Source organism: Streptomyces sp. GbtcB6 (assembly GCF_019091475.1).
GTDB classification, from domain to species: Bacteria; Actinomycetota; Actinomycetes; order Streptomycetales; family Streptomycetaceae; genus Streptomyces; species Streptomyces hyaluromycini.
This window is the reverse complement of record NZ_JAGXJL010000010.1, coordinates 224,888-280,946: the sequence shown is the minus strand read 5'-3', so window position 1 is coordinate 280,946 and position 56,059 is coordinate 224,888. Positions and strand designations below refer to the sequence as shown.

Genomic DNA, 56,059 nt, shown 5'->3' with positions numbered 1-56,059 from the left:
CGTCGGCCTTCGCGAAGTGACCCTTGAGGGGCTTGTTCACCTTGCGCGGGTCGATCTCGCCGAAGGCGATCTGGACCGACTCGTAGCCGTCGACGTCATTGGTACGGACCTGGGTGACGACGTTGGGGCCGGCCTTGACGACGGTGACCGGAACAACACGGTTGTTCTCGTCCCACACCTGCGTCATGCCGAGCTTCTCGCCCAGGATGCCCTTGATCTGCTTAGCCATTCTCAGCTCACCGACCCTCAGAGCTTGATCTCGATGTCGACACCGGCCGGGAGGTCGAGTCGCATCAGAGAGTCAACGGTCTTGGGGGTGGGGTCGAGAATGTCGATCAGGCGCTTGTGCGTGCGCATCTCGAAGTGCTCGCGCGAGTCCTTGTACTTGTGCGGCGACTTGATGACGCAGTACACGTTCTTCTCAGTGGGCAGCGGCACCGGGCCCGCGACCGACGCACCAGTGCGGGTCACCGTCTCGACGATCTTCTTCGCCGAGGAGTCGATGACCTCGTGGTCGTAGGCCTTGAGCCGGATGCGGATCTTCTGTCCCGCCATGGCTACTCAGTAGTCCTGTCTTTGCACGCTCTGGAACCCGGTGACTTCTTCTCTTCTCCGACCCACGCGGTCGGGTGTGTCGCGCTCTCGCCGACACAGATGCCCCTTGTTCGAACATCCCTGCAGGGAAAGCACGGCCCTTCCGGAACCGCAAGCCGAGGGCGGAAGGCCCACCGGGTGCCTGGCCGGTGCCGCACCGCACTTCCCGAAAGATTCCCGTACGTCCGCCCCAGTGCTGCCCGCAGGCAGTTAGGGCGACGAGTACTGTGGGACTCGCTTCCGGTCCTCCCGGCGGGAGGCGCGCAGCATCAACACTCGACCGAGCAACTCCGACAGTCTGCCATACGGGCCGGGGGGCTGGCCAATCGGGGGCCGGAGAGGATACCCCCAGGGTGACGTGAGTCAAACACAGGCTCGGTCGCCGACGCCTCGGCTCCCCTGCCGGTAGGGGGTCAGAACCCCCACGGATCCGGGTGAAGCTTGGCCCCAGGCTCCTCCGACCAGGTCAGACGGGCCTCGATCTGGTCTCCCGTGAGATCGAGCAGCCGATCGACGGCCCAGCTGTTCCACTGGACGGCGCGAGGAAACTGCGGCAGGCGGAAGGCGGCCGGCCGGGACGGCAGCGCTTCGGGACGGTAGACGGGCTTCTTGACCTCACCGTTCCGCTTCGGCTTGGACGACCTGCGCAGATCCAGGCAGTCGACCACCTGATCGACGAGGTACAGGACGTAGTCGTCGCCCTTGCCGTTGCGGATCTCGACAGGTACCAGGCTCCCGGCCGACAGCAGCTCGTCTCCGAACCCCTCGGCCAGACGGCGGCTGAGCACGGGCGCTCCGGGACTGCCGCTGGGAAACTCGCTCCTGGGCGCGGAGTCGTCCATCCATTCGGCACGCAGCCCGGTCGGCCGGTCCGCTTCGTCCCCGCTCCGCTGCCACCGCATGAGCCGGGGATTGCCGGACATCGGGTCACCATCCATACGGGCCGCGCAGGCTCTCCTCCACCAGGGCCAGAAGCTCGCCCAGCCCCAGCCCATGCCTCCCGGACGCGTCTGAGAGCACCCACGTGCCGTTCTGCTCCCATTCCACACGCCGTACGTCACCGGCGTGGTTCTCGTACTCCACGAACCCGCCGGGAGCGTCCCTCAGCTCCGGGATCTCGGCTTGCAGGACCTCGGGCCGGGCCAGGGCACGCCCCGGGTTGTTGCTGCCTCCGCCGGTACGGGGGTTGTCGAAGCGCATCTTCAGAAACGGCACGGGCCCGCGGCCGATGTCCGCGGTGGGCAGCATCTTGTGATACCTGGCCTTCGCCTCTTCCCGTGTCTCCCGCCCGGAGAACTCGCACCGGTACGCGGGAAAGACGATGGTGGTCAGAGGCGTGAGGTCGGGGTTCCGGACCCGGTGGTGGCCGTGCACCCCGGGAACGGTGGCCGCCAGGGCGTCGAAGCCGTACCCAGGCGCCTCGAAGCCGCCGACGCAGGTCAGGAAGCGCCCCTCGGCGATCAGCTCCGACTCGTGCGCGCGGGCGAAGGCCAGGACCGCACGCGCCAGCGCCTCGTCGTGCCGGCGCACCTGGTTCGTCTGGAGAAGCCGGGTGCCGTCGGCAGTCAGCGCGCCCGCGAAGTTCAGCACCGGGTTCAGCCGCCACGTCCAGGCGCGGTCCAGGCCGTCGATCGGCGTGACCTGCGGGAACGCGGCGACGGTGGACTGCAGATCCATGGTTCCTTGTGGGGTTGAACCGCTCGGCTGGACGGCGGATGCCAGATCCCGCTGCGGCACATCGTTCGCCGCGATCTCTGCGAGACTCGTTCCCGGCAAGGCAGCCGCCCCCCATGGAGACCGACGGATGGACGCAGCGCACGACAACAGGTGGTCGGTGCTGGGCAGGGAAATCCTGCGCGGTGAGGTCGAGGTGACGGTGGCTCACTGCCCCAACTGCGATGCCCAGTCCTTGACCTGCAAGGAAGTGGGGCGCCGCACGGATAGGACAGGGTACGCGGAGGTCCGTTGCGGAGACTGCGGACATGGCATCTTCGTGGTGCGTGCCTTCGGGCAGGACGGCTATCCCGCCCCGCCCTTCATCGGCGGCGAAGGGCGCTCGGGTCCGGGTCCGGAGTGAAGGCCGGATGCGGGTGCGGGAAGTCACTGGGAAACACATCCAACCGGGTCACCCTCGACAGGATTGCCACAAGGAATTCCACGATTCCGCCATCGAAGTGCGGCCACTTCGTGTTGCGCGCCCCGTTCGCCGTCACAGTCCAGGCATTCGGGTCTTCTTCGGGATTGGTAATCCAGTAGATCGTGTCACCATTGTCGGTCTTCCCGACCGCCAATAGTTCGTCGATCTCGTACGGGACCTTCCTTTTCAGGCTATCGGGCATTTGCTCCAAGATTTCGGCCGAACGTTCAGCGGCATCAACGAGGCGTGTGGGATAAAATCTTGAACTCGGGTGCAGAATGGTCATGAACTGATCGAAGGATCCCGACCCATATCGCTCTGCCAGCCATTTGTAGTCGTCGGGCAGAGAGATCCCGAGCTCATCCTCGACTGACTCCCAGTCGATTTCTGCGGCAGCTTCCTCCGGAGGCGGCACCAGTCGCAGCAGCTCTTCTCGTGCGGTCACAGCATCTCCGTTTCACCGAATCCGAACATTCCGGCAGGGTTCTCCAGTTCTTCGTCGAGGGTGAACCCCTTGTCCCCGCGGGCATGGAAGGTCAATTTATGAGGGGCCACGTCGCCCGGCTCAGGATAGTGGGCCCGAACCTCGTATCTGACGGTCTCGCCGGCGTCCACCGCGTCATAGATCTTTTGCTCGATCTGGTCCCGCATGATCGGAGTGTTGGTGGGGTCCTGAGTGAGAGTCACCAGGTTCTCCTCAAGATCCCCCCGCCCTCCCAGGCGATCCGCCAGCAGATGCCCGCGCCCCTCATTGAATTTCGTACCGTGCCCGCTCCATCCGGATGGATGGATGTCCTGAGCTGCAGAGCTTCCGGTGTCGAGCATGTCCTTCGAGATGATCGCATTGACGCCGGTCGCCCGCCCATCGGCGTCCAATGGCAGGTAGTGGACGTTCCCGTTGTGCTCGATGACACCGTTGCACGGTCCCAGACCGAGGGGGTCCACCCATCGCCACGGGTTATGGACGTAGGTGACCGGATTGAAGGCGAACTCAAGGCCCACCGGGTCCTGGGATGCGTATCGGCCGGTCTCGGGGTCGTAGTAGCGGTGATAGTTGTAGTGGAAGCCCGTCTCCGGGTCGTGGTACTGCCCGGGGAAGCGCAACGGTGTGTGGGCCGTTCCACTTGGTGCCTGGGCCGTGACGCCCCAGGTCGTCCTCCTCGATCGCCAGGAGACCGTGCCGGTTTCGTCGACGAGTTCGGTGGGAGCACCCACGAGATCGGTGACGATGGCGAAGAACCGGGAGTCGATGTCCTGCCGAGTCGCCGCATCGGTGATGCGTTCCGTCTGTGTGAGCGGGTTCAGGCCGTCGTGGTCCCAGGTGAGGGTGACGGGATACCGCCGACCGTCGGCAACCGTGGTCTGTTCGGCCAGGGTCACGCCGTCCCAGACGAATCGAGTGACCTCGACCGGCGTCACGCCGTCGGCCGCGCACTGCGTCTTCGATATTCGGCGTCCCATGGGGTCGTAGGCGTAACGCCAGACCGTCCCGTCCGGTGTGGTGACGGACGTCAGCCGGTCTTCGGCATCCCACGTGTACGTCCAGGCGTCCGCCTTGCGGGACAGACGGCGCTTACGCCTGGCGGTCACCCGGCCCGCCCCGTCGAACTCGTACCGCACCGAGCCCGCGCCACGCTGCGGCCATGTCGCTTCGACCTGGTTGCCGGCCTGGTCGTAGGCGTAGGACTCGACCCAGTCCTGTGCGCGCACGCCGGTGACGCGCCCGGCGGTGTCGAGGTCGATCGAGGTCGGCCCGGTCAGCATGTCCTCCATGCCCACGAGGTAGCCGTCCGGACGGTACGAGTAGGCGCGCTGCTCCACGGTCTCGCCCGCTGCCGACAGCCTCTGGCCGACGAGGCGGCCTGCCGGATCCCAGTCGTGTTCCAGCAGCAACGAGTCGCCGATGGCGCGCGATGTCTCACGTCCTGCCGCGCTGTGGGCGAAATCGAGACGGTGACCCGAGGTGGTCAGTGACGTGGTCCGGCCCGCCGCGTCGAGCGTGTACTCGGCCACCGCGCCGGCGGGTGTGGTGCGTGACCTGCGCCGTCCTCGGCCGTCGTAACGGAAGGAGAGCGTACGGCCGTTGATCGTCTCGGCTACGACCCGTCCCGCACCGTCCCTGCGCCGGACCAGGTCACAGCCCGGACCCAGGGCCCGGCACAGCAGACCGTTGACGTCGTATTCGTACGAGGTGACCGTGCCGGCTGCGTCCTTCGCGACGGTCCGGCCGAGCGCGTCCAGGCTGTAGCGGACGGTCTGCCCAAGAGGGTTGGTGCGGGAGACGAGCCGGCCCGCCACATCTCGGCCGTAGTCGACCCGACGGTCGTCGAAGTCCTTCTCGCTGATCAGTCGGCCTGCCGCGTCATAGGTGTAATCCCAGGTCAGCCCTCTTGGGTCAGTGACCCTGGTCAGATTCAGGGACGGCGCATAGGAGAACTCGTAACGAACTCCGTTCGCGTCGGTACGCGCGCTCAGCAGGTCGAAGTGCGTGTACTCGTACGTCGTGACGCCGCCGCCCGCGTCCATGTGACGGGTGCAGTTGCCCTCGCCGTCGTACTCCCACGTCTCGGTCGCTCCGTCCGGGCCGACTGTCCGCGCGAGCTTTCCCTCAGTGGTCCACTGGTAGCGGGTCATCCTCCCTTCCGGGTCCGTGACGGTGCGAATCCGGCCGAAGGCGTCGTACTCCCTCGTCACCCGGTGTCCCAAGGGGTCCACTATGCCGACGCACAATCCGCTTCTGTTGTTCGTCAGCAGTGTCCTGGCGCCCAGCGCGTCGACGACACCGGCCAGGGCGCCCGTCTCGTCGTATTCGTAGTGCGTCGTGGCACCGAGGGGGTCGGTGATCGCGACGCAGTTGCCCCTGCTGTCGTACTCCCTCGCAAGTGATGCTCCGCCTGGCAGGGCTACGGTCGCGAGTTGCCCCCTTTCCGTGTAGGAGTAGTGCGTCGTCGCTCCGTCCGGACGAGTGACGGCGGTGAGCCGCGCGCCAGGACTGTGGGAGAAGCGCGTCGAGTGCCCCAGGGCATCCGTCCACGCCACCAACTGCTGTTCGCTGCCGTACTCGTTGACCGTCACACCACCGCATGCGTCGATCTCTGCCTCGATCAGGAACCGCTCGTCGACGACGAAACGGCTGACCGCGCCCTCGGCACTCGTGTGAGTCGTGATGCGCTTTCCGGGCCAGGCCTCGTCGATGCCGTCGTAGTCGAGGACAGCAGCCAAGTGTCCGGCTTCACCGCCTTGCGCGATGCACCGGTCCTGTCCGTCGTATGCGTAGGTGTATGTGCTTGCGTTGGTGTCCGTCCACGATGTGACGCGCAGCCTGTCGTCATAGACGTACCGCAACGGAAGGCCGGACGAGTTGATGACCTCGGTGAGATTGCCGTCCGTATAGCCGAACCGCATGACCTCGGCGTCCGTACCGTCCTCGGCGGCGCCCGCCAGGTGGAGTGCCGTCACGCGCAGGCCGTCGGTCGTGATCCTCACGTGGTAGCCACCCGAGTGCCGGACGGCGACCGGTGCCCCGTCGGGAGCGTAGTCGAACTGGACCGCGTTGCCGTGGCGGTCCGATATCCGCAGCAGAGGGCAGAGCCCACCCGTGGGCCTGTCGAAGTGACGCGTCAGGCCGGATGCGGGATCCTGCACCCGGTAGCCACCGCCGTCGAGACGACGGAGGGGCCAGCGAGGCCCGGTCTCCGGCAACGTCGGTGTGTCCGGGTCGGCTGGATGCGCGTACGAAAGTAGTCGGCCGTCCTCGGTGACGAAGACGACGCCCTGCTCGTCGATCTCCAGTCGCTGATCGAGGGTGGAGGCCCAAGAGGGCCCGAACCACCAGCCCGTGCGATACCCGGATGCCACCTGCCGGGAAAGGCCAAGCGGCAGGGTGCCGGGGAGATTCAGATCGGACTGCGCAAGAAACATCCATCCGGTCGCCATGTCGATCGGGTCGCCGCAGCCCCGGATGCGCGACTTGAGGCGACCGAGCGCGTCCTTCCCCCCGGTGAGGACATCGTCAAGCATCCGGCGCCCGCTCTTGCCCAGCCCGCGGACGGCGAGGCTCATGGCCTTCATGCCGCCGCGGAGGTTCTTCATCTCCTTCAGGCCCTTGGCGAGTTTGCCGAGGCTGGTGATGCCCTTGCCGCCGGGTATGCAGTCCAGCGCCGCGAACGCCACATCCCACAGCGACGCTTGGCCTTGGGAGTATTTGTAGAGCGTGTCCGCGAGCACGACGAGCGCGGCCACGAGCACGATCGCGCCGAGGATCGGCCCGCCGATGATCATCGCGATGATCCCGACGACCGCGACGACGACCTTGCAGACGGTGACGATGGTGTCCCAGTTGTCCTCGAACCAGTGACCGACGTCCTGCCACCAGTGCCGGTTCGGAATCCCGGCATCGGAGGCCTCGTCGATCTTCCGCTTCGCCTCGCCCGCCGCGTCGTCCCGCATCTTGCGGGCGTCCTCGGCCATCTTCTTCGCGGCGTCGAGGGCGTTCTGCGCGGTGGTGACGTCCGACTGCGCCTGGGTGTGGGCCGACTTGGCGCTCTGCACGTCCCGGGTGGCGGCCCGGACCTTGCCCTCGTCCGGCTTGTCACCGTCCGATTTGCTGCCGGTGGGGTCGTCCTTGTACTTGTCGGCTTCCTTCGTCGCCCGCGTGACCCACGAATCGGCCGAGGAGAGCCGGGACTTGGCGGAGGAGAGATCGGACTGGGCTTCCTTCGCCTTGGCGAGGGCCTTGTCGGCCAGGGCCTGGGCCCGCTCCAGCTTCGGCCAGTAGTCCGCGAGGGCGTCGCCGCACATCTCGTAGGACTTCTTCAGCTTCTTCAGGTTCTTCGGGACGTCCTTGAACTGCTCCTTGAACACCTCCGCCGACTTGCCCGCCCACTGCAGAAGGGTGTCCTCGCCCGCCATGCCCTTGACCAGGCGCAGGGCGTCGGAGACGTCGTCGGCGAAGTCGTGCAGCTGCGTGGCGAGGGTGCGGACGCGCTGCGGGTCACCCGGGGTCGGGTCCCTGTCCAGGTCGAGTGGATGCCAGTCCGCCGGTCGGTAGCCCGCCATGTCCCCGCAACCCCCGTCGCGTACGCCCCGTCAAGAACCCTGTGCACAAGTGAACTTACAAGGAACGGTCGTTCGAGGTGAAGCCGACGGTCAGACTCATGAGAGACGCGGCCGGCAGGTGCGCCCGCTGTCAGGTCACGAGCATCCAGTAGCGGGAACCCTCCGCAGGCGCGGGGCGGACCCGCAGGACGGACAGGTCGAGACCCTCGTCGTCGGCGTCGTCGCCGGTGGGCAGACGTCCGGACACGTTCGGGTAGTAGTACAGGCCGTACGACCAGTACTCCGGGAGCTCGTGGCACATGAGATCGGGGTACGCCGAGATCTCCGCGTTGTGATAGCGCTCGTTGATTCTGGCCACGGCCTCCGCGCGGGAGATACCGAACCTGGAGATCATCTCGTTCGCGATGTCCCGGAAATACTCGACCATGCCCTGATCGAGATCCATCAGGAATTCCGCTGTCATGGCGTCGGAGGTCCTACTCGTCGGAAACCGGAACGGGTGACCTGCCGGCTCGGCGGCTTCGTCGTCCGTGACGCCGGGCAGGACGCAGCAGCCCTTCTCGTGCGGTCACTGCGTCTCCTTCGGTTCAGCGCTGGCGGCCACGCAGCGCCCGCCAGCCTTCTTCGAGTGCGTCCCCGGCGCTCACCCACCAGTACTCCAGCCTGCCGCGCACCGTCATGTACACCCACCGGCGCTTGAACCACGGCGGCAGGTCCCGGAACGGCACGAAGGTCAGCGTGTCGTTGATCGCGTCCTCGGCCAGGCCGCCCGGGCCCTCGGCGCGCAGCGCCGCGAACAGCTCCGGGGTCAGTCGGCCGTTGAGGCGGGCCGCGGTGCCCGCCGCGGTGAAGGCATACCCCCGCTCACCCTGGTCCGGGAGGTTCAGCGCCCTCGCGATCCGCGGGGACACCTCCTCCAGTGGACAGTTGAGGGCCAGGCCGATCACCGCCGTACCGAGGCGGGACTCGCCGCGTTCCAGAGCGGCGTCCCACTCCGCGGGGTCGTCAAGGCTCAGCAGCCCCTCGCCGCTCTCCCAGTCCAAAAGGCCGGTCCGCTCAGTCCGCGAAGCGGAACGTCGAGGTGACCGCGTCGAAGATGTCGAAGAAGGAGTCGGCGAGGTCGAGGACCTGGCTGCTGCCGGCGACCAGGGCGACCTTGCCCTCCTGGCCGGGGACCGGGATGAACGTCTGCATCAGGACCGCGCGGATCGTGCGGTTGAGGCTGTCCTCGGGGATCGGGACGTCCTCGATGCCGTACGTGCGGGCGGCGGGGCCGACGCCGGGGATGTCGACGGTCGTCACCTTGCGCCAGGAGTCGCCCTCCCGGTGCGCCTCCTTCGGCGCGAGCTGAGCGGCGATGGCTGCCGGGTCGTTGGAGAGCGGCGCGCCCTCGCGGGTACGGCCGCCGACCAGCGACACCGTGACCGAGCCCGTGATCGGGGTGTCGCCGCCGAAGCTCTCCGCCATGCAGCCGCAGTACATCGCGCCCGACTTCCACGCGTCGGCCGCGGACTTGCGCAGGAAGCCGACGTACGTGTCCCGGTACTGCGCCAGCTCCGGGTACTGGGCGATGCGCTCGTTCACCATCCGCCGGATCGAGTCGTCCCGCGACTCCGGGCGCACGTCGAACTCCCACCACGACTCCGGCACCTTGATCCGGAATCCGCCGCGCTCGATGGTGAGCGTTTCTATGTAGCGGGCCATGGTGTACGTCGTCCCCCGTCTGATGGTGTGATGTACGGTGCGGCCCAGACTACGAGACGCGCGAACGGGGGACGGTCACGTGGGCAACGGCAAGAGCGATCTCGCGATACCGCTGAGCGAGCTGGAGGACTACGGCCGTCAGCTGCGCTCCATCAAGGAGCGTCTGAACCACACCAAGAAGATGTTCGAGTCCTACAAGGACGACGTCGGCAGCGGCACGGTCTACGACGCCCTCGACGACTTCGAGTCCAACTGGCATGACGGCCGCGAGGACATCACCAAGCAGATCGATTCGCTCGCCGACATGTCCGACACCGTGGTCCGCGAGTTCAAGAAGCTGGACGACGACCTCGCGAAGAAGGCGAAGGACGCGGTGCGGCCGGAGGGCCAGCCGCAGCAGCAGGGTGGTGGCGGGAACAAGGCGGAGTAGTCCGCGTCCTCCGGGGACAGACTCACGGCATGCCGGACACCGCACTGCTCATCATCGACATGCAGCGCGCCATGCTGAAGGACGCCCACGACGGCGAGGCCTGCCTGGGCCGGGTCGCCGACCTGGCGGACCGGGCCCGCGCGGCCGGCGTGCCGGTCGTCTACCTGCGGCAGCAGTTCGCCCAGGTGCCCGCCGAGTGGCTGGAGGTCCATCCGACGCTGACGCCTCAGCCGGCGGACGTGGTCCTCGACAAGGAGAGCGCGGACTCCTTCCTCGACACGACGCTCGGCAAGGTCCTGGAGGAGCGCGCGGTACGCCGGCTCGTCGTCACCGGCTTCGCCTCCGACTACTGCGTCGACTCCACCAGCCGCAGCGCCCTCTCCCACGGCTACGACCTCGTCCTCGTCGCCGACGGCCACACCACGATGGAACGCCCGGACGGCGCCCAGCCCACGGCCGCGCAGATCGTCTCCCACCACAACGGGATCTTCTCGGTCATCCAGTACGCGGGCCGGTCGGTCGTGGTGGCTCCGGCGGCGGAGGTCCGTTTCGACGCCTCAGTGGCGAACTGAACGGGCGGCGTCGTCCACGTTCCATGCCGCGGGCAGTTCGCCGCCGCAGAAGACGCAGACGAAATCGGCCTCTCGGACGATGTTGTGTTCCGAGCAGGCCGGGCAACGGCGGAACACGACCTCGTGGGTGAAGGCGGCGGGGCGGCGGAGCGGGATGCCGTCGAGTGCGCGGGCCACCGCAGGCCAGGACGTGACGTCGGGGCAGTAGCCGGTCGACTGGTTGCTGACCTCGCCCACCGCCCACCGACCCGACTCGTGTACGAAGGTGATCTCTCCGGCGCCGAGTACGGCCGCTCCGCCCGCACAGGCCACGTGCTCGCTGCGGCGAGGAGCCAGCAGTAGCCGCCCGTCGAGGCCGACGACGTACGTGAACGGCTCGGCCAGCTCCGCCGGTGACTGCAGTGCGGCCCACGACTCGAAGTCGGCCACGGATGCGATCCGGGTTCCGGGGCCCGTGGACTGCCGTGCCGTGACGGCGAGTTCGGCGGGGCCGACGTAGCGGTAGCCGCGCTCCGGCGGGCCGCCGCCGAGCAGTTCCTCCAGCGTCCCGTCATACGACCGGAGCCCCGCCTTGATGTGGTCCGGAGTGGGTGAGTCCGGGCGGAGCGTCGACGACAGGCGGGCGACTCGCCACATGCGGTGGACGAGGTGCGGGGTGATGTTCCCGGTCGGATCCGCCAGCGCGCAGGCGTTGGTGAGGATCTCGACGACCTGGGGTGCGCCCTTGGCCGCGCCCGTACCGGCGTCGAGGGCCACCGCGACCAGCATGTCCAGGAACTCGGTCAGTCGGAGGTCCGCCGCCATGCGGCACATGCGGCGTACGACCGACGGCGACGGGTCGTGGAGGCTCTCGGTCCCCGTCACTCCGGCGGACCAGAGGACGAGGATCGGCGCGGACAGGTCGTACTCCCGGAAGTAGCCCATCTCGTCGGCGGTCGCCCTGGCCTCGTCGCCGTCGAAGGCGCAGAGCGAGCAGACGGCGGCGAAGAGGCTGTCCCACTGCCGCCGTCTGCCCTCCAGGAACGCCCCGACCGAGACGTCGGCGAACGACCAGGTGCCGGTGGCGTTCAGCGCGCCCACGGCCACGACCGCCCCGAGCGGTGCGAACAACTCGCGGGCGTATCTCACTCGCCGGCGGCCGGGTAGGAGAGGAAGGCCGTCCAGGTGGCGGGCGGGAAGGTGCGGTGGGGGCCGCGGGAGGGGGTTGCGGTTTTCTTGGAGTCGCGGATGTAGCTGCTCTTGAACCACGTCAGACCGGAGGCGTCCTCGGCCGTGGTCTTGCGGATCATGTCTCCCCCAGCAGTTGTTCGATGGAGGCCGTCGCCCCCCAACCAGCACATTTCCTAAGGCCAGAAGTCCAGATCGCTCATTGTCAGGCATCCCGGAGAGCGATGCCATAGTCGAGCTGACCCCGCAAGGGCGATATCGTGGCACTCCGCGCCGCGCCCACAAGGAAATGGCCCCTCCCGCCCGCCGCGGTGAGGTTCGCCGCAAGGACCCACTGAAGGCACTGGCAGTCGCCCTGAAGGGCCTGCAGGCCGACGACGAAGGCACCGCGAGCATCTACATCGAGCTCACCGAACAAGGCCTGGGCAGGACGCCGGCCGCGGATCTCTGGAGGCACCTCATAGCCGTCGACCTCTCCGTCTTCCAGTCCCAGACGGCCCAGGCCCTGCGCGCCGAAGGCCTCTCCGAGGGCCTCTCGGAAGCCCTCCTCGTCGTTCTGAGCGGCCGTGGCGTCGACATCAGTGAGCAGTCCGAGTAAACGGACAGGTTAATTCCTGGTTATTCGCAATGGAAATCCCCGGAAATGCCACTCGCAAAAACCCGCGAGCTGACCTTTCTGATCATTTTCAAACCCTGTGAATTCCATAGGCTTGGCTTTACCATCGCCCAATGCGTATTTCCGAGGTCGAAGCAGCCAACGCCCGCATGCTGGCCCACGCGCCATCGGTCCGGCCCGTTGCGACCGGGGACATCATCCGGGTGCACCGCAAGAAGTTTCCCTACCGGGGCTTCGTCGAGATCGACTCTCCGTACTGTCCGCCGTTCGTGATGTTCTGCATGAACGACGACGCGGTGGCCATGGACACGCTGTGGAACGGGACGTTCGGCTACGAGCCCGGCACGCTCGCCACCTGGTCCCGGCTGGCCGCGCGGAGCACGACGATCGCCGATGTCGGCGCGCACGTCGGCTACTTCTCGATGATCGCCGCGCACGCCAACCCGAAGGCGAAGGTGCACTCCTTCGAGCCGGTCGACCAGATCCACGCCCGGCTGTCGGTGAACGTCCGCTCCAACGGCGTCCAGAACGTCAAGCTGCACCAGGCGGGCGTGTCCAGCGAGCCCGGCTGGGCCGACATCAGTGTCCGGTTCTCCGGGAACCTGCTCTCGACCGGCTCCACCCTGGAGGCCGCCGCCCCCGACGCCCAGCTCAAGCGCATCCAGTTGCTCACGCTCGACGAGGTGTTCGCCGAGACCAGGCTGGACCTCGTCAAGATCGACGTGGAGGGGCACGAGATGTCGGTGCTGCGCGGGGCCCGGCAGGTGCTGCGGCGCGACCGGCCGACCCTGGTGATGGAGGCCCTGGTCGACGCCTCCCTCGACGACCTCATCGCCGAGTTCGAACCCCTCGGCTACGACGTCCACTGGATCGCCGAGCACGACGGTTCGCTGGTGCACTGGAAGGAACCCCGGCCGCCGCACACCCGGAACCTGCTCTTCGCGCCGCAGGTCTGAGCGGCGCACGCCTGGGGCTGTCCCCACCCCCGGCCCACCCGTCTGCCGGATGGCCGCAGCTCCTCGGCGTCCGGCACCGTGAAGGACGGAAGCGTCAGTCGCGTGTGGGGGGGAAGGACGCCGTCGTGCGCATCGTCGTCGGGACCGCAGCATCTCTCCTCGCCCTAGCCCTCACCGTGCCGGCCGCGGGGGCGGCACCGGGCACCGGCACCACTGCCACCGCCACCCCCACCGCCACAGGCCTGTGGCGCATGGACGGGTACGGCACCGTCCTCGCCATCGACGGGCGAGGGATGCAGGAGTACCAGACCACCGCCGTCAGCTGCCTGAAGGGGTACTTCGCGGAGGCGGCCCCGAAACCGGGGACGTACGGTGTCGAGGGTGTCGTACTCACCGTGCGTCCCGCCCCCGACGGGGAACACGCCCGGTTCGGCGCCGACGTCGCGGTGGGGCACCGTCAGCTGCACCGGATCGGCGCCCTGCCCGCCGCCTGCACCCGCCCGCCCGCGGCCGACCCGCGCACCGCCTTCGACGTCTTCTGGCAGTCGTTCGAGGAGAACTACCCCTTCTTCGCCGCCAAGGGCATCGACTGGCACGCCGTACGCGACCACTACCGGCCGCTGGTCCGCAAGGACACCACCCGGGACCAGCTCTTCGACATCTTCAGCCGCATGATCACCCCGCTGCACGACGCGCACGTCCTCGTCCTGGACGGCGACCGCCACTACGGCGTGGGACGTCCCGGCACCGTCGTCCCCACCGAGGAACTCAACGACATGGTCGAGAAGTTCGTCGTCGAACGCGACCTCGCACAGGCCACCGACCGGCAGGACTTCGCGGGCGGCCTCATCACGTACGCCGACCTGAAGGAGCAGGGCCTGGGCTACCTCCGGATCGCGAGCTTCGACGGATACGACCGGGGCGACCCGTCGTACACCGCCCAACTGGCCGAGCTCGACCGGGCGTTGAACACCATCCTCACCCCCGCCCGCACCCGCTCCCTCCGCGGCCTGGTCATCGACCTCCGCATCAACGGCGGCGGCTCCGACGCCCTCGGCATCCGCATCGCCGAACGCCTCACGGACACGCCGTACGTCGCCTACTCCAAGCGCGCCCGCAACTACCCGGCCGACCCGACCAAGCACACCCGCCCCGAGCCGATCCCCGTGACCCCCTCGCCCAAGCCCCGCTACACCGGCCCGGTCGCCCTCCTCACCGGCGGCTCCACCGTCAGCGCCGGCGAGACCTTCACCCAGGCCCTGATCGACCGCCCGGGTCACACGGTCCGCATCGGGCAGGCCACCCAGGGCGTCTTCTCGGACGTCATGACCCGCGACCTCCCCGACGGCATGGCGGTCTGGCTCCCGAACGAGGAGTACCTGACATGGGACGACCACACCTTCGACGGGACCGGGATCCCGCCACAGATCACCGAACCGGTCTTCACGGACGAGGAGTTCACAAAGAACCGCGACTCGGCGTTCGACCGGGCGGTGACTCTGCTGCGGTCCGCCCGGTGAGCCTCTCCTAGAGCCGCCGGCTCTCCGGCGGGCCCAGATACGTCGGTGTCAGTCCGCCCGTGTCGAGCACCAGCCGCTGCACCACCACCGTGGGGTCCACCGACCAGAACTTCAGGCGGTGGACCCCGGATGCCAGCGTGTGGCGGGTCGCCGTCCGGTTCACGTTGTCGGAGGTGTTGCGCGCCCAGACCGCGTTGAGCAGGCCGTCGTCGGCGCCCGCGGTGATGTCGACCCGCTGGGGCTCCTCGTCGTCGAAGGACAGCGCGTAGCGCAGACCGGCGCCCGTCCCCAGCGTCGGATTCCGCGGTGACAGGTACGCCCACACCGTCACCTCCCCCGCCGACAGCAGGCTCACCTCGTACTCCAGCCGGGGCCAGGAGTCCGGGGAGTCGCCCCAGCCTCCCGTCACCGGCCACGCCGTCATCCCCGCCCCGGTGCGGCCGATCCCCGCCAGCCGGCGCCACTCCCCGACCGTGCGGTCGTAGTGCTCCGCGTCGATGGCCACATAGCCGCCCGCCTCGACGAATCCCCTCAGCCCCCGCGCCGACGGTTTCTCCGCGACGCACGCCACCGTCACCGGCTCCCCCGCCCCGCTCACCGTCAGCGTCCCCTCCGCGCGGCCGTCCGGCGCCCGGGACCAGTCCACCCGCACCTCCACCCTGACCTGCTGCGCCACCCGGCCACGGGGACGGTCCACCGTCAGCCAGGGTGCCGATGTCTCCACCCGGTAGTCGAAGGGCGTACGGCCCCGGTTGAACACCTCGACATACTGCTGCGACCGGGTCTGGTACGGGCTGAACGGCGGCAGGGTCAGGGCTCCCTCCTCGTCGGCGTCCACCGACACCCCCAGCCCCGCCGGCCCCGGCACCTCGATCCGCCGTACCGCCGGGAAGAGCACGTCCGGAAGCGCCGCGTTGTCCTTCTCCGGCTGCTGCCAGGGGGCGTTGGGGCCGTAGCGGTCCACGTCCCCGTAGTCGATGTGCGGCTGGGTCTGGAAGCCCTGCCACTTGCCGTCCGCCACCTGGGAGTCGAAGCGGTCGGCCAGGGCGAAGTCCCGAAGCAGGCCCTGCTCCGCCTCCGCCGCGCGGTCGTTCGTCGCCGCCCTGCCCTGGCGGGCGTAGAGCAGGTTCGTGAACTCGGCCTCCCGCAGCGCGTACAGGTTCGCGGTCGCCGTCACCTCGTACCCGACCAGTTCGAACCACGCGTCCTGTGCGGCCGCCGGCAGCCGGCGGGCGATCCGCGCCGCCCGTCTTCCCAGCTCCCGCCACTCCTCCGTGACCCGCTCCAGCTCACGGTGGCCGAAGGAGAAGGGCGTCTGCCGGTCGTCGTAGACCACCTCGCCGGTGTCGGAGAGGGTGATGCGGCGGTTGAGCAGCTCCGGCTTGCGGCGCGCCTGCAACTGGCCGTAGCGGGCGAGCAGTTCGGCGGCCTCCCCGGCCACCTCCGCGCCGAAGTTCTGGCGGGCGTACCGCCGTTCCCACTCCCCCAACCGGTCGAAGCTCCAACGCTCGGGACTCCAGGCGTAGTTCAGGAAGAACTCGGTCGGCAGTTCGTTCCCCTTCAGGTCGCCCACGTTGGCCACCCACAGGCCGTGGTTGCCGTAGGCGTGCGCCTGGTGGAGCTGGTCCCAGACGTTGCGGAGGTTCGCGGTGTCGACCCACTTGTAGTTGCGGCCGGCTCCCACGTAGTCGAAGTGGTAGTAGAGGCCGTATCCGCCGGCGCGTGGTTCATGGGGGGAGGGGTGCTTGCGGATGTTGCCCCAGTTGTCGTCGGTCAGGACCACGGTCACGTCGTCCGGAGCCCTCAACCCCCGGTCCCAGTAGCGCTGGACCTCCTTGTACAGGGTCCAGACCTGGGGGGTCTCGGCGGCCGGTCTCCCCGTCACCTCCTCGATGATCTGCCGTTGCGCCGCGATGATCTCCCGCATCAGCTCGATGCCGTCTCCGTCGGGGAGGCCGGTGTCGCCGTTGCCGCGCATGCCGAGGGTGACCACGCCCTCGAAGCCCTCGTCGGCCATGCGCTGGATGCCGGCCCGCCAATAGGCGCGGATCGCCTCGGCGTTGCGGAGGTAGGACCATTCGCCGGTGCCCCCGTAGGGGTCGGTGCCGCCCGCCGCGTGGCGGTTCCACTCCTCGATGCCCCGCATCATGGGCGCCTCGTGAGACGTGCCCATGACAACGCCGTACTGGGCAGCCCGCCTGTGGTTCTCCGGGTCGTCCTCCGCGAACGCCCGTCCCCAGACGGCGGGCCAGAGGTAGTTGCCCTTCAGCCGCAGCAGGACCTCGAACACCTTCGCGTAGAAGTCCGCGTTGAAGCCGCCCGGATAGCCCGGCGCCTTCCCCGGGCCGAAGTGCGCCGGGGCCCAGGTGCCGAGCGCCGGGTTCTCGTCGTTGATGAAGAAGCCGCGGTACTTCACCGCCGGGGTGCCCTGCGTGTGGCGGCCCGGCAGCACCCAGACCTCGTCGCGGTGGACCGGCGGCACGTCGTCCCACCAGTACCAGGGCGAGACGCCGATGCCGTACGAGACGTCGTACGCCCCGAAGATCGTGCCGCGCGGGTCGCTGCCCGCGATGACGAAGGCCTGGTCGACACCCGGCAGGGGATGGTCGAGCACCGTCTGGAGCGAGGTCTCCCAGCGGCCCCGGATCCCCGTCACGTCCAGCTTGCCGGACGCCACCAGGCCGTCGATCAGCGGGCTGCGGCCGATCGTGCCGACCAGCACCGCACGGCGGGCGATCGTCGCGGCCGGCCGCACCCCCGTCACCCGCTCGATGTCGTCACGGAGGTCGCCCGCCACCCGTACGACTCCGGGATGGTCGTCGGCGCTCACCACGACCGGGGCGCCGACCAGGGAGAACGCCCCCGAGGTGAAGGAGATGCAGGCGCCGGGGTCCGTCGTCCGGAGCCCGGAATCCGGGGCACCCCACGCGACCCCCGACGACAGCACCGGCACCGCGGCGGCACCTGCGCCCAGCACAGCCCTCCGGCTGACAGACATGGCTCACCCCTCCACCCGACTCCACCCGAATTTGGTCAGCGGCATGACAAATGGTGGGTGAGCGGCCCCCGGGGAACCAGGGGTCGTACGCGCCGAATAGTTTCGAGGCCCCGAGACGCCCGCACAGCATCCCGGGGATGCCGAAGGGGCCCGTACGACCGAAGTCGTACGAGCCCCTTCAGATACCCACCGGGTCAGCCCTTACGGGCCAAGATCACTTCGTGATCTTGATGACCTGGCCGGCGCCGACCGTGCGGCCACCCTCGCGGATGGCGAACTTCAGGCCCTCTTCCATGGCGATGGGCTGGATGAGCTGCACCGACATCTCGGTGTTGTCACCCGGCATGACCATCTCGGTGCCCTCGGGGAGGGTCACGACGCCGGTCACGTCCGTCGTACGGAAGTAGAACTGCGGACGGTAGTTGTTGAAGAACGGCGTGTGGCGGCCACCCTCGTCCTTGGAGAGGATGTAGGCCTGCGCCTCGAACTCGGTGTGCGGGGTGACCGAGCCCGGCTTGATGATGACCTGGCCGCGCTCGACGTCCTCGCGCTTGATGCCGCGGAGCAGCAGACCGACGTTCTCACCGGCCTGGCCCTCGTCGAGCAGCTTGCGGAACATCTCGATGCCGGTGACCGTGGTGGTGGTCTTCTCGGTCTTGATGCCGATGATGTCGACGGTCTCGTTGACCTTGAGGACACCACGCTCGATACGACCGGTGACGACGGTGCCACGACCGGTGATCGTGAAGACGTCCTCGATCGGCATCAGGAACGGCTTGTCGACGTCACGCTCGGGCTGCGGGATGGCCTCGTCGACGGCGGACATCAGGTCCAGGACGGACTGGGTCCACTCGGGGTCGCCCTCGAGCGCCTTCAGCGCGGAGACCTTGACGACCGGCAGGTCGTCGCCCGGGAACTCGTACTCGGAGAGCAGCTCACGGACCTCGAGCTCGACGAGCTCCATGATCTCCTCGTCGTCCACCATGTCGGCCTTGTTCAGGGCGACAACGATGTACGGAACGCCGACCTGGCGGGCCAGGAGCACGTGCTCCTTGGTCTGCGGCATCGGGCCGTCGGTGGCGGCGACGACGAGGATCGCACCGTCCATCTGCGCGGCACCGGTGATCATGTTCTTGATGTAGTCCGCGTGACCAGGGCAGTCGACGTGGGCGTAGTGACGGGTCTCCGTCTGGTACTCGACGTGCGCGATGGAGATGGTGATACCGCGCTGACGCTCCTCGGGCGCCTTGTCGATGTTGTCGAACGCGGTCGCCTCGTTCAGGTCCGGGTACGCGTCGTGCAGCACCTTGGTAATGGCGGCCGTGAGGGTCGTCTTACCGTGGTCGATGTGACCGATGGTGCCGATGTTGACGTGCGGCTTAGTCCGCTCGAACTTCGCCTTCGCCACTGGGGTCCTCCTGGAAGTGGTTCTGTACGCCTTGACTCGATCGGCGCCAGGTGATCTTTGCTGTTGGGTCCCGGGCCCCGGGCCGTTCCGCCACGAATGCGGAGGAACGACCCGTGAGGCTCCGGGGTCAAGCCTAAAGCGTGTGCACGCGGTGCGCGGAACGCGGTGCGCTACTCGCCCTTGGCCTTCGCGATGATCTCCTCGGCGACGTTCCGGGGAACCTCGGCGTAGGAGTCGAACTGCATGGAGTAGCTGGCCCGGCCGGACGTCTTGCTGCGCAGGTCGCCGACGTAACCGAACATCTCCGAGAGGGGCACGAGGCCCTTCACGACGCGGGCACCGGCCCGCTCCTCCATGGCCTGGATCTGGCCACGGCGGGAGTTGATGTCGCCGATGACCTCACCCATGTAGTCCTCGGGCGTGGTGACCTCGACGGCCATCATCGGCTCAAGGAGCACGGGGGACGCCTTGCGCGCGGCCTCCTTGAAGGCCTGCGAACCGGCGATCTTGAAGGCGAGCTCGGAGGAGTCGACCTCGTGGTAGGCACCGTCGAGCAGGATCACGCGGACACCGGTCATCTCGTAACCGGCGAGGATGCCGAACTGCATGGCCTCCTGCGCACCGGCGTCCACCGAAGGGATGTACTCCTTCGGGATACGGCCACCGGTCACCTTGTTCACGAACTCGTACGAGGTGTCGCCGCCCTCGAGCGGCTCGATCGCGATCTGCACCTTGGCGAACTGACCGGTACCACCGGTCTGCTTCTTGTGGGTGTAGTCGACGCGCTCGACGGCCTTGCGGATCGTCTCGCGGTACGCGACCTGCGGCTTGCCGACGTTGGCCTCGACCTTGAACTCACGGCGCATACGGTCGACCAGCACCTCGAGGTGCAGCTCGCCCATACCACCGATGATGGTCTGGCCGGTCTCCTCGTCCGAGTGGACCTGGAAGGACGGGTCCTCCTCGGCCAGGCGCTGGATCGCGATGCCCAGCTTCTCCTGGTCGCCCTTCGACTTGGGCTCGATGGCGACCTGGATGACCGGCGCCGGGAAGTCCATGGACTCCAGGATCACCGGGGCCTTGTCGTCGCACAGCGTCTCACCGGTCGTGGTCTGCTTCAGACCCATGACAGCGATGATGTCGCCGGCGCCCACCGACTCGATCTCCTCACGCTTGTTCGCGTGCATGCGGTAGATCTTGCCGATGCGCTCCTTGCGGCCCTTGACGGAGTTCAGCACGGCCGTGCCGGACTCCAGGCGGCCCGAGTACACCCGGACGAAGGTGAGCTTGCCCAGGTGCGGGTCGCTCATGATCTTGAACGCGAGGGCGGACAGCGGCTCGTCGTCGGACGGCCTGCGCTTGACCACGACCTCCGGGTCCTTCACGTCGTGGCCCTCGATGGCCTCGACGTCCAGGGGGGAGGGCAGGTAGCGCACGACCGCGTCGAGCAGGGGCTGAACGCCCTTGTTCTTGAACGCGGTGCCACAGAACACCGGGGTGACCGTGACGTCCTTGGACTTGCCGGACGCGATGGTGATACGACGGATCGCGGCGTACAGCTGCTCCACGGAAGGCTCCTGGCCCTCCAGGTACAGCTCCATGATCTCGTCGTCGTTCTCGGCGACGGTCTCGACGAGCTTGCCGCGGTACTCCTCGGCGGCCTCGGTGTGGGTGGCCGGGATGTCGACGACGTCGTACATCTCGCCCTTCTCCGCCTCGGCGGACCACACCAACGCCTTCATCGTGACCAGGTCGACGACACCCTTGAAGTCGGCCTCGGCACCGATCGGGAGCTGCATGACGATCGGCGTCGCGCCCAGGCGGTCGCTGATCATGTCGACACAGCGGTGGAACTCGGCGCCGGTCCGGTCGAGCTTGTTGACGAAGCAGATACGCGGCACGCCGTAGCGGTCCGCCTGACGCCAAACCGTCTCGGACTGGGGCTCCACGCCGGCAACGCCGTCGAACACCGTCACGGCGCCGTCGAGGACGCGGAGCGAACGCTCCACCTCGACGGTGAAGTCGACGTGACCCGGGGTGTCGATGATGTTGATGGTGTGGTCGACGTCTTCGAGCGGCCAGTGACAGGTGGTGGCAGCAGAGGTGATCGTGATGCCACGCTCCTGCTCCTGCTCCATCCAGTCCATGGTGGCAGCACCGTCGTGGACCTCACCGATCTTGTACGACACACCGGTGTAGAACAGGATGCGCTCGGTGGTGGTCGTCTTGCCCGCGTCGATGTGGGCCATGATCCCGATGTTGCGGACCTTGGCCAGGTCAAGCGAAGTGGTAGCCATAAGGCTTCAGTCTTCTCTCGGTCTCGATGTGGACTGCGACTACCAGCGGTAGTGCGCGAAGGCCTTGTTGGACTCGGCCATCTTGTGCGTGTCCTCGCGCTTCTTGACGGCCGCACCGAGGCCGTTCGAAGCGTCGAGAAGCTCGTTGAGCAGACGCTCGGTCATGGTCTTCTCGCGACGGGCGCGGGAGTAACCGACCAGCCAGCGCAGCGCGAGCGTGTTGGCACGACCGGGCTTGACCTCGATCGGAACCTGGTACGTCGCACCACCGACACGGCGGGACTTGACCTCGAGGGTCGGCTTGATGTTCTCCAGCGCGCGCTTCAGCGTGATGACCGGGTCGTTGCTGGTCTTCTCGCGCAGGCCCTCCATGGCGCCGTACACGATGCGCTCGGCGGTGGAGCGCTTGCCGTTCAGCAGCACCTTGTTGATGAGCGAGGTGACAAGAGGAGAACCGTAGACCGGGTCGATGATGACCGGGCGCTTCGGGGCAGGGCCCTTACGAGGCATTCTTACTTCTCCTTCTTGGCGCCGTAGCGGCTGCGGGCCTGCTTGCGGTTCTTGACACCCTGGGTGTCGAGCGAGCCGCGGATGATCTTGTAGCGAACACCGGGCAGGTCCTTCACACGGCCGCCGCGCACGAGCACGATGGAGTGCTCCTGCAGGTTGTGTCCCTCACCCGGGATGTAAGCAGTGACCTCGATACCGCTGGTCAGACGCACACGCGCGACCTTACGCAGGGCCGAGTTCGGCTTCTTCGGGGTGGTCGTGAACACACGCGTGCAGACGCCACGACGCTGAGGGGAACCCTCAAGTGCGGGCGTCTTGTTCTTCTCGACCTTGTCCTGCCGGCCCTTGCGGACCAGCTGCTGGATCGTAGGCACTACTTCTCCGGTTTCTGTGTGCCGAATGGTGAAGCTAACCTGGAACATCACCGACCCACGCGGTCGGGTGTGTCGGATTCCGTGGACTCCTGCCGCAAGGCAGAAGGGGGCGCGGATCGCGGTGGCCGCTCGTCACTCCGGTGCGGTTTGAAGGCACGCACGAGGGTCAGGGCACACCCCAGGCACAAGGTCTGAGCGTACCTAGCGCAATCACTCCGGTCAAAACAAAGGGACGGGGACCGGTTGCGGGGGGCATGAGCTGCGATTTTGAGGCACCTCCCGATATACCACGGAGACGAACGACACGCGAACGGAGAGCGGCGCGAGCTGACGCCGATCGGATTCACAGCTGTGCGACGCTGATCGGATCTTCTGATCGCCGGCCCCCTTCAGCGCCCTGTAAGGGGCGCGGGGCTGTATAAATTTGCGGCTCCGCCGCGTGGGCGCGACCAGCCACGACGGACAGGCGGCCGCCCGACGACCACGCGCGGCACTTCCATCGGCGTTCTTCAGGGGGATCACGCATGAGCACAGCTCAGAGCAACACCGCGACGACCACCGAGCCGGCCCCGCGCCCTCGCCCCCTCCGCCTCCCCCCGGCCGCCCGCCCCTACCTCCCGCCCCTCGCCCTCTACGGCGCCGCCAAGCTCACCGGCCTCCTGGTCTTCGCCTGGCTCCTCACCTACGCCGGCGACTACCGCCACAAGGACCCCCGCTTCGGCGGCGGCACCCACTGGTGGGACGTCCTGTCCACCTGGGACGGCTGGTGGTACCTCCAGGTGGCGCAGAAGGGCTACCACCCCGAGCCGCTCAAGCCGCTCGCACCGGGCGGCCAGTTCACGGCGGAACAGAACTCGGTCGCCTTCTTCCCCCTCTACCCCGGCCTGATCCGAGCCGTCTCGGAAGTCACCGGCCTCGGCCTGTACGGCGCGGCGATCCTCGTCTCGGTGGTGTGCTCGTTCGTGGCGGCGGCCGGCATCTACGCGGTGATCGCGATGCTCGCGGGCACCCGGGCCGGCACCATCGCGGCCGGGCTGTGGGCCGTGGCCCCCGCCGCCGGCGTCGAGTGGGCGGTCTACACGGAGTCCCTGTTCGTGGCGATCGCCGCCTGGACCTGCCACGCCGTGCTGAGGCGCCGCTGGGTGACGGCGGGCCTGCTCGCCTTCCTGTCCGGCCTGAGCCGCCCGACGGCGGCCGTACTGATCGGAGCGGTCGGCCTGGCGGCCCTGGTGACGCTGGTACGCCGGGACAGCCGGCGCGAGCAGGGCGTCGCGGCCCCGCTCTACGCGGCGGTCGCGGCACCCCTCGGCCTCCTCACCTACATCGCCTGGGTGGGCTGGTCGATGGGGGACCTCGGCGCGTACTTCTCTCTCCAGCACAAGGCCTGGGCCCACTACTTCGACTTCGGCGCCTACACCCTGGACGTGCTGCGGAACGTGGCGGTGGGGCACGGCGACTATCTCTTCGCCTACTCCGTCCCGGACCTGATCGCCGTCCAGATGGTGGTGGCGCTGCCGTTCCTGGTCGCGCTCATGCTGCGGAAGCGGCCGCCGCTGGTGCTGACGGCATACGCCCTCGCCTCGATCGTGACGATCCTCGGCACCCAGCAGATGTTCGGGAACACCCCGCGCTATCTGCTCCCCGTCTTCCCGCTGCTCCTGGCCCCGGCGGCGGCGATGGCGCGGCTGAAGCGGCCGAGCCTGGTGGTCTTCTTCTCGACGGCCGCGGTGGCGTCGGGGTGGTACGCGCACTACGTGATCTTCGAGTTGGGGATTCCGTAGGGGCGGGGGCCGGGGCGGCCCCCGCCCCTGGTCCGCTACGGGCGGCGGGCGGCCGCGCGTTCCGCCGCGAACACGTCCTCCAGGCGGAAGAGCGCGGCCCGGCCCGCCTTGCCGACGGCCTTGAGGTGGCCGAGCTGGACCCACTTGCGGATGGTCGCCGGGGCGACGCCGGCCTCCTGGGCGGCGAGGGGACCGGGGATGAGGGCGGGCGAGCCCTGTGCCTGCACCGTCTTCATCGGTGGGTCCACTCCCCCTCGTCCCAGGTGTGCCGGTAGGCCGGGTCGTCGTGGCAGCCGCAGTCCGGGTCGGCGCACCGGCAGGCCGGGTTGACGCAGAGGACGGCCGCGCGGTCCGGGAAGGCGCGCAGGGAGACGGAGTCGCACCAGGGGCAGCGCCCGGAGACGCGGACGACGGTCTCGGTGTCACCCAGGGCGCGGGCGCAGCGCCGGGCCATCCGGCGGGTCTCGTCCCGGACGTGGGCGGCGAGGACGGGGTCGGCGGCGATGCCGTCGAGGAGCCCGCCGATCCGGCGCAGCCGCTCGGGCACGGAGGCACGGCGGACGCGGGGCAGCCCGAGCCGGTCGCGGACGGCTTCTTCCAGCTCGACGACCCCGTCGGTGATGTCACGGATGGTGTCGGAGATGTGCAGCCGAAGGGGTGCGGCGCTGTGGCCGGGGGCGACGAGTCCCTGGGCCTGCTGGAGGAGCAGGGCCTCGGCGCGCTCCGCGCGGAGCCGGTCGGCGAGGTCCGCGGCGGGCGGGGCCGGCGTCGGACGGCGGGCCGGGGAGGTACTGCGGCCGGGGGCGAGCTCGACGGCCAGCTCGGGGAACTGCTGGAGGAGCAGGCCGATCCAGAGGGCGGCGTGGTCGGCGGGGCGGTCTTCGGAAGGCGGGCGTGCCGGGGTCGTACGGCGGTCAGGCAACGGAGCCTCCGCGGCGCAGGGCGCCCTGTACGACCGGGCTCTGCATGGCCGGGAGGAGACGGGCGGGGATCTCGACCGGGCGGCCCCGGCGCCAGAGCCGGCCCCCGCAGACGCCGTCGAACCAGTTGTCGGCGGGGGCGACGGCCTCCTCGCAGTCACGCCGGACCGGGCAGCGGGTGCAGGCCCGCAGGGCGGGGGCGGCCTCCTTGACCTTCTTCGAGAAGACGACACGGGGCGGGAGCCCGGTGCAGGCGGCCGCGGCCTGCCAGGCGGGCGGTGGGCATGGGTTTCCGGTGACGGACATGGGGCCTCCCAAGGTGACTCCGGTGGGGCTGGTGTGAGACGAGCGCCGTCCAGACTTACAGATTGCGCGCGCGCTCGCAACAAATATGCCAGTGACCCTTTCGGTGGATCATGGAAAGATCGGGATCACTCGGACACCCATCGCCACCCGATCTCCCCGTATCGCACGAACTTCCCTCGGTGCTTGCACGAGAGCACGTAATTCCGTGCGCGCAAGCAAGCTAAACTTGCTGCCCTCCCCCAAAGGAAGCGAGCCCTCAGATGACCAGCCAGGATCTGGACGCGTTCGCCGCGTGGGTCGAAGACCTGATGCGCGACCGCGGCTACGACATCGACAGTCCACGCGGCGGCGGCAAGTCGCGGATAGCGGACGAGGCGGGGGTCCACCGGGCCGCCGTCACCCGCCTGCTGCAGCGCCAGAGCATGCCGGACCTGGAGACCACACGCAGGCTCGCCCGCGTACTGGGCGTCCCGGTCCGCGAGATGCTCATCCGCTCCGGCCGCCTCACGGCGGAGGAACTCGCCGACCCGCACGACTACTTGGCCGCGTCGGCACCGAGCGCGGAGTTCGCCCGCCGGCCCACGCTGGAGGAGGTGGCCGATCTGCTGGGGGTGCCGGCGGACCGACGGGAGATGTTCGTCCGCGTCGTCGAGCAGTTCCTGCCGAACGACGCGCTGGACCAGGAGGACCCCCGCCCCCTGGCGGACGCGGCAACGACGACCACGGACTGAGCTCCACCCCTCCATCGCCGGACGCGCCATCGAGGACACCCGTGGGCCGACGGGTGCTTCTTCACGGGGGTGGCGCAGAGCACCTCGAAGCAGAGCGCCCCGAAGGGTCGCGGGAAACTGCGCGACCAGCCACACACCACCCGCAGCGAGCGCCCCAGCCCAGCCCCCCTCTTTCGATCACCTCAGAGATTTAGTTGCGTGCGCGCACGCTCTCTGTCACAGTTGGTGCAGCGGCGGAGCTGTGCCCGTAGGCCGGCCGCCCTCATCCCACCCGCTGCCCCGAGGTGATCCGGCATGACCACACCCACCCCGCCCGCGTCGTTCCCCGACGTGGAGGCCATGATCGTCGACGTCCTGAAGGACGACTCCCGTCTCTCCGGCGCCACCGTCGCCGTACAGGCGCAGACCGGCTTCGACGGCACGACAGCCGCCGTCTTCGTGAACCGCCGCGGCGGCGCCTGGGTCGGCGAACGCCACGTCGACCAGCCGCTGATCGAGCTGGAGGTGTACGGCCCGACGAAGCAGGCCGCGCACGTCCTGGCCAACGACGCCCGCCAGATCCTGCTGTCGATGGCCGACCACCGCTACGGCACGAACCTCGTCACGGAGGTCGAGGAGCAGGACGGCCCGCGCTGGCTGCCCGACTACCTCTACTCGGCCGCCAACCGCTACGTCACCGTGATGAAGGTGTACGTGGACGTCTACTGACCGACCAGCCGGACGCTCCACCCCACAGACCGAAGGCCCCGCCACCCCGGCGGGGCCTTCGTCGTACCCGGACACCACCGGATACGGCACCAACCCCCGATGACAAGGAGAAACCACCATGGCAGGAACCAACTCCTCCGAGATCCGCATCGCCGGCGTAGGCCGCCTCTACGTCGCCACCGCCGACACCAAGGTGCCGACGACCTTCTCCACCGACACCTCCACCGACTGGGCGAGCTGGAAGAACCTCGGCTTCACCTCCGGTGACGGCGTCACCTTCTCCAAGAAGGACAAGCTGGAGCCGGTCGACGTGTGGCAGGCCGTCAGCCCGGTGCACTTCGTGTACTCGGACCGCGACCTGACCCTGAAGTTCTCGCTGATGCAGTTCAACGAGGACACGCTGCCGTTCTTCATGGGCGGCGGCACGGTGGACGCGGTGACGGGTTCGACCGGCGTCTACAAGTACGACATCGCCGACCGCCCGTTCGCCGACGTGCGCGCCCTCGGCCTGGAGTTCACGGACGTCAAGGCGAGCGACGGCACCACCGTCACCTACCGCTTCGGCATCCCGCGCGGCCAGGTCACCGCGGCCGACGACATCAAGCTGGCCCGCAAGTCCGCGGCCCAGCTCGGCATCACCTACACGGCGATGGCCGCCGCCGACGGCTCGGCGCTGGCCAGCTTCGTGATGAAGGACTCGGCGTACGCCGCGTCCTGACCCGCCGGGGCGGGGCGGACGCACCCGTCCGCCCCGCCCCGGGCCCACACCCCTTCCCTGTTTCTCTGCTCAAGGAGTCACCATGGCCCGTTTCGACGTCAACGCCGCGCGCGCCCAGCGCCTCGAAGCCCTCGGCCGTACCTGGTCGTTCGAACTCGACGGCGAGAGCTACACCCTGCCCACCGAGCTGACCCGCGCGACGGCGAAGGCCCTGCGCAAGCTCGACGACAACGACGTGGACGGGCTGCTGCGCCTGCTGCTCGGCGAGAAGCAGTTCGGCCGGTTCGAAAAGCACGAGGTCACCATGCAGGACATCGCCGCGATCCTGGAGGCCTACGGCAAGGAGACCGGGCTCGGCCTGGGGGAAGGCTGAGCCTCGTCGGGTTCGTGGACGAACACGCCGAGGCCCTCGAAGCGGACCTGCTCCGCTACTACGGCATCGACCTGCTCGACTGGCACCGCGAGACGCTGTCCGCCCGGCGTCTCGCGGCGCTCGTCAAGCACCTGCCGCATGACAGCGCGCTGAACAGGGAGCTGCACGGCGAGGCCGCCGAGTGGTCGGTGTCCGACCATCTCCTCGCCGCCGCGGTGGACCATCTGGCCGCCGCGAACTGGATGTTCGCCAGCGTCAACTCGGAGGAGGGCGACCAGCCGGAACCCCCGGCGCCGGTGCCTAGGCCGTCGTACGACGACGGGGAACCGCCGGTGGCCGAACCGGCCCCGGAGCCGGCCCCCTCCGATGCGACACCGTCGGCCGTACAGCTGGCCCGCTTCTTCGGCTGACCACGCTGTACGGCGGCCCGGACGCGCTACTCGTCCCGGCGCCGGCCCGGGGCCCGGCCCTCCAGTTCGTCCGCGAGGGCCCGGGCCTTGTCGGAGAGCCGGGGGCCGGGCGCGTCGGCGGACTCCTGCTGCTCCCGGTCCTCTGCCCGACGCCCCTTGTCCCGGCCGCCACCCGGACCGTCGCGCTTCAGCGGAGGCACACTGGGCCGCCCGTTGCGCCGTACCACCGAACGCCGTTCGGCGGCGGCCGGCACCACCCGCTTCTCCCGCACCTCGCGGGCGGACAGGAGGGTGTCGGCCCCGGGCCCGGCGTCCGTACCGCCATCGATGTCATCCATGTCTTCGGCGTCCTCGACGTCCTCGACCTCGTCGACGATGCCGTCCCACGGCGTCCCGTCCGCGATCGACCGCTCCCGTTCCCCGCGCTGCTCTACCCGCGTCAATTCAGCCGGAGGACGCAGAAGTTGGACGTAGGGCAGCGCAATGACCTCACCGCCCTGCTCCCGCTCCCCCTCCGTCCGGCGGGCGCGCCGCGGCCGCCGCCCGCTCCGGGCGTCCTCCTGCCCCTGGAGATAGGCAGCCGTGATCCGCTGCTCGTACGCCCGCCGCACGGCGGGAAGCTGCTCGTCGACCACATCGGCCCAGCCCGCGCTGTAGGCGGCCGTCTCCCGCCGGTCGAGCTCACCGCGCGGCAGGATCACCAGGTCCTGGGGCTCGTAACCGAGACTCAGGACCAGCTCGGAGAGACGGGCGATGAGATGTGGCAGGTCATCGGCCTGTTCCAGCCAGTCGATCACGTGTCGTTGCCGCGCGCTGCTCGCGTCCCCGTCCACCCCGTAGGCCTTGCTCTCGTCCCTGCCCCCATCGCGCCCCCCGCGCGAGGACGGCCGCCCGGTGGCCGTCCACCGTCGTATGACAGGCCTTCAGGTCCGTTGTCAGGCCGCACCGTTCACTTTCGATTCACCGACGGGAGAACGGCCGGATCCTACTCCACGTATCTGACACAACATCCACTGCACCCTCGCAACGCCGCAGGTCCGGACCGGACGGCAACGGAGAGTGAAACAAATCGGCTTCGCCAAACACGGAGCGACACCAACGGATTACTCGTACACTAGTTCGAACGGACGCTTCGAGCGCGTCAGGAGCGCACACCTGTACCACCAGCCCAACGGACAGACCGGAAAGCAGGCCGACAGACATGGCGACTGGCACGAGCAACTTCCCGCAGCAGCCGATCGACACCTACTCCCGTCTCGCCCACCTCCTGCACTCCCCCGCGCCCGACCGCGAGGCACTGCTCGACCGGCTGTACGAGGAACTGCTCACCCGCGAGTCCCGCGCCTACGCGGCCGGCTGGACGGACGCCCTGACGGAAGCCCGCCGAAGCCGCCCTTAGCTCACCCGGCGAACATGCGCCACGGTCTTCTCGCCGCACCCCGCCCACACCGGCACCGACTCCCACCCGGTCGCGGAATGTGCAGGCCATCTTCCCGGCGACGCCCTGGCACCTGAGGTTGCGCACAGGACACACCGCAGGCCCTGCCTGACGTTGAACCCCGGCCTCGGGCAGGGGAATCAATGCTGGACCACCGCCGGCCGTGGTGTACGTCCGACAGTCATCCGGTTCAGGGCTTGAACGTGTAGAAGACCACCATGAGCCCCTCCGCGGCGACACCTGCACAGAGCCACAGCAGGAATTTCTTGAAGGGTACCTCCTTCTCATCCTTTCGCCACATCAGGAACGTCAGGAAAGCGACGAAAAGAAGGAACAATCCACCGACAAGGAAACAGGTACCGATAACCCAGAACAGGAAATCTGTCATTTCTTCCCCCCTTAATCCCGCACGGATCTTCGAGGCTACCGGGGATCCATGACGCGAGCAAGGCCCAGAACGGGACAAAACCCCAGGCGAGCGACATCAGCGAGGAGCAGACGCATGGGAAAGCACACCACGGACGAGGTCTATGACCGGCTGGCCGAAGTTAAGCAGCAACTCGAGAACAATTCCAGGTCCGAGGTCACGACCGGCCACTTCGACTCGAAGATCGCCGACCTGAAGGCGGCGATCGAGAAGGGCGGGAAAACCGCCGAGGAGAAGAATCCGAGCGGCTTGGACCTCATCAAGGAAATGCCGCTCGTCAAGGAGGCACTGGCCCTCTTCAAGCAAGTCATGGATGTTTTTCATGGTAAAGACCTCGTGGCGCAGATCGTCCTGGGAGCCGGTGTTGTCACCGGGGCCGTCGCTCTCCTCGGCAAGGTCCGCACGTTGATCACCGGCCTCTTCGACAAGGTCAAAGGTGTCTTGGCGGCGATCAAGAACCTGACACTGGACATCACGGGCCGCTTCCCGAACGGCCGCCGGTACATCGGACGCGACGACGACGGACGGCTGGGGCTCCGGCCGGAACGCACCTCCGGGGAGATGCGGCAGGCGCAGCGCGAGGGCAGCCGACAGTTCCGTCAGCGGAGACGGCAGCCCGGCGGCGGTGCCTCGGGGCTGCCCCCGGCCGGCGACGCGCACGCACTCGCACAGGCGATGAGCAGGGTCAACAGCGGAATCGAGGCCTTCGACAGGCTCAAGGCGAAACTCCCCTCCGCGGCCAGGATGAAGCGGACGGCCGGCGCGACGAACCGATTGAGCGACGCTCTGGAGAAGGTAACCGAGCGACTGCACCCTGCGGATCTCGACGGTCTGACCGAAGCAACGGACAGGCTCAACCAGAAAATGTCCGCCTTCAATCACGAAAATCTCCCGAAGCCCACAGTGCTGCGGGATATCTCCAAGGCCGCCAAGGAGCTTCATGACAACGCCGACAACGTCAAGGTGATGTTCCAGAACCTCGCCACCGCGTCCACCCGCGCCGCCGACTCCATCGGCGCCTGACCTCGCACTCCTCGAAGGAGGTGTCCCATGAGTCTCGTCAGTTCCCTGAAAAAGGCGTCCGGTTCCCTGGAGGAATTCAAGTCCAAGGCTTCCGGTGCCGGTGCCGCGACCAAGGGGATCGGCAGTGACAGCCAGAAGAGTGCCGGTCAGCTGAAGGCGCTGAAGACGGCCGCCGACGGGTCCGGGAAGGAGTTGAAGGATCTCAAGACCGCTTCGGACCAGGCCGAGAAGTCACTCGGCAAGGCCGGCAAGACCGGTACCAGTGCCGGGAAGAACCTCGGGAAGTACGAGTCCGGGGCGAGCAAGGCGGCCAAGGGCCAGGACAAGATGAACAAGTCGATGAAGGGAAACTTCTTCGGCCTGCTCATGCAGTTGCTCCAGCCGCTCATCGACAAGGTCATCGACATGGTGACCAACTCGAAGACCATGCAGAAGGTCCTCAAACAGGCCTTCGAGGTCATCAAGACCGTGATCAGCAACGTCATGAAGGCCATCGAGCCGATCATGAAGAACGCCGGCAAACTGATCAAGTCGGTCTGGAGCGGCATCAAGACGGCGATCACCAACGTCGTGAAGGCCGTCGCCACCGTCATCCGCACCTACGTCACCATGTGGAAGACGATCATCAGCGGCGCCCTCAGCGCGATCCGCTCGGTCGTCTCCGGGGCGTGGAAGGGCATCAAGAACGTCATCTCTCCTGTCGTCAGCTGGATCAGGTCCGCGATCCCCAGCGCCTTCCAGGCCGTCAAGGACCGGCTGTCCAGCGTCTGGGGCGGTCTCAAGGGCATCGCGAGCCGCGCCTTCGACGGCATCAAGGGCGCGGTCCGCGGCCCGATCAACGCGGTCATCGGGATCATCAACTCCGCGATCGGCGCCCTCAACGGCATCCACGTCTCCATCCCGGGCTGGGTCCCGATGGTCGGCGGCAAGACCTTCGGCGTCAGCCTGCCGAGGATCCCGGCGCTGGCGACCGGCGGTGTCGTCATGCCCCGCTCCGGCGGTGTCCCGGCGCTCCTCGCGGAGGCGGGTGAGGCGGAGGCCGTCCTGCCGCTCAGCAAGCTCGACCGGCTGCTGAAGCGGGCGGCCGCACGGGGCACCGTGAACGGCACCGCCGCCACTGGCGGTGCGCTGCACATCGAGCACTACTACGCGGCCGAGACCAGCAGCCCGCAGCGCACCGCCGACGCGCTGATGTTCCTGGCGAAGGCACGCGGATGAGCAGCGCGGTCGTACGCAACCCGTTCAAGGGGGCCGTACCCGTCCTGCGTTCGTTCCGGACCAAGGTGGAGCAGACCCAGCAGGGCCTGCGGTCCTTTTCCGACCGCGTCAGCGGCACCTCCGACGGCCTCGACCGCGTCCAGACCCCCGCAGGCCAGGGCGCCACCGCGGTCCAGAAGATCAAGACGAACGCCGACACCGCCGCCCGTTCCGTCGCCAGCGCCGGGCAGACCGCCACCGGCTCCGCCCCGGGCATCGAGTCCGCCGGCAGCAGGGTCAAGAGCGCCGGCAAGTCCCTCGGCAAGCTCAAGGCCGGGCTCGGCGGTGTCTTCGCCCTCGTCGGCGCGCTCATCTCCGCCTCCGGTGTCCTCGGCGGTCTCCTCGGCACCTTCGGCACCGCCATGACCATCGGCTCCGGCGTGATGATCGTCGTCAACGCCCTGACCCGCGCCAACCCGATCGGCTTCGTCACCGGTCTGCTCCTCCCGGTGGCCGGCTGGCTGCTGGACATCGCGCTCAACTCCGAGACCGGGCAACGGCTGACGGACCAGCTCGCCAAGCTGATCCTCCAGTACGTCCAGGGCTACCTGACCATCCTCACCCCGATCATCAAGGTCATCGCGAGCGCGGTGAACACGTACGTCACCGGCTACCTCACCCTCATCACCGGCGTCCTCACCGCCCTCGGCACCCTCATCGGCACCGGCTTCGCCGTCCTCAAGGCGCTCACCACCGGCGACACCCGGGCGCTCAGCGGCAAGGTGTCGGCGGTCTGGAACGGGTTCAAGGGTGCCGTGAAGCCCGTGCTGGACTGGATCACGAGGGACATCCCCCGCGGCTTCACCCGGATCAAGGACGCCACCTCCCGCACCCTCACCGCGATGGGGCAGTTCGTCACCACCGGTGCGCAGACCGTCGCCGGGGTGATCAAGGGCCCGATCCAGGGGCTCATCGCCTTCGCCAACTGGGTGATCGACGGGCTGAACAAGCTCAGCTTCAGCTTCTTCGGCAAGAAGTTCGGCGTGCATCTCGGCAAGATCCCGATGCTGGCGGAGGGCGGGATCGCCGTCCCCGGCGCGGCCCGGACGGGCAGGGTGCTCCCCCTCACCGCCCTCGCCCGCAGACGGCGCGGCACAGCGGCCCGCAACCCGCACCGCATCGAGGAGTTCCACGAGAGCCACGGCGCCGGCGCCCACGCCACCGCGACCGACCTGCTCTTCCTGGCCTCCGCACACGCCTGCGCATGACAGCACCGACGACAGTGAGGTGAAGGCCGATGGCCGACCTGACCACAACCGCATACACCGACGACGTTCCCCCCGGCTCACTCATCACCCGCGACGGGCAGATGCAGTGGGCCGGACTGCTGCTGGGCCCCGGTACGCCGTACGAGATCGGCAGTGACGGGCTCACCGGCTGGGAGGACCTCCCGGACTACGACACCACCGACGCCGACCACCCCACCGCGCACGGCGCCTGGCCGGGCGCGCGGTACGCCAAGCCCCGCAGGGTCGGCGGCACGGTGTGGACCGTACCGCCGTCCGACGACACCGCCTCCTACCTCTCCGCGACGCGCGCCCTGCGCCAGGCCCTGCTCCTCGGTGACCAGGAGCGCTGGCTCGCGGTGCGGCTGCACGGCGAGACCCTGGCCGTCCGGGCCCGGGTCAGCCAGCGGGTGCTCGCCACCGACCGGACGTACACCACCCAGGGCGTCGCCAGGGCGTCCGTGCAGTGGTACGCCACCGACCCGCGCCGCTACGCCGTCGACGAGCAGGCGGCCGTGACCGGCGCACCGCAGCCGGAGAGCGGACTGACGTGGCCGCTGACCTGGCCGTTGTACTGGGGGCAGGCGGACTCGACCGGTGACGTCAACGCCGACAACACCGGCTCGGCCCCCACCCATCCGGTCCTCACCTTCACCGGGCCCTGCGCCAACCCGACCGTCACCGACCGGACTTCGGGGCGCAGGCTGCGCTACGAGATCGAACTCGCGGCCGGTGACGAGCTGGTCGTCGACACCGCGGAGGGCACCGTCACCCTCAACGCCACCGCCTCGCGCCGCCACACCGCCGCCGCAGACAGCAGCCCCGAGGAACTGTTCGCCTTCGAACCGGGCCAGGCCCAGCTGGCGTTCCGCCCCGACACCTACGACACCGGCGCCCAACTCGCCGTCCGCTGGCGCTCGGCGGAGTGGTGACCGACCCCCGCGCCCGAGCCACGAGATCACAGGAGACCCGCATATGAACCTGCGCAGCTCATGGGTGGCCGAGACCGGCCAGACTCGCGAGGACACCCGGCTGACCCAGCTGGGCGCGACCACCCCGGTCAACCCGCTCCAAGTCCGCTCCGGCATCCTGCCGGGGTCCTACGACGGCCTCTACCGGATGTCCGGCTTCTGGATGGAGGGCACCTCGGGGGCCATGAAGGCCACCGTCCACGAGGGCCGGGCGGTCATCGCGGCCGGCGCCACCCAGGGCGCCTACCCGGTCACCCTGCCGGAGCCCGCGAGCCTCACCTTCGCCGACGGCGACGCCGCCAACCCGCGCATCGACCTCGTCGTGGTGCGGATCTACGACTCGCTGTACGACAACTCCGGGCAGACCAAGCCAGCCCTGGAGATCGTCCAGGGCACCCCGGCCGCCACCCCGGTCGCGCCCGCCACCCCGGCCATCGCGCTGCCGATCTACCAGGTCAGGGTCCCCGCCGGGGCCAGCGCCGGCAAGGGCGGCCTCGACTGGGCCGGCGTCCTCACCGACCTGCGCACCCCCACCGTGGCGGTCGGCGGCATCCTGCCGGTGTACGGGGAGACCGGCAACGGCGCCTACCCGGGCCAGTACCGCGACTCCGGCGGCGCGCTGCAGCGCTGGGACGGCTCGGCGTGGGTGTCGTACCCGAGCGCGCTGGGCGGCATCGCCCCGGCCGGCACGGTCACCACCGCCAGCTACACAGGCCAGTACCGGGACTCGTCCGGCGGGCTGCTGCAGCGCTGGAACGGCTCGGCGTGGGTGTCGTACCAGCCGGTGCCGAGCTGGACCGACTACACGCCGGTCTGGGCCGCCGAGTCCGGTACCGCGCCGACGATCGGCAACGGCACGCTCGCCGGGTCGTACGTGAAGACCGGCACGGTCGTGCACGTCCGGATCTATCTGAAGATCGGGTCGACGACCAACCTCTCCGCCCAGGCCACCGACGGCAACTGGACGTTCTCGCTGCCGGCCGCGCCGGTCTCCACCGCGTGGAAGCTGGACGGGCGGGTGCTGAGCGCGGAGGCGTTCGACTCCTCAGCCATGCTGTTCTACCAGGGCACCGGCCTGCTCGCGACGACGAGCGGCGGCATCGTCCGCTCCCTGCGCGACACCCTCGGGTTCAGCACCGGTCTCTGGGACAAGTCCCTGCCCTTCGTCTGGGCCTCCGGTGACGTGCTGTCCATCCACGGCACCTACGAATCCGCTTCCTGACCACGGGGGTCGCCTTCATGACCGTACGCACCGCATGGCTGTCCCCCGACGGCCAGAGCCGGGAGGACACCCGGACCAACCAGATCGGCGCGCTCACCCCGGTCACCGACAGCAAGGGCCGCTCCGGAGTCCTGCCGGGCTCCGAGGGCGGCCTGTACCGGGTGACCGGGCTGTGGCTGGCCGGCACCGACGGCACGCTGAACGCCCATGTCACGCCGGGGCGGGCCGTCATCCAGTCCACCGTCGACCGGGGCGCCTACCCGGTCGCCGTCACCGAACAGGTCGACCTCGTCTTCGCCGCGGGCGACGCCCAGTACGGGCGGATCGACCTGGTCGTGCTGCGCGTGTACGACGACACGTACGACGGCTCCGGCCGCACCGAGGCCGCCGTCGAGATCGTCCGGGGCACCCCGGCCACCAGCCCGGTCGCGCCCACCGCGCCGGACGTCTGCCTGGTGCTGTTCAGCGTGGCCGTCCCGGCGAACGCGGGCGGCCTGACCTGGTCCGGCGCCAGCACCGATCTGCGGCCGACCACCGTCGCCCTCGGCGGCATCCTGCCGACCCGCTCCGACGACACGGCGGCGGGCGGTTACCCCGGTCACTACCGGGACATCAACAGCACCCTGCAACGCTGGGACGGCTCGGCCTGGGTGCCGTACCCGAAGGGCCTCGGCGGCATCGCCCCGGCCGGCACGGTCACCACCGCGAGCTACACCGGGCAGTACCGGGAGTCGTCGGACGGCGTGCTCCAGCGCTGGGACGGCTCGGCCTGGGTGCCGTATGCCAAGGCGACCGGCGGGATCGCCCCGGCCGGCGCGGTCACGACGGGGAGCTACACGGGGCAGTACCGGGACAACTCGGGCGGCGTGCTCCAGCGCTGGAACGGCAGCGCCTGGCTGCCCGCCGTCGCGCCGCCTGCCTTCGTCTCGTCCCTGGACGCGGGCACCACCGCGTCGACGACGTACACGGCGGCGCTCACGGGCTCCGCGGTGACCGCGCTCGCCGTGACCTTCACCGTCCCGTCCACCGGCGCGGTGCTGGTCTCCGTCGGCGCGCGGCTGCGCACCGCGAGCTCCACGACCACCACCGCGTTCGTCGCCCCGCAGATCGCCCAGGGCAGCACGGTCGTCCTCGCCGGCAACGACGAGTACGCCGCCTGCTACGGCGGGACGATCGCCGGTTCCGTCTCCACCGTGTTCCGCTACCTGCTGACCCCCGGCACGGCCTACACGGTGACCGCCCTCTACCGCTCCAGCGACTCGGCCGTCACCTGCACCTTCGACAACATCTTCGTGCGCGTCGACCCGGCCGGCTGACCTTTCCTCCCCCGCACAGGAGTTCACCATGCCCGTACGCTCCGGCTGGCTGTCCCCGGACAGCCAGACCCGTGAGGACACCCGGCTCGTCTCATTCGGCGCCCTCACCCCGACCTCCACCGTGGCCACCCGCTCCGGCATCCTGCCGGGCTCGCCCGACGGCCAGTGGCGGATCTCCGGATTCACCCTCACCGGTGCCGCCGGCACCATGACCGCCACCGTCAGCCCCGGCCGGGCCGTCGTCCAGGGCACCGACGCCCAGGGCGCCTACCCGGTCGCACTGACCGAGTACCTGCCCCTCACCTTCGCCGCCGGCGACGCCCAGTACGGCAGGGTCGACCTGGTCGTGCTGCGCGTCTACGACGACACCTACGACGGCTCCGGCCGCGCCGAGGCCGCCGTCGAGATCGTCCAGGGCACCCCCGCCGCCACGGCGGTCGTCCCCGCGGCACCGGCCCTGGCGATCCCGCTGTACCAGGTCACCGTGCCCAAGGGCGCGAGCGCCGGCCCCACCGCCATCGACTGGAGCGCCGGGATCACCGGCGTGCGGACCGCCACCGTCGGCCTCGGCGGCATCCTCCCGGTCACCAGCGACACCAGCAACGGCGCCTACCCGGGCCAGTACCGGGACGCCGGCGGAGTGCTCCAGCGCTGGTCCGGCACCGCCTGGGCCGACTACCAGCCACCCCTCGTGGTGGAGACCACCACGACCGGCGCCACCGCAACCGGCAGCTGGACCCTGGCGTCCTTCGCCGCCCGGCGCACGCGTGGGGTCTGCTCGTTCACCCTCTCCTTCAGCCGCACGACGAGCAGCCTCACCGCGACCGCGGCCGGCACCACCAACCCGGGCAACGTCGCCGACGAACTGATGGGCACGCTGCCCTCCGGCTGGCGGCCGGCGGTCGACAGCTACGCCGTCGTCACCGACGGATACGCGAGCGGTGCGGCCCGGATCGCCACCGACGGCTCCGTCTACCTCATCGCCTGGGCGACCAGCGGCGTGATCCAGGTCGGCAACAACGTGCGCGTCTCCACGTGCTTCGTGCTCTGACCACCGCCCGGCCAAGGAGCTGACAGCCCATGACCACGGACACGCCCTACCGGGCGATCTTCTGCGACCTGCGCACCGACCACACCATCGACATCCTGCCGCTGCGCGACGTCACCGTCGACGACTACATCGGCAAGGCCGGCTCGCTCTCCGGCACCGTCCCCGTCCCGAACGCGGAGATGGCCGCCCGCGTCCGCCGTATCGAGGAGGGCCGCACCTCGGTCTACCTCCAGCGCGGCACCGACCTGTGGTGGGGCGGGATCATCTGGACCAGCACCCTGCAGAGCGACGAGCAGGGCATCCTCACGCTCGGCATCCAGGCGGCGACCTTCGACTCGTACGCGGGGCGGCGGATGATCCGGCCCACGTACAAGGCCAACGGCATCCTCCCCTTCCCCGACATGGACCAGCTGGCCATCGCCCAGGGCCTGTGGACCGACATGCAGACCGCGCTGGACGGCGGGAACATCCTCGTCGACGTCGGCACCGAGATCTCCGGCGTTCGCCGCACGGTCAGCTACCAGGACGGCGACGAGACCTCCTACCAGGACGCCCTCGACTCGCTGGCCGCCCTGGAGGACGGCTTCGAGTACCACATCACCGTCTACACCGACCCGGTCTCGGGGCGCCGGCTGCGCCGCCTGGTACTGGGCCACCCGAGGATCGAGACCGGCTCCACCCCCCTGGTCCTGGACCGGCCCGGCACGATCCTGTCGTACTCCTTCCCGCGCGACGCCACCCGCGGCGGCACCACCGCCCGGGCCCGGGGCGCCTCCATCAACACCGACCAGTCCGTCGAGTCCCGGCCGCTGGCCTCCGATGTCGCGGTCGCCCAGCAACTGATCAACGGAGCGGGCTACCCGCGCATCGACCTGACCTCCGACCACAACGACATCACCGACCGGAACACCCTGAACGCCCTCGCCCGCACCGAACTGGCCGCGGCCACCGGCGCGGTGGTGATCCCCGAGATCAGCATCCGGCTCGACGACCTGGTGCCGACCGCGCTGCTCGGCCGTACCGCGCGCATCCGGATCACCGACGAGTGGTTCACCGAGGGCCTCGACGCCCGCTACCGGATCATCGGCGTCAAGGTCAGCCCGGCCCAGCGCGGCCGCCCCGACACCGCCGAGCTCTACCTGGAGGAGGCCGCCTGATGCCCCAGCTCCCCGAAGACATCATCGACCGGCTGACCCAGATGGAACGCCGCATCCAGCAGCTGTCCACGGCCGTCAACAGCCGGCCCGCGCTCAACACGGTCTCCGGCGGCGCCCTTTCGGTCGGGCCGGCCGACGGGTCGGCCATCTTCCGGGTCGGCAGGTGGAACGGCAGCGAGTACCAGATGGAACTCCGGCGCCAGACCGGCCACCGGGCCATCAGCATGTACAACGGCGACGGCACCGCCACCTCGGAACAGCCGCTGCGCATCTACGACTCCGCCGAACGCGAGATCTTCTCGGACGACATCGGTGCCGGCGGGATCGCCCGGCCCTGGCTGAACATGCTGCCGCCGCAGGACACGGCCGTGGCCCGCTGGCCGCAGACCACCGCGACCGGCAACTTCACGACGATCGCCATGTCGTACAACGTCGTCTGGCAGCCGAACATGCGGCTGCTGATCAACACCCGGGCCAGCTCCGGCGCCACCGGTCAGGTCAGGGTGCTGGTCAACAGCGCCCTGTGGGGCGGAGTCGCCGACACTCCCGCGGACTTCGACTACTCGGGCCCGATCAGCTCCGACTTCGCGTCCGCCTACAACACGCTGCTCAAGGTCGAGATCCAGGCCGTGGTCACCGGCACCACCGCCGGCACCGTCTACGCCAACCCCGTGCTCATGTACGGCCGCCAGACCTGAGCCTCCCCGGAAGAAAGGACGCTCTCCATGGACATCGACACCACCCAGCCCTGGGGCCTCGCCATCGACTTCGCCGGCCGGGCCACCATCACCGACTCCGGCCACACCGTCTACATCAAGGTCTCCGACACCAGCCTGAGCGACATCATCGGCCCGGACTCGATCACCGGCACCTACTCGCCCGTCAACATCACCGCCCAGCTCACCGAGTCCGGCACGAACAACTCGGTGCTGCGCGGCGTCGGCCGGATCACCGTCTCGCCGGCCGGCACCGACCCGGTGGTCCCCGACCAGACCGCGATCCAGCGCGCGGTGGCCGCGGCCCTCACCAACTTCGAGCAGAACACAGCGGCTTACAGCGCCCTGTGCACCAAGTGGACCCCCACCAGCACCGACCCGGACACCGAAGCCCCATAGGCGACACACCCGCCCTCTTTGGCGGCGCACCCGCCTTTTCGGCAGCGCAGCCGCCTTTTCGGCAGCGCACCCGCCCTCTATGGCGGCGCAGCCGCCTTTTGGGGGCGCGGGGAACTGCGCGACCAGCCCCCACCCACCCGCACCCCGAACACCACCCGAGCCGCCCACCCCGGCCCGGGTTTTTTCATGCCCACCAAGCCCAGAAGGACCCGCCCATGGCCACACCCCTCTCCGCAGACGCCCTCCTCACCGCCCTCCAAGCCGAAGGCGTCACCGTCGTCGAGCACGACGGCTGGCGCACCCACAACAGGGCCGGACACGGCGCCTGGGGCCCGGTGAACGGCGTGATCATCCATCACACCGTCACCTCCGGCACCACCACCTCCGTGAGCATGTGCTTCAACGGCCGCTCCGACCTGCCCGGCCCGCTCTGCCACGGCGTCATCGCCAAGGACGGCACGGTCCACCTCGTCGGCAACGGCCGCGCCAACCACGCCGGCAGCGGCGACGGCGACGTCCTGGCCGCCGTCGTCGCCGAGAGCGCCACCCTGCCGGCACCGAACCAGAACGACACCGACGGCAACGTCCACTTCTACGGCTTCGAGTGCGTCAACCTCGGCGACGGCAAGGACCCCTGGCCCGACGTCCAGCTGGACGCCATGGTCCGGGCGTCGGCCGCGCTGTGCCGGGCGCACGGCTGGACTGCGCGGTCGGTGATCGGCCACAAGGAGTGGACGAACACCAAGATCGACCCCAAGGGCTTCGCGATGGCCGACTTCCGGAGCCGGGTCGCCGCCCGGCTGCAGACGAAGACCTCGCCCGGTACGCCCGCCTACCAGCCCTTCCCCGGTGCCGCGTGGTTCAGGAAGAACCCGAAGTCGGCGATCGTCACCGCGATGGGCAGGCGGCTGGTCGCCAACGGCTGCTCCGCGTACGCCGACGGCCCCGGCCCGCAGTGGACCGACGCCGACCGGGCGTCGTACGCCGAGTGGCAGCGCAAGCTCGGCTACACCGGCTCGTCGGCCGACGGCTGGCCGGGAGCGAAGTCCTGGGCGGCGCTCAAGGTCCCCTACAGCTCCTGAACGCTGTTCGAAGAAACGAGGTTCACGATGTCCGAGGCCGCCAAGCACACCCTCCGTACCGTCGTACAGACCGCTGTCGGCCTGTGTGTCCTGCTGCCGGTGGTCGTCGACGCCGCCGGCATCCCGGACACCCTGCCCTGGGCCGCCGGCGCGCTCGCCGTCGCCGCCGCGGTCACCAGGGTGATGGCCGTGCCCGCCGTACAGGCGCTGCTGCCCTCGTGGCTGCGGACGGGAGGTGCCGATGACCGACGCTGATCCGAACGACCCGATCACCGTCGCCCTGGAACTGGAGCGGCTGCGCGGCACGCTGGAGGCCGGGTTCGCCCGGGTCGACGGCTCGCTCGCGCTTCTCGTCCAGCGCAGCGACCAGACCGACAGGCAGCTCGCCGACCACGAGCAGCGGCTGGACGCCCTGGAGCGGACGCGGTGGCCGCTGGCGAGCATCGGCGCGCTCGCCGCCGTGGCGACGGCGGTGGTGACGGCGCTCGAGATCACCGCGCGCTGACACAACGCCGAAGGGCGGCCACCCCGAACCGGGGTGACCGCCCTTCAGAACCAACTACTACTGGTTGTACGGACCGTAGTCGTAGTCCTCCAGCGGAACGGCCTGGCCGGAGCCGGTGCCGAACGGCGAGTAGTCGATGTCGTCGTAGCCGACGGCCGAGTACATCGCGGCCTTCGCCTCCTCGGTCGGCTCGACCCGGATGTTGCGGTAGCGGGACAGACCCGTACCGGCCGGGATGAGCTTACCGATGATGACGTTCTCCTTGAGGCCGATGAGGCTGTCGGACTTGGCGTTGATCGCCGCATCCGTCAGGACTCGGGTCGTCTCCTGGAAGGAGGCGGCCGACAGCCAGGACTCCGTCGCCAGCGAGGCCTTGGTGATACCCATGAGCTGCGGACGACCCGAAGCCGGGTGACCGCCCTCCTGGACCACGCGCCGGTTCTCGTGCTCGAACTTCGAGCGCTCGACCAGCTCGCCGGGCAGCAGCTCGGCGTCGCCGGACTCGATGATCGTCACGCGGCGCAGCATCTGCCGGATGATGATCTCGATGTGCTTGTCGTGGATCGACACACCCTGCGAGTTGTAGACCTTCTGGACCTCGCCGACCAGGTGGACCTGGACGGCACGCTGACCCAGGATGCGCAGCACGTCGTGCGGGTTGGTGGCACCCACGGTGAGCTTCTGGCCCACCTCGACGTGCTCGCCCTCGCTGACCAGGAGACGGGCGCGCTTCGAGATCGGGAACGCCGTCTCGTCGCTGCCGTCGTCCGGCGTGATGACGATCTTCTTGGTCTTCTCGGTCTCCTCGATCCGCACGCGGCCCTGGGCCTCGGAGATCGGGGCGACACCCTTCGGGGTACGGGCCTCGAAGAGCTCGACGACACGCGGCAGACCCTGGGTGATGTCGTCACCGGCCACACCACCGGTGTGGAAGGTACGCATCGTCAGCTGGGTACCGGGCTCACCGATGGACTGGGCGGCGATGATGCCGACCGCCTCACCGATGTCGACCAGCTTGCCGGTGGCCAGCGAACGGCCGTAGCACATGGCGCAGGTGCCGACGGCGGACTCACAGGTCAGGACCGAGCGGGTCTTGACCTCGGAGACGCCACGGGCCACGAGCTCCTCGATGAGGACGTCGCCGAGGTCGGTGTTGGCCGGGGCCAGCACCACGCCGTCCACGACGATGTCCTCGGCCAGCGCACGGGCGTACACGCTGGTCTCGACGTTCTCCGCCTTGCGCAGCACGCCGTCCGCGCCGACCTCCGCGATGTGCAGCTTGAGGCCGCGCTCGGTGCCGCAGTCCTCCTCGCGGATGATGACGTCCTGCGAGACGTCCACCAGACGACGGGTCAGGTAACCCGAGTCGGCGGTACGCAGGGCGGTGTCGGCGAGACCCTTACGGGCACCGTGCGTGGAGATGAAGTACTCGAGGACGGAGAGGCCCTCGCGGAAGGACGCCTTGATCGGACGCGGGATGGTCTCGTTCTTCGCGTTCGACACCAGACCACGCATACCGGCGATCTGCCGCATCTGCATCATGTTTCCTCGGGCACCCGAGTCAACCATCATGAAGATGGGGTTCGTCTTGGGGAAGTTCGCGTTCATCGCCTCGGCGACCTCGTTGGTCGCCTTGGTCCAGATCGCGATGAGCTCCTGCGTGCGCTCTTCCTTGGTGATCAGACCGCGCTCGTACTGCTTCTGGACCTTCTCGTCCTGCGCCTCGTACCCGCGAACGATCTCCTTCTTCGCCTCGGGAACGACGACGTCGGAGATGGCCACGGTGACGCCGGAACGGGTCGCCCAGTAGAAGCCGGCCGCCTTCAGGTTGTCGAGCGTCGCCGCCACGATGACCTTGGGGTAGCGCTCGGCCAGGTCGTTGACGATCTCGGAGAGCTGCTTCTTGCCCACCGAGTAGTCGACGAACGGGTAGTCCTCGGGCAGCAGCTCGTTGAAGAGCGCGCGGCCCAGGGTGGTGCGCAGCCGGAAGGTGTCACCGGTCTGGTACTCCGGCTCGCCCTCCTCGACGACCGGCGGGGTCCAGCCGCGCGGCGGGATGGTGCCCACCGGGAAGCGGATGTCGATCGGCGACTGGAGCGCGAGCTCACCGGCGTCGAACGCCATGATCGCCTCGGCCGTGGAGCCGAAGGACCGGCCCTCACCCTTGGTGTCACGCAGCTCGCCGTCGGTGGTGAGGAAGAACAGACCGAGGACCATGTCCTGGGTCGGCATCGTCACCGGACGGCCGTCGGCGGGCTTGAGGATGTTGTTCGAGGACAGCATCAGGATGCGGGCCTCGGCCTGCGCCTCCGCGGACAGCGGCAGGTGCACGGCCATCTGGTCACCGTCGAAGTCCGCGTTGAACGCGGTGCAGACGAGCGGGTGGATCTGGATGGCCTTGCCCTCGACCAGCTGCGGCTCGAAGGCCTGGATGCCGAGGCGGTGCAGGGTGGGCGCACGGTTCAGCAGCACCGGGTGCTCGGCGATGACCTCTTCGAGGACGTCGTACACGACGGTGCGGCCGCGCTCCACCATGCGCTTGGCGCTCTTGATGTTCTGCGCGTGGTTGAGGTCCACGAGCCGCTTCATCACGAACGGCTTGAAGAGCTCCAGCGCCATCGCCTTCGGCAGACCGCACTGGTGCAGCTTCAGCTGCGGACCGACGACGATCACGGAACGCGCGGAGTAGTCCACACGCTTGCCGAGCAGGTTCTGACGGAAACGACCCTGCTTGCCCTTCAGCATGTCGCTGAGGGACTTCAGCGGGCGGTTACCGGGACCGGTGACCGGGCGACCACGACGACCGTTGTCGAAGAGGGCGTCCACGGCCTCCTGGAGCATGCGCTTCTCGTTGTTGACGATGATCTCGGGCGCACCGAGGTCGAGAAGGCGCTTCAGGCGGTTGTTGCGGTTGATCACACGGCGGTACAGGTCGTTCAGGTCGGAGGTCGCGAAGCGGCCACCGTCCAGCTGCACCATCGGGCGAAGGTCCGGCGGGATGACCGGGACGCAGTCGAGCACCATGCCCTTGGGGCTGTTGCTGGTCTGCAGGAACGCGGAGACGACCTTCAGGCGCTTGAGCGCACGGGTCTTCTTCTGGCCCTTGCCGGTACGGATGATCTCGCGGAGCTTCTCGGCCTCCTCGTCGAGGTCGAAGGACTCCAGGCGCTTCTGCAGCGCCGCGGCACCCATCGAGCCGTCGAAGTACGTGCCGAAGCGGTCACGCAGCTCGCGGTAGAGGAGCTCGTCGCCCTCCAGGTCCTGGACCTTGAGGTTCTTGAAGCGGGTCCACACCTCGTCGAGGCGGTCGATCTCGCGCTGCGAACGGTCGCGCAGCTGCTTCATCTCGCGCTCGGCACCCTCGCGCACCTTGCGGCGCACGTCGGCCTTGGCGCCCTCGGCCTCCAGCTCGGCCAGGTCGCTTTCCAGCTTCTTGGCGCGGGCCTCCAGGTCGGCGTCCCGGCGGTTCTCGACCTGCTGGCGCTCCACGGAGACATGCGCCTCCAGGGAGGGCAGGTCGCGGGTACGACGCTCCTCGTCGACGAACGTGATCATGTACGCCGCGAAGTAGATGACCTTCTCGAGGTCCTTGGGAGCCAGGTCGAGCAGGTAGCCCAGCCGGCTCGGGACACCCTTGAAGTACCAGATGTGCGTGACGGGAGCGGCCAGCTCGATGTGGCCCATCCGCTCGCGGCGCACCTTGGCGCGGGTCACCTCGACGCCGCAGCGCTCACAGATGATGCCCTTGAAGCGGACGCGCTTGTACTTGCCGCAGTAGCACTCCCAGTCCCGGGTGGGGCCGAAGATCTTCTCGCAGAAGAGCCCGTCCTTTTCCGGCTTGAGGGTGCGGTAGTTGATGGTCTCGGGCTTCTTGACCTCGCCGTGGCTCCACTGACGGATGTCGTCAGCGGTGGCCAGGCCGATCCGGAGCTCGTCGAAGAAGTTGACGTCGAGCACTATGCGTCAATCCCTCTCAGGGTTGTGAGTCTTTGGTCTGAACGGGGGCCTGGGGGTCGGCGGGGGCCTCACACGGTGGCGAGGCCCCTACCGGACTCCCGTCAGACCTCTTCGACGCTGCTCGGCTCGCGCCGGGACAGGTCGATGCCGAGCTCCTCCGCAGCGCGGAAGACGTCCTCGTCGGTGTCACGCATCTCGATGGACATACCGTCGCTGGACAGCACCTCCACGTTCAGGCAGAGCGACTGCATCTCCTTGATGAGGACCTTGAAGGACTCGGGGATGCCGGGCTCGGGGATGTTCTCGCCCTTGACGATGGCCTCGTAGACCTTCACGCGGCCGGTGACGTCGTCGGACTTGATGGTCAGCAGCTCCTGGAGGGCGTAAGCGGCGCCGTACGCCTCCAGCGCCCACACCTCCATCTCGCCGAACCGCTGGCCACCGAACTGGGCCTTACCACCCAGCGGCTGCTGGGTGATCATCGAGTAAGGGCCGGTCGAACGGGCGTGCAGCTTGTCGTCGACCAGGTGGTGGAGCTTGAGGATGTACATGTAGCCGATGGAGATCGGGTCCGGGAACGGCTCACCGGAACGGCCGTCGAACAGCCGCGCCTTACCGGTCGGCTGCACCAGGCGGTCGCCGTCGCGGTTCGGGATGGTGTGCTGGAGCAGACCCGCCAGCTCGTCCTCGCGGGCACCGTCGAAGACCGGGGTGGCGACGTTGGTGCGCGGGGCGACCTGGTCGGCGCCGATGGCCTGGAGCCGCTGGGCCCAGTCGTCGGCGAGGCCGGAGACGTCCCAGCCGCGGCTGGCGAGCCAGCCGAGGTGGATCTCCAGGACCTGTCCCGGGTTCATTCGGGACGGGACGCCGAGCGGGTTGAGGATGATGTCGACCGGAGTTCCGTCCTCGAGGAACGGCATGTCCTCGATGGGAAGGATCTTCGAGATGACACCCTTGTTGCCGTGGCGGCCGGCGAGCTTGTCACCGTCGGTGATCTTGCGCTTCTGCGCGACGTAGACGCGGACCAGCTGGTTCACGCCCGGCGGCAGCTCGTCGCCCTCCTCGCGGTCGAAGACACGCACACCGATGATCTTGCCGATCTCGCCGTGCGGCACCTTCAGCGAGGTGTCGCGGACCTCACGGGCCTTCTCACCGAAGATCGCACGGAGCAGGCGCTCCTCCGGCGTCAGCTCGGTCTCGCCCTTGGGCGTGACCTTGCCGACGAGGATGTCACCGGCGACGACCTCGGCACCGATCCGGATGATGCCGCGCTCGTCGAGGTCGGCGAGGACCTCCTCGGAGACGTTCGGGATGTCCCGGGTGATCTCCTCGGGGCCGAGCTTGGTGTCACGGGCGTCGACCTCGTGCTCCTCGATGTGGATCGAGGAGAGGACGTCGTCCTGCACGAGGCGCTGCGACAGGATGATCGCGTCCTCGTAGTTGTGACCCTCCCACGGCATGAACGCCACGAGCAGGTTCTTGCCGAGGGCCATCTCGCCGTTCTCGGTGGCCGGGCCGTCGGCGAGGACCTGGCCCTCGATGATCCGGTCGCCCTCGTCGACGATGACCTTCTGGTTGACCGAGGTGCCCTGGTTGGAGCGGGCGAACTTGGCCAGCCGGTACGTGATGTACGTGCCGTCGTCGTTGGCGGTGGTGATGTAGTCCGCGGAGACCTCCTGGACCACACCCGCCTTCTCGGCCTTGACCACGTCGCCGGCGTCGACGGCGGAGCGGTACTCCATGCCGGTGCCGACGAGCGGGGACTCGCTCTTGATCAGCGGCACGGCCTGCCGCATCATGTTCGCGCCCATGAGGGCACGGTTGGCGTCGTCGTGCTCGAGGAACGGGATCATGGCGGTCGCGACCGACACCATCTGGCGCGGCGAGACGTCCATGTAGTCCACGTCGTCACCGGCGACGTAGTCGACCTCGCCGCCACGACGGCGGACGAGCACCCGGGCCTCGGAGAAGCGCATGTCGTCGTTGAGGCCGGCGTTGGCCTGCGCGATGACGAACCGGTCCTCCTCGTCGGCGGTCAGGTAGTCCACCTCGTCGGTGACCTGGCCGTCGACGACCTTGCGGTACGGGGTCTCGACGAAACCGAACGCGTTGACGCGACCGTAGGAGGCGAGCGAGCCGATCAGACCGATGTTCGGGCCTTCGGGGGTCTCGATCGGGCACATACGGCCGTAGTGCGACGGGTGCACGTCACGGACCTCGAAGCCGGCCCGCTCACGGGAGAGACCACCCGGGCCAAGAGCCGACAGACGGCGCTTGTGGGTGAGACCCGACAGCGGGTTGTTCTGGTCCATGAACTGGGACAGCTGGCTGGTGCCGAAGAACTCCTTGATGGAGGCGACGACCGGCCGGATGTTGATCAGGGTCTGCGGCGTGATCGCCTCGACGTCCTGGGTCGTCATGCGCTCACGGACGACGCGCTCCATACGGGCCAGACCGGTACGGACCTGGTTCTGGATGAGCTCGCCGACGCTGCGCAGACGACGGTTGCCGAAGTGGTCGATGTCGTCGGTCTCGACGACGATGCTCACGCCGCTGTCACCGACCGTCTCGGTCTCGCCGGCGTGCAGCTTCACCAGGTACTTGATCGTCGAGATGACGTCCTCGACGGTCAGGACGCCCGCGTCCAGCGGAGCCTCCGCACCCAGCTTCTTGTTGACCTTGTAGCGGCCGACCTTGGCGAGGTCGTAGCGCTTGGGGTTGAAGTACAGGTTCTCCAGGAGCGTCTGCGCGGCCTCACGCGTGGGGGGCTCGCCCGGACGCAGCTTGCGGTAGATGTCGAGCAGCGCGTCGTCCTGGCCCTGGGTGTGGTCCTTCTCCAGGGTGGCGCGCATCGACTCGTACTCGCCGAACTCCTCGAGGATCTGCTCGGTGGTCCAGCCGAGCGCCTTCAGGAGGACGGTGACGGACTGCTTGCGCTTGCGGTCGATACGGACACCGACCATGTCGCGCTTGTCGATCTCCATCTCCAGCCAGGCACCCCGGGACGGGATGATCTTGGCGGAGAAGATGTCCTTGTCGGACGTCTTGTCGATGGAGGAGTCGAAGTAGACACCGGGCGAGCGGACCAGCTGCGACACCACGACACGCTCGGTGCCGTTGATGACGAAGGTGCCCTTGTGCGTCATGAGCGGGAAGTCGCCCATGAAGACCGTCTGGGACTTGATCTCGCCGGTCTCGTTGTTGGTGAACTCGGCCGTGACGAAGAGCGGGGCGGCGTACGTGAAGTCGCGCTCCTTGCACTCGTCGATGCTGTTCTTCGGCGGCTCGAAGCGGTGGTCGCGGAACGTCAGCGACATCGACCCGGAGAAGTCCTCGATCGGGGAGATCTCCTCGAAGATCTCCTCCAGACCGGACTTGGTGGGGACGTCCTGACCGGACTCCAGAGCCTCCTCGACCCGACTCTGCCAGGCGGTGTTCCCGAGCAGCCAGTCAAAGCTCTCGGTCTGCAGCGCGAGCAGGTTGGGAACCTCGAGAGGCTCCTTGATCTTTGCAAAAGAGATGCGCAGCGGGGCAGTGCTGGCGCCGTTGTTCATATTCGCGTTCGAGGCAGTGCGCGAGGCGGCCAAGAGGGGGTCCTTCCGAGGGCTCGGACTCACTACGCGCTCCCCGGTCCCTTCCCGGACACAGAGACAGAAACCCCAGTTCAGAGGAGGTTCGGTCGTCGGCGTTCGGGTGAGGGCAGACCCCTGGTGACGGGCAGGGGAAGGCTAACAGGCAGCGCAAAGGGTCAGTGTAGCCACTTGGCACACTGATGTCCAGTCTCCATTTTCTGAGACCCTCTTCATCGTCAACGCCTGCGTCATGCCTGCCCTCAACGCACGTTGATACTGCCCTCTTCGTCGCCGATCCATGCCTCGGATTCGGACCGTTCTGGCGACGCGTCCTGAGAATTGCGCGCTGCGTGCGGTTCGTCAAGGCCCCTCTGCGCAAACCCGGTGCGCCGGAGACACGACGAAGATCACCATACCCCCCGCCGTCACAGGTGCAAGGCAACCGTGGTCGGCCTTCCAGGAACGCCGAAGAGCGACCACCCGGATGGATGATCGCTCTTCGCGGTCTGCGCGTTACAGCCCCCGAGGGGGTGTTTCAGCACACAGAGGTCTGCTCGACCTCAGAGGCCTTACTTGACCTCGACGGAGGCGCCGGCGGCCTTGAGGGACTCGGCGGCCTTCTCCGCGGCCTCCTTGGCGACCTTCTCGAGAACGGGCTTCGGGGCGCCGTCCACGAGGTCCTTGGCCTCCTTCAGGCCGAGGGAGGTCAGCTCACGCACGACCTTGATGACCTGGATCTTCTTGTCGCCGGCGCCGGTGAGGACGACGTCGAACTCGTCCTGCTCCTCAGCGGCCTCGACCGGGGCGCCCGGGGCGGCGGGGCCCGCAACGGCGACCGCGGCGGCGGCGGTGACGTCGAACTTCTCCTCGAACGCCTTCACGAACTCGGAGAGCTGGATCAGGGTCATCGTCTCGAACTCGGCGAGCAGTTCGTCCTGGGTGAGAGCCACGATGGCTTTCCTTCCACTAATTCGGCTGGTGCCGGATGTACATGTCTGGCGGGCGTACGTTCGGCCCGCTACGACCTCTGCCTCAGGCGCTGGGCCTCAGGCGGCGGTCATTTCGCGAGCCGAGTTACTCGGCACCGCCCTGCTCGTCCTGCTTGGCGCGAAGCGCGTCCACGGTGCGGACGAGCTTCGACGGGAGCGCCTGGAAGAGCTGTGCAGCCTGCGTCTGCTTGCCCTTCATGGCGCCCGCCAGCTTGGCGAGCAGAACCTCGCGGGACTCGAGGTCCGCAAGCTTCTTGATCTCGTCGGCGGACAGCGCCTTGCCGTCAAGGACACCGCCCTTGATGACGAGGTTCGGGTTGTCCTTGGCGAAGTCACGAAGACCCTTCGCCGACTCCACCGGGTCACCGGTGACGAAGGCGACCGCCGTCGGACCGTTGAACAGGTCGTCGAGCGTCGTGATCCCGGCCTCGTTGGCCGCAATCTTGGTCAGCGTGTTCTTCACCACGGCGTACTGGGCGTTCTCACCGAGCGACCGGCGCAGCGTCTTGAGCTGCGCCACGGTGAGACCCCGGTACTCGGTCAGCACGGCGGCGTTCGAGCTGCGGAACTGCTCCGTCAGCTCGGCTACCGCGGCAGCCTTGTCGGGCCTTGCCATAGAGCGTCGGCCTCCTTCCGGGTGATGAGGACCGCTCAGAAGGGGCTGGGGAAAACGAAACGCCCCGGCGCAGGCGCACGGGGCGTAGCTCGACCGAAGTCACACACGCGATGCATGCGTCTCCGGGAGCACTTCCACAGTCACCTGCGCGGGTCGTCCGCGGTTCAGCGGATCCTTCGGCCACCGCACACTCTTACGAGCACACGGCAACGACCAGCGGTCTTTGGCTTCTTTAGGAGAGTACGGGACCGGTGCGCCGTCGAGCAAATCGGCCCCGGCCGGTCACCGGCGGACCAAGGGACCGGCCCGGGCGGCTCAGGAGGTCAGCCCGCTCGCGCCCTGCGTCTTGAGCAGCGTCTTGAAGTCCGCGGTGTCGCCGGCCGGGGGCTTCTGTGCGCTGACCTTCACGCCGTAGTCGCTGTAGTGCGCGGTCTGGGTCATCGTGCCGATCGCCGTGTCGGCCTTCTCGGTCTTCTTGACCAGCAGGTCCTGGTCGTTGACCCAGATGTCGACGGTCTCGGTGCTGACGCCGGCCTGGGTGAGCTGCTTCTTCAGGCCGGCCAGCTGGCTCGCCGTGAGGCTGCTGCTCTGCCCGGCCAGGTCGGCCACGCTCACCGTGCCCGCGTAGTGGGTGGTGGCCTGGCCGTCGACCTTCTCCTCGCCGACCTTCTTCACGTCGCCGGAGGCCAGCAGCATCTGCACGGACTTGTTGGGCGTGGTGTTCTGCATCTGGTCCTTGAGCAGCGCGCCCGAGCCGCCGGCGACGGAGGCCAGGTCGCCGTACCCGTACCGGATCCAGTGCCTGCCGCCGGTCTGCGCGGCGAACGTGTCGCTCATCTTCGCGTAGTAGGCGTCGGGCAGATAGCGGGCCTCCATCGACGTCGTACCGAGCCGGCGCATCAGCTCGGCGGTGCTGCCGCCGGTGTAGGTGATGGTGACCGTGCCGGTCATGCCGTCGTCCCAGGCGAGGCTGCCGTTCGTCGTCATGGACAGCAGGGAGCCCATGGTCGTGGTGGAGCGGACCCGGGCGGAGTCGGCGCTGTCGGTGGACTTCTCCGCGGAGCGCAGCGCGGCGATGGGGCTGACCCGGGTCGCGGCGCGGGAACCGGCCCTGTCCTCCTTGCCGGAGCCTCCGGAACCCCCCGCGGAGCTGCAGGCGGCCACCCCGGTCAGCGCGGCCGCCACCGCGATCGAGACGGCCGTACGACGCACCTGCCTGCTCTTCATCCCGCCCACCCCCATGAAGGTCCCGTGCCCCGACGCTAACCCAGGGCACCGACAACGCGCCCGAGAGTCGCACAAACAGCAGGACGGGCCCCGCAACCCTTTCGGTTGCGGGGCCCGTCCTGGTGCTGTCGCGTCCCTGACGCGGCTACCGGAGCGAGCGCGGGGCTCAGACGGCGGCCGGGTCCTCCTCGACGAGGAGGTTGCGGGTGCGGTTCGAGTCGACCGGAATGCCGGGGCCCATCGTGGTGCTGATGGCGGCCTTCTTGATGTAACGACCCTTGGCGGCGGACGGCTTCAGACGGAGGATCTCCTCCAGCGCGGCGCCGTAGTTCTCCACCAGCTTGTCGTCCTCGAAGGACGTCTTGCCGATGATGAAGTGCAGGTTCGAGTGCTTGTCGACGCGGAACTCGATCTTGCCGCCCTTGATCTCCGTGACGGCCTTGGCCGTGTCGGGGGTCACGGTGCCGGTCTTCGGGTTCGGCATCAGACCACGGGGGCCGAGGACGCGGCCGAGGCGGCCGACCTTGCCCATGAGGTCCGGGGTGGCGACGACGGCGTCGAAGTCCAGACGGCCCTTCGCCACCTCGTCGATCAGTTCGTCGGCGCCGACGATGTCGGCGCCCGCGGCACGCGCGGCCTCGGCACGGTCACCGGTCGCGAAGACCAGGACCCGGGCGGTCTTACCGGTGCCGTGCGGGAGGTTCACGGTGCCACGGACCATCTGGTCGGCCTTGCGCGGGTCGACACCCAGGCGGAAGGCGACCTCGACGGTGCCGTCGAACTTGGTCGTGGAGGTCTCCTTGGCGAGACGGACGGCCTCGAGCGGGGCGTACAGCTTCTCCCGGTCGATCTTCTCGTCCGCAGCGCGAAGGGCCTTGCTGCGCTTGCTCACAACTTGCTCCTGTGTGTTCTGAAGGAGTCGTGGTGTACGGGCCGAGCAGGCCCTACCACGGTGGTTCTACGAAGGTGGGGTTCAGCCCTCGACCGTGATGCCCATGGAACGGGCGGTGCCGGCGATGATCTTCGACGCGGCGTCCAGGTCGTTGGCGTTGAGGTCGGGCAGCTTGGTCTGGGCGATCTCGCGGACCTGCGCCTCGGTGATCTTGGCGACCTTGGTCTTGTGCGGCTCGCCGGAGCCCTTCTCGACACCAGCGGCCTTGAGGATCATCTTCGCGGCCGGCGGAGTCTTGGTGACGAAGGTGAAGGAGCGGTCTTCGTAGACCGTGATCTCCACCGGGATCACCCAGCCACGCTGCGACTCGGTCGCGGCGTTGTAGGCCTTGCAGAACTCCATGATGTTGACGCCGTGCTGACCGAGCGCGGGGCCGACCGGCGGAGCCGGGTTCGCCGCACCGGCGTTGATCTGGAGCTTGATGAGCCCCGTGACCTTCTTCTTCTTGGGAGGCATAGCTCTCCGGGTCCTTTCATTTCGGGTCCTGCCTGCGCGAGGGGACCAACCCGAACGCAGGCATACCGCACAACGATAACGGGTATAGATGCGCGGCCAAAAACCGAGCAGGTCAGGAGCCGAAAAAGGCACCTGACCCGACACGGACGTCCACTGGAGCGCCCCGAAAGGGGCGCGGGGCTGTATCAGATTTGCGGCTACCGCCGCGTGGGCGCGACCAGCCCCCACCGGCCCGCAGCTGAGGGACTACCTCAGTTCTTCTGAATCTGGTCGAACGAAAGCTCGACAGGCGTCTCACGCCCGAAGATCTCCACCAGACCCTTGACCTTCTTGGAGTCCGGGTTGATCTCGTTGATCGTCGCCTGCAGCGTGGCGAACGGACCGTCGGTCACCGTCACCGAGTCACCCACCTCGAAGTCCAGCACCTGGACCTCGACCTTGCGCTGCGGCGCCGGCTTGCCCTCGGCCTCCGCCGCCTCGCGCGCCGCCTTCTCCTCGGCCTCCGGCGCGAGCATCTTGACGATCTCGTCCAGGGTCAGCGGGTAGGGGTCGTACGCGTTGCCGACGAAGCCGGTGACGCCGGGGGTGTTGCGGACGACACCCCACGACTCGTTGGTCAGGTCCATACGGACGAGCACATAACCGGGCAGCTTGTTCTGCTTGATGGTCTTGCGGTCGCCGTTCTTGATCTGGACGACCTCTTCCTGCGGCACCTCGGCCTGGAAGATGTAGTCCTCGACGTTCAGCGAGACGGCGCGCTGCTCCAGGTTGGTCTTCACGCGGTTCTCGTAGCCGGCGTAGGTGTGGATGACGTACCACTCGCCGGGGAGCACGCGCAGCTCCTCGCGCAGCGCCTGGACGGGGTCGACCGGCTCGGCGGGCTCTTCCTCGACGAGCTCGTCCTCGACGGCCTCGTCTTCCGCGTCCTCGTCCTCGTCCTCGACGAGCTCATCCTCGTCCTCGGCGTGGACCGCGGTCTCCTCGGCCGGCTCCCCCAGTTCGGCCTCGGCAGCCTCGAACTCGTCCTGGTCGTCCGCGCCCTCGACGATGTCCAGCTCGTCTTCGACGGCCTCTTCGGGCTCGACGGCCTCGACGGCGTCGTTCAGGTTCGGGTCAGACACGATGGCTGCTTCTTCCTGGATACATAGGGGTGGAACATGCGAAAACGGGCGCCGGTACCACGGCGCCCTTCGCTCTGTGCTCAGCCGAAGACGTACTTGGCCGCGTGGTTGAGTCCATAGTCAATCACGGTCACCAGAGCGATCATGATGGCGACGAAGAAGATCACCACGGTGGTGTACGACGTCAACTGGTTACGAGTCGGCCAGACGACCTTGCGGAGTTCCGCGATGATCTGGCGGTAGAAGGTACCGAGACGCTTCAGCGGGCCCTTCTTGGCACGCTTGCCGCCCTTACGGCCCTTCTTCTTGGACTCCTGCACCTCATCGGCATCAGGCGTGTCGATGGAGCCCACGGCGTCCGTCATTCTTCCTCACCTGGTCCCGGGTCATGGCCGTGCCGCGCCCGGTTTCTGGAGCCGCACGGCGGTGCAATACTTGTACGTACATGCGCACACATCCTGGCGGTGTGTGTAGCAGGGCCGGAGGGACTTGAACCCCCAACCGCCGGTTTTGGAGACCGGTGCTCTACCAATTGAGCTACGACCCTTTGTGTGTCCCCCAACGTACCGCATCCGGCCGGGTGCTCGGTGTGCACCCGCTCAGGCACGGCTGTTGAAGGCCAACGAGGTGAGAGTGTACGTGGTCCGCGGCGCCGCGTCGAACAGAAAGTGGCAGTCGGGGCGGCCGTACGGAAGATCGTCCTGGCCGGGGGCCGGATCCGCACGCTTGTTCATGGTTCGGCCCGTACTTGTTCAGTCTGTGAAACCGGCGTGCCGGGCAGGTTTCCGGTCTGAAACGATGGGCCCCATGAGCGCTGCAACCCCTCCCACCGAGCGCCGGGTCTCCGCCCGAGTCGGCGCGATCTCCGAGTCCGCCACCCTCGCCGTGGACGCCAAGGCCAAGGCCCTCAAGGCCGCCGGACGCCCGGTGATCGGCTTCGGCGCCGGTGAGCCCGACTTCCCGACGCCGGACTACATCGTCGAGGCCGCCATCGAGGCCTGCAAGAACCCGAAGTACCACCGCTACACCCCGGCCGGCGGTCTGCCCGAGCTGAAGACCGCGATCGCCGCGAAGACGCTGCGCGACTCCGG

57 protein-coding genes and 1 tRNA gene (2 of these 58 cut by a window edge) are annotated in these 56,059 nt (G+C 68.5%); 26 read left to right on the top strand and 32 right to left on the bottom strand.

The features are described 5' to 3' along the window. The 9 genes from rplC to KVT45_RS19610 all read right to left on the bottom strand — a co-directional run. Positions 1-229, bottom strand: partial view of a 50S ribosomal protein L3 gene (gene rplC / locus KVT45_RS19650; protein WP_062706771.1) — the beginning only. The gene continues 416 nt to the left of window position 1, outside the view; the window shows 229 of its 645 coding nt (coding positions 1-229); its start codon is at positions 227-229; its stop codon lies off the left edge, out of view. 17 nt (positions 230-246) lie between these two features. Beyond that, on the bottom strand, positions 247-555 hold the full coding sequence (rpsJ, locus tag KVT45_RS19645; protein ID WP_003948644.1) for a 30S ribosomal protein S10: 309 nt from the start codon (positions 553-555) through the stop codon (positions 247-249). Between the two features lie 452 nt (positions 556-1,007). Further along, the gene (locus tag KVT45_RS19640) at positions 1,008-1,517 is read right to left on the bottom strand and encodes a hypothetical protein (RefSeq protein WP_217549187.1); all 510 of its coding nucleotides are present in this window, start codon (positions 1,515-1,517) and stop codon (positions 1,008-1,010) included. 4 nt (positions 1,518-1,521) lie between these two features. Beyond that, complete coding sequence (locus tag KVT45_RS19635; protein ID WP_217549185.1) at positions 1,522-2,271, bottom strand: hypothetical protein; 750 nt, start codon at positions 2,269-2,271, stop codon at positions 1,522-1,524. A 359-nt stretch (positions 2,272-2,630) separates the two neighbouring features. Further along, on the bottom strand, positions 2,631-3,176 hold the full coding sequence (locus KVT45_RS19630) for an SMI1/KNR4 family protein (protein WP_217549183.1): 546 nt from the start codon (positions 3,174-3,176) through the stop codon (positions 2,631-2,633). Beyond that, complete coding sequence (locus KVT45_RS19625) at positions 3,173-7,789, bottom strand: RHS repeat-associated core domain-containing protein (RefSeq protein ID WP_217549181.1); 4,617 nt, start codon at positions 7,787-7,789, stop codon at positions 3,173-3,175. The genes KVT45_RS19630 and KVT45_RS19625 overlap by 4 nt, the downstream gene beginning before the upstream one ends. A 130-nt stretch (positions 7,790-7,919) precedes the next feature. Further along, positions 7,920-8,252, bottom strand: coding sequence for a hypothetical protein (locus KVT45_RS19620; protein ID WP_217549179.1), 333 nt, complete (start codon positions 8,250-8,252; stop codon positions 7,920-7,922). Between the two features lie 124 nt (positions 8,253-8,376). Further along, positions 8,377-8,832 (bottom strand): hypothetical protein, encoded by a 456-nt coding sequence (locus tag KVT45_RS19615; protein ID WP_217549177.1) that lies wholly within the window; start codon positions 8,830-8,832, stop codon positions 8,377-8,379. 13 nt (positions 8,833-8,845) lie between these two features. After that, positions 8,846-9,493 (bottom strand): hypothetical protein, encoded by a 648-nt coding sequence (locus KVT45_RS19610; RefSeq protein ID WP_217549175.1) that lies wholly within the window; start codon positions 9,491-9,493, stop codon positions 8,846-8,848. A 79-nt stretch (positions 9,494-9,572) separates the two neighbouring features. Between KVT45_RS19610 and KVT45_RS19605 the strand changes: the two genes are divergently transcribed. Together KVT45_RS19605 and KVT45_RS19600 are read left to right on the top strand one after the other, a co-directional pair. Continuing rightward, complete coding sequence (locus KVT45_RS19605) at positions 9,573-9,923, top strand: hypothetical protein (protein ID WP_217549173.1); 351 nt, start codon at positions 9,573-9,575, stop codon at positions 9,921-9,923. Positions 9,924-9,952: 29 nt separating this feature from the next. After that, the gene (locus tag KVT45_RS19600) at positions 9,953-10,495 is read left to right on the top strand and encodes an isochorismatase family protein (protein WP_217549171.1); all 543 of its coding nucleotides are present in this window, start codon (positions 9,953-9,955) and stop codon (positions 10,493-10,495) included. Here the strand turns inward: KVT45_RS19600 and KVT45_RS19595 are convergent. Both KVT45_RS19595 and KVT45_RS19590 read right to left on the bottom strand, forming a co-directional pair. Then, positions 10,481-11,029, bottom strand: a complete 549-nt coding sequence (locus KVT45_RS19595) for a hypothetical protein (RefSeq protein WP_217549241.1) — start codon at positions 11,027-11,029, stop codon at positions 10,481-10,483. The genes KVT45_RS19600 and KVT45_RS19595 overlap by 15 nt on opposite strands. Before the next feature lie 590 nt (positions 11,030-11,619). Further along, positions 11,620-11,784, bottom strand: coding sequence for a DUF397 domain-containing protein (locus KVT45_RS19590; RefSeq protein WP_217549169.1), 165 nt, complete (start codon positions 11,782-11,784; stop codon positions 11,620-11,622). Positions 11,785-11,951: 167 nt separating this feature from the next. Here KVT45_RS19590 and KVT45_RS19585 point away from each other — a divergent pair, with 167 nt between their 5' ends. The 3 genes from KVT45_RS19585 (at position 11,952) to KVT45_RS19575 (ending at position 14,754) form a co-directional block, all read left to right on the top strand. Then, a complete protein-coding gene (locus tag KVT45_RS19585; RefSeq protein ID WP_217549167.1) occupies positions 11,952-12,260 on the top strand; it encodes a hypothetical protein in 309 nt (102 codons plus the stop codon). Between the two features lie 131 nt (positions 12,261-12,391). Next, the gene (locus KVT45_RS19580) at positions 12,392-13,234 is read left to right on the top strand and encodes an FkbM family methyltransferase (protein ID WP_217549165.1); all 843 of its coding nucleotides are present in this window, start codon (positions 12,392-12,394) and stop codon (positions 13,232-13,234) included. A gap of 125 nt (positions 13,235-13,359) precedes the next feature. Next, entirely contained in the window at positions 13,360-14,754 is a 1,395-nt protein-coding gene (locus KVT45_RS19575) for a S41 family peptidase (RefSeq protein WP_217549163.1), read from the top strand. Between the two features lie 7 nt (positions 14,755-14,761). Here the strand turns inward: KVT45_RS19575 and KVT45_RS19570 are convergent, their stop codons facing one another. From KVT45_RS19570 to rpsL, 5 genes are all read right to left on the bottom strand, one after another. Beyond that, entirely contained in the window at positions 14,762-17,752 is a 2,991-nt protein-coding gene (locus KVT45_RS19570; protein ID WP_217549161.1) for a glycosyl hydrolase 115 family protein, read from the bottom strand. 214 nt (positions 17,753-17,966) lie between these two features. Further along, positions 17,967-19,160 carry an elongation factor Tu gene (tuf, locus tag KVT45_RS19565; RefSeq protein WP_189268825.1) on the bottom strand — a complete coding sequence of 398 codons (1,194 nt, stop codon included), beginning with the start codon at positions 19,158-19,160 and terminating at the stop codon, positions 17,967-17,969. A 170-nt stretch (positions 19,161-19,330) separates the two neighbouring features. Beyond that, positions 19,331-21,457 carry an elongation factor G gene (gene fusA, locus KVT45_RS19560; RefSeq protein WP_217549159.1) on the bottom strand — a complete coding sequence of 709 codons (2,127 nt, stop codon included), beginning with the start codon at positions 21,455-21,457 and terminating at the stop codon, positions 19,331-19,333. Positions 21,458-21,496: 39 nt separating this feature from the next. Beyond that, entirely contained in the window at positions 21,497-21,967 is a 471-nt protein-coding gene (gene rpsG / locus KVT45_RS19555; RefSeq protein WP_005481264.1) for a 30S ribosomal protein S7, read from the bottom strand. Positions 21,968-21,969: 2 nt separating this feature from the next. Further along, on the bottom strand, positions 21,970-22,341 hold the full coding sequence (gene rpsL / locus KVT45_RS19550; RefSeq protein ID WP_003948652.1) for a 30S ribosomal protein S12: 372 nt from the start codon (positions 22,339-22,341) through the stop codon (positions 21,970-21,972). A 524-nt stretch (positions 22,342-22,865) separates the two neighbouring features. On the opposite strand from rpsL, the gene KVT45_RS19545 reads away from it, so the two are divergent. Further along, a complete protein-coding gene (locus KVT45_RS19545; RefSeq protein ID WP_217549157.1) occupies positions 22,866-24,122 on the top strand; it encodes a glycosyltransferase family 39 protein in 1,257 nt (418 codons plus the stop codon). 35 nt (positions 24,123-24,157) lie between these two features. Here KVT45_RS19545 and KVT45_RS19540 read toward each other — a convergent pair whose 3' ends face one another. Genes KVT45_RS19540 through KVT45_RS19530 form a run of 3 tightly spaced genes read right to left on the bottom strand, consistent with a single transcriptional unit; the run spans position 24,158 to position 25,348 of the window. Further along, complete coding sequence (locus tag KVT45_RS19540) at positions 24,158-24,358, bottom strand: hypothetical protein (RefSeq protein ID WP_217549155.1); 201 nt, start codon at positions 24,356-24,358, stop codon at positions 24,158-24,160. After that, a complete protein-coding gene (locus KVT45_RS19535) occupies positions 24,355-25,044 on the bottom strand; it encodes a hypothetical protein (RefSeq protein ID WP_217549153.1) in 690 nt (229 codons plus the stop codon). The genes KVT45_RS19540 and KVT45_RS19535 overlap by 4 nt, the downstream gene beginning before the upstream one ends. Continuing rightward, a complete protein-coding gene (locus KVT45_RS19530) occupies positions 25,037-25,348 on the bottom strand; it encodes a WhiB family transcriptional regulator (protein ID WP_217549151.1) in 312 nt (103 codons plus the stop codon). Before KVT45_RS19530 ends, KVT45_RS19535 begins: the two co-directional genes overlap by 8 nt. A gap of 260 nt (positions 25,349-25,608) precedes the next feature. Between KVT45_RS19530 and KVT45_RS19525 the strand changes: the two genes are divergently transcribed. The 5 genes from KVT45_RS19525 (at position 25,609) to KVT45_RS19505 (ending at position 28,288) form a co-directional block, all read left to right on the top strand. After that, complete coding sequence (locus KVT45_RS19525) at positions 25,609-26,079, top strand: helix-turn-helix transcriptional regulator (RefSeq protein WP_217549149.1); 471 nt, start codon at positions 25,609-25,611, stop codon at positions 26,077-26,079. Between the two features lie 294 nt (positions 26,080-26,373). Beyond that, positions 26,374-26,787, top strand: coding sequence for a hypothetical protein (locus tag KVT45_RS19520; protein ID WP_089099455.1), 414 nt, complete (start codon positions 26,374-26,376; stop codon positions 26,785-26,787). Positions 26,788-26,905: 118 nt separating this feature from the next. After that, positions 26,906-27,505, top strand: coding sequence for a phage tail protein (locus KVT45_RS19515; protein ID WP_217549148.1), 600 nt, complete (start codon positions 26,906-26,908; stop codon positions 27,503-27,505). Between the two features lie 82 nt (positions 27,506-27,587). Further along, a complete protein-coding gene (locus KVT45_RS19510; protein ID WP_217549146.1) occupies positions 27,588-27,878 on the top strand; it encodes a hypothetical protein in 291 nt (96 codons plus the stop codon). A gap of 65 nt (positions 27,879-27,943) precedes the next feature. Next, on the top strand, positions 27,944-28,288 hold the full coding sequence (locus tag KVT45_RS19505) for a hypothetical protein (RefSeq protein WP_217549240.1): 345 nt from the start codon (positions 27,944-27,946) through the stop codon (positions 28,286-28,288). Positions 28,289-28,314: 26 nt separating this feature from the next. Here KVT45_RS19505 and KVT45_RS19500 read toward each other — a convergent pair whose 3' ends face one another. Further along, on the bottom strand, positions 28,315-29,121 hold the full coding sequence (locus KVT45_RS19500; protein WP_217549144.1) for a hypothetical protein: 807 nt from the start codon (positions 29,119-29,121) through the stop codon (positions 28,315-28,317). A gap of 368 nt (positions 29,122-29,489) precedes the next feature. Between KVT45_RS19500 and KVT45_RS19495 the strand changes: the two genes are divergently transcribed. Continuing rightward, positions 29,490-29,687, top strand: coding sequence for a hypothetical protein (locus KVT45_RS19495; RefSeq protein WP_217549142.1), 198 nt, complete (start codon positions 29,490-29,492; stop codon positions 29,685-29,687). A 229-nt stretch (positions 29,688-29,916) separates the two neighbouring features. On the opposite strand, the gene KVT45_RS19490 is transcribed toward KVT45_RS19495, so the two are convergent. Beyond that, positions 29,917-30,114, bottom strand: coding sequence for a hypothetical protein (locus KVT45_RS19490; RefSeq protein WP_217549140.1), 198 nt, complete (start codon positions 30,112-30,114; stop codon positions 29,917-29,919). Positions 30,115-30,228: 114 nt separating this feature from the next. Between KVT45_RS19490 and KVT45_RS19485 the strand changes: the two genes are divergently transcribed. From KVT45_RS19485 to KVT45_RS19425, 13 genes are all read left to right on the top strand, one after another. Further along, entirely contained in the window at positions 30,229-31,176 is a 948-nt protein-coding gene (locus tag KVT45_RS19485) for a hypothetical protein (protein ID WP_217549138.1), read from the top strand. 27 nt (positions 31,177-31,203) lie between these two features. After that, a complete protein-coding gene (locus KVT45_RS19480; RefSeq protein WP_217549136.1) occupies positions 31,204-32,394 on the top strand; it encodes a phage tail protein in 1,191 nt (396 codons plus the stop codon). Next, on the top strand, positions 32,391-33,641 hold the full coding sequence (locus KVT45_RS19475; RefSeq protein WP_217549134.1) for a tape-measure protein: 1,251 nt from the start codon (positions 32,391-32,393) through the stop codon (positions 33,639-33,641). Before KVT45_RS19480 ends, KVT45_RS19475 begins: the two co-directional genes overlap by 4 nt. Before the next feature lie 29 nt (positions 33,642-33,670). Next, a complete protein-coding gene (locus KVT45_RS19470; protein WP_217549133.1) occupies positions 33,671-34,591 on the top strand; it encodes a phage tail domain-containing protein in 921 nt (306 codons plus the stop codon). A gap of 43 nt (positions 34,592-34,634) precedes the next feature. Further along, entirely contained in the window at positions 34,635-35,852 is a 1,218-nt protein-coding gene (locus KVT45_RS19465; protein WP_217549131.1) for a hypothetical protein, read from the top strand. Between the two features lie 17 nt (positions 35,853-35,869). Continuing rightward, positions 35,870-37,168 (top strand): hypothetical protein, encoded by a 1,299-nt coding sequence (locus KVT45_RS19460; RefSeq protein WP_217549129.1) that lies wholly within the window; start codon positions 35,870-35,872, stop codon positions 37,166-37,168. A gap of 28 nt (positions 37,169-37,196) precedes the next feature. After that, complete coding sequence (locus tag KVT45_RS19455; RefSeq protein WP_217549127.1) at positions 37,197-38,219, top strand: hypothetical protein; 1,023 nt, start codon at positions 37,197-37,199, stop codon at positions 38,217-38,219. A 29-nt stretch (positions 38,220-38,248) separates the two neighbouring features. Then, positions 38,249-39,376 carry a hypothetical protein gene (locus KVT45_RS19450; protein ID WP_217549125.1) on the top strand — a complete coding sequence of 376 codons (1,128 nt, stop codon included), beginning with the start codon at positions 38,249-38,251 and terminating at the stop codon, positions 39,374-39,376. Beyond that, positions 39,376-40,074, top strand: a complete 699-nt coding sequence (locus tag KVT45_RS19445) for a hypothetical protein (protein ID WP_217549123.1) — start codon at positions 39,376-39,378, stop codon at positions 40,072-40,074. The genes KVT45_RS19450 and KVT45_RS19445 overlap by 1 nt, the downstream gene beginning before the upstream one ends. Positions 40,075-40,101: 27 nt before the next feature. Further along, the gene (locus tag KVT45_RS19440) at positions 40,102-40,491 is read left to right on the top strand and encodes an ATP-binding protein (RefSeq protein ID WP_217549122.1); all 390 of its coding nucleotides are present in this window, start codon (positions 40,102-40,104) and stop codon (positions 40,489-40,491) included. Positions 40,492-40,706: 215 nt separating this feature from the next. Then, entirely contained in the window at positions 40,707-41,573 is an 867-nt protein-coding gene (locus KVT45_RS19435) for a peptidoglycan-binding protein (RefSeq protein WP_217549120.1), read from the top strand. 27 nt (positions 41,574-41,600) lie between these two features. Continuing rightward, positions 41,601-41,828, top strand: coding sequence for a hypothetical protein (locus KVT45_RS19430; protein WP_217549118.1), 228 nt, complete (start codon positions 41,601-41,603; stop codon positions 41,826-41,828). Beyond that, a complete protein-coding gene (locus KVT45_RS19425; RefSeq protein WP_217549116.1) occupies positions 41,815-42,078 on the top strand; it encodes a hypothetical protein in 264 nt (87 codons plus the stop codon). The genes KVT45_RS19430 and KVT45_RS19425 overlap by 14 nt, the downstream gene beginning before the upstream one ends. Positions 42,079-42,135: 57 nt before the next feature. On the opposite strand, the gene KVT45_RS19420 is transcribed toward KVT45_RS19425, so the two are convergent. From KVT45_RS19420 to KVT45_RS57725, 11 genes are all read right to left on the bottom strand, one after another. Then, entirely contained in the window at positions 42,136-46,035 is a 3,900-nt protein-coding gene (locus KVT45_RS19420) for a DNA-directed RNA polymerase subunit beta' (RefSeq protein WP_217549114.1), read from the bottom strand. A 101-nt stretch (positions 46,036-46,136) separates the two neighbouring features. Next, positions 46,137-49,622 carry a DNA-directed RNA polymerase subunit beta gene (rpoB, locus tag KVT45_RS19415; protein WP_217549112.1) on the bottom strand — a complete coding sequence of 1,162 codons (3,486 nt, stop codon included), beginning with the start codon at positions 49,620-49,622 and terminating at the stop codon, positions 46,137-46,139. A gap of 554 nt (positions 49,623-50,176) precedes the next feature. Next, complete coding sequence (gene rplL, locus KVT45_RS19410; protein ID WP_089099474.1) at positions 50,177-50,560, bottom strand: 50S ribosomal protein L7/L12; 384 nt, start codon at positions 50,558-50,560, stop codon at positions 50,177-50,179. A 121-nt stretch (positions 50,561-50,681) separates the two neighbouring features. After that, on the bottom strand, positions 50,682-51,212 hold the full coding sequence (gene rplJ, locus KVT45_RS19405; RefSeq protein ID WP_217549110.1) for a 50S ribosomal protein L10: 531 nt from the start codon (positions 51,210-51,212) through the stop codon (positions 50,682-50,684). A gap of 315 nt (positions 51,213-51,527) precedes the next feature. Further along, the gene (locus KVT45_RS19400; RefSeq protein WP_217549108.1) at positions 51,528-52,439 is read right to left on the bottom strand and encodes a hypothetical protein; all 912 of its coding nucleotides are present in this window, start codon (positions 52,437-52,439) and stop codon (positions 51,528-51,530) included. A 166-nt stretch (positions 52,440-52,605) separates the two neighbouring features. After that, positions 52,606-53,331: a 50S ribosomal protein L1 gene (rplA, locus tag KVT45_RS19395; RefSeq protein WP_046731102.1), complete on the bottom strand. Its 726-nt coding sequence runs from the start codon at positions 53,329-53,331 to the stop codon at positions 52,606-52,608. 81 nt (positions 53,332-53,412) lie between these two features. After that, positions 53,413-53,847: a 50S ribosomal protein L11 gene (gene rplK / locus KVT45_RS19390; RefSeq protein ID WP_037858373.1), complete on the bottom strand. Its 435-nt coding sequence runs from the start codon at positions 53,845-53,847 to the stop codon at positions 53,413-53,415. A 251-nt stretch (positions 53,848-54,098) separates the two neighbouring features. After that, positions 54,099-54,968 (bottom strand): transcription termination/antitermination protein NusG, encoded by an 870-nt coding sequence (gene nusG, locus KVT45_RS19385; RefSeq protein WP_217549106.1) that lies wholly within the window; start codon positions 54,966-54,968, stop codon positions 54,099-54,101. Positions 54,969-55,048: 80 nt separating this feature from the next. Further along, a complete protein-coding gene (gene secE / locus KVT45_RS19380) occupies positions 55,049-55,333 on the bottom strand; it encodes a preprotein translocase subunit SecE (protein WP_089099479.1) in 285 nt (94 codons plus the stop codon). 109 nt (positions 55,334-55,442) lie between these two features. Then, positions 55,443-55,515: transfer RNA gene (locus KVT45_RS19375), tRNA-Trp, on the bottom strand. A 52-nt stretch (positions 55,516-55,567) separates the two neighbouring features. Further along, the gene (locus KVT45_RS57725) at positions 55,568-55,702 is read right to left on the bottom strand and encodes a hypothetical protein (RefSeq protein WP_302832534.1); all 135 of its coding nucleotides are present in this window, start codon (positions 55,700-55,702) and stop codon (positions 55,568-55,570) included. 73 nt (positions 55,703-55,775) lie between these two features. On the opposite strand from KVT45_RS57725, the gene KVT45_RS19370 reads away from it, so the two are divergent. Then, positions 55,776-56,059: the start of a pyridoxal phosphate-dependent aminotransferase gene (locus KVT45_RS19370; RefSeq protein ID WP_217549104.1), read on the top strand. Its footprint extends 943 nt past the window's final position; only the first 284 of its 1,227 coding nucleotides appear in the window; it begins with the start codon at positions 55,776-55,778; its stop codon lies off the right edge, out of view.

Excerpts from the sequence above, each read along its gene's own strand:
- rpsJ (WP_003948644.1), bottom strand. The coding sequence starts at position 555 with ATGGCGGGACAGAAGATCCGCATCCGGCTCAAGGCCTACGACCACGAG.
- KVT45_RS19640 (WP_217549187.1), bottom strand. The coding sequence starts at position 1,517 with ATGTCCGGCAATCCCCGGCTCATGCGGTGGCAGCGGAGCGGGGACGAA.
- KVT45_RS19635 (WP_217549185.1), bottom strand. The coding sequence starts at position 2,271 with ATGGATCTGCAGTCCACCGTCGCCGCGTTCCCGCAGGTCACGCCGATC.
- KVT45_RS19625 (WP_217549181.1), bottom strand. The coding sequence starts at position 7,789 with ATGGCGGGCTACCGACCGGCGGACTGGCATCCACTCGACCTGGACAGG.
- KVT45_RS19620 (WP_217549179.1), bottom strand. The coding sequence starts at position 8,252 with ATGACAGCGGAATTCCTGATGGATCTCGATCAGGGCATGGTCGAGTAT.
- KVT45_RS19610 (WP_217549175.1), bottom strand. The coding sequence starts at position 9,493 with ATGGCCCGCTACATAGAAACGCTCACCATCGAGCGCGGCGGATTCCGG.
- KVT45_RS19600 (WP_217549171.1), top strand. The coding sequence starts at position 9,953 with ATGCCGGACACCGCACTGCTCATCATCGACATGCAGCGCGCCATGCTG.
- KVT45_RS19590 (WP_217549169.1), bottom strand. The coding sequence starts at position 11,784 with ATGATCCGCAAGACCACGGCCGAGGACGCCTCCGGTCTGACGTGGTTC.
- KVT45_RS19585 (WP_217549167.1), top strand. The coding sequence starts at position 11,952 with ATGGCCCCTCCCGCCCGCCGCGGTGAGGTTCGCCGCAAGGACCCACTG.
- KVT45_RS19580 (WP_217549165.1), top strand. The coding sequence starts at position 12,392 with ATGCGTATTTCCGAGGTCGAAGCAGCCAACGCCCGCATGCTGGCCCAC.
- KVT45_RS19570 (WP_217549161.1), bottom strand. The coding sequence starts at position 17,752 with ATGTCTGTCAGCCGGAGGGCTGTGCTGGGCGCAGGTGCCGCCGCGGTG.
- fusA (WP_217549159.1), bottom strand. The coding sequence starts at position 21,457 with ATGGCTACCACTTCGCTTGACCTGGCCAAGGTCCGCAACATCGGGATC.
- rpsG (WP_005481264.1), bottom strand. The coding sequence starts at position 21,967 with ATGCCTCGTAAGGGCCCTGCCCCGAAGCGCCCGGTCATCATCGACCCG.
- KVT45_RS19545 (WP_217549157.1), top strand. The coding sequence starts at position 22,866 with ATGAGCACAGCTCAGAGCAACACCGCGACGACCACCGAGCCGGCCCCG.
- KVT45_RS19540 (WP_217549155.1), bottom strand. The coding sequence starts at position 24,358 with ATGAAGACGGTGCAGGCACAGGGCTCGCCCGCCCTCATCCCCGGTCCC.
- KVT45_RS19530 (WP_217549151.1), bottom strand. The coding sequence starts at position 25,348 with ATGTCCGTCACCGGAAACCCATGCCCACCGCCCGCCTGGCAGGCCGCG.
- KVT45_RS19525 (WP_217549149.1), top strand. The coding sequence starts at position 25,609 with ATGACCAGCCAGGATCTGGACGCGTTCGCCGCGTGGGTCGAAGACCTG.
- KVT45_RS19520 (WP_089099455.1), top strand. The coding sequence starts at position 26,374 with ATGACCACACCCACCCCGCCCGCGTCGTTCCCCGACGTGGAGGCCATG.
- KVT45_RS19515 (WP_217549148.1), top strand. The coding sequence starts at position 26,906 with ATGGCAGGAACCAACTCCTCCGAGATCCGCATCGCCGGCGTAGGCCGC.
- KVT45_RS19510 (WP_217549146.1), top strand. The coding sequence starts at position 27,588 with ATGGCCCGTTTCGACGTCAACGCCGCGCGCGCCCAGCGCCTCGAAGCC.
- KVT45_RS19495 (WP_217549142.1), top strand. The coding sequence starts at position 29,490 with ATGGCGACTGGCACGAGCAACTTCCCGCAGCAGCCGATCGACACCTAC.
- KVT45_RS19490 (WP_217549140.1), bottom strand. The coding sequence starts at position 30,114 with ATGACAGATTTCCTGTTCTGGGTTATCGGTACCTGTTTCCTTGTCGGT.
- KVT45_RS19485 (WP_217549138.1), top strand. The coding sequence starts at position 30,229 with ATGGGAAAGCACACCACGGACGAGGTCTATGACCGGCTGGCCGAAGTT.
- KVT45_RS19480 (WP_217549136.1), top strand. The coding sequence starts at position 31,204 with ATGAGTCTCGTCAGTTCCCTGAAAAAGGCGTCCGGTTCCCTGGAGGAA.
- KVT45_RS19475 (WP_217549134.1), top strand. The coding sequence starts at position 32,391 with ATGAGCAGCGCGGTCGTACGCAACCCGTTCAAGGGGGCCGTACCCGTC.
- KVT45_RS19470 (WP_217549133.1), top strand. The coding sequence starts at position 33,671 with ATGGCCGACCTGACCACAACCGCATACACCGACGACGTTCCCCCCGGC.
- KVT45_RS19465 (WP_217549131.1), top strand. The coding sequence starts at position 34,635 with ATGAACCTGCGCAGCTCATGGGTGGCCGAGACCGGCCAGACTCGCGAG.
- KVT45_RS19460 (WP_217549129.1), top strand. The coding sequence starts at position 35,870 with ATGACCGTACGCACCGCATGGCTGTCCCCCGACGGCCAGAGCCGGGAG.
- KVT45_RS19455 (WP_217549127.1), top strand. The coding sequence starts at position 37,197 with ATGCCCGTACGCTCCGGCTGGCTGTCCCCGGACAGCCAGACCCGTGAG.
- KVT45_RS19450 (WP_217549125.1), top strand. The coding sequence starts at position 38,249 with ATGACCACGGACACGCCCTACCGGGCGATCTTCTGCGACCTGCGCACC.
- KVT45_RS19445 (WP_217549123.1), top strand. The coding sequence starts at position 39,376 with ATGCCCCAGCTCCCCGAAGACATCATCGACCGGCTGACCCAGATGGAA.
- KVT45_RS19440 (WP_217549122.1), top strand. The coding sequence starts at position 40,102 with ATGGACATCGACACCACCCAGCCCTGGGGCCTCGCCATCGACTTCGCC.
- KVT45_RS19435 (WP_217549120.1), top strand. The coding sequence starts at position 40,707 with ATGGCCACACCCCTCTCCGCAGACGCCCTCCTCACCGCCCTCCAAGCC.
- KVT45_RS19430 (WP_217549118.1), top strand. The coding sequence starts at position 41,601 with ATGTCCGAGGCCGCCAAGCACACCCTCCGTACCGTCGTACAGACCGCT.
- KVT45_RS19425 (WP_217549116.1), top strand. The coding sequence starts at position 41,815 with ATGACCGACGCTGATCCGAACGACCCGATCACCGTCGCCCTGGAACTG.
- rplJ (WP_217549110.1), bottom strand. The coding sequence starts at position 51,212 with ATGGCAAGGCCCGACAAGGCTGCCGCGGTAGCCGAGCTGACGGAGCAG.
- KVT45_RS19400 (WP_217549108.1), bottom strand. The coding sequence starts at position 52,439 with ATGAAGAGCAGGCAGGTGCGTCGTACGGCCGTCTCGATCGCGGTGGCG.
- rplK (WP_037858373.1), bottom strand. The coding sequence starts at position 53,847 with ATGCCTCCCAAGAAGAAGAAGGTCACGGGGCTCATCAAGCTCCAGATC.
- secE (WP_089099479.1), bottom strand. The coding sequence starts at position 55,333 with ATGACGGACGCCGTGGGCTCCATCGACACGCCTGATGCCGATGAGGTG.
- KVT45_RS57725 (WP_302832534.1), bottom strand. The coding sequence starts at position 55,702 with ATGAACAAGCGTGCGGATCCGGCCCCCGGCCAGGACGATCTTCCGTAC.